At 59.2% G+C, this 57,207-nt stretch carries 55 protein-coding genes (1 of these 55 running past the window's edge); 15 read left to right on the top strand and 40 right to left on the bottom strand.

Annotation, left to right across the window (positions count from 1 at the left end):
- Window positions 1–41 precede the first annotated feature (41 nt).
- From trmB to sppA, 27 genes are all read right to left on the bottom strand, one after another.
- Entirely contained in the window at window positions 42–740 is a 699-nt protein-coding gene (trmB, locus tag PL597_RS06475; protein WP_127756775.1) for a tRNA (guanosine(46)-N7)-methyltransferase TrmB, read from the bottom strand.
- Between the two features lie 169 nt (window positions 741–909).
- Window positions 910–2,172 carry a methionine adenosyltransferase gene (metK, locus tag PL597_RS06470; RefSeq protein ID WP_173987995.1) on the bottom strand — a complete coding sequence of 421 codons (1,263 nt, stop codon included), beginning with the start codon at window positions 2,170–2,172 and terminating at the stop codon, window positions 910–912.
- Between the two features lie 190 nt (window positions 2,173–2,362).
- A complete protein-coding gene (locus PL597_RS06465; protein WP_077984475.1) occupies window positions 2,363–2,782 on the bottom strand; it encodes a helix-turn-helix domain-containing protein in 420 nt (139 codons plus the stop codon).
- A gap of 139 nt (window positions 2,783–2,921) precedes the next feature.
- Window positions 2,922–4,505, bottom strand: coding sequence for an apolipoprotein N-acyltransferase (lnt, locus tag PL597_RS06460; RefSeq protein ID WP_271364783.1), 1,584 nt, complete (start codon window positions 4,503–4,505; stop codon window positions 2,922–2,924).
- 222 nt (window positions 4,506–4,727) lie between these two features.
- Window positions 4,728–5,873 (bottom strand): hemolysin family protein, encoded by a 1,146-nt coding sequence (locus PL597_RS06455; RefSeq protein ID WP_077984427.1) that lies wholly within the window; start codon window positions 5,871–5,873, stop codon window positions 4,728–4,730.
- Between the two features lie 15 nt (window positions 5,874–5,888).
- Window positions 5,889–6,395, bottom strand: coding sequence for an rRNA maturation RNase YbeY (ybeY, locus tag PL597_RS06450; RefSeq protein ID WP_137409694.1), 507 nt, complete (start codon window positions 6,393–6,395; stop codon window positions 5,889–5,891).
- A 10-nt stretch (window positions 6,396–6,405) separates the two neighbouring features.
- Complete coding sequence (locus tag PL597_RS06445) at window positions 6,406–7,461, bottom strand: PhoH family protein (RefSeq protein ID WP_077984425.1); 1,056 nt, start codon at window positions 7,459–7,461, stop codon at window positions 6,406–6,408.
- A 40-nt stretch (window positions 7,462–7,501) separates the two neighbouring features.
- The gene (gene miaB, locus PL597_RS06440; RefSeq protein ID WP_269835098.1) at window positions 7,502–8,905 is read right to left on the bottom strand and encodes a tRNA (N6-isopentenyl adenosine(37)-C2)-methylthiotransferase MiaB; all 1,404 of its coding nucleotides are present in this window, start codon (window positions 8,903–8,905) and stop codon (window positions 7,502–7,504) included.
- A gap of 65 nt (window positions 8,906–8,970) precedes the next feature.
- Window positions 8,971–9,765, bottom strand: a complete 795-nt coding sequence (locus tag PL597_RS06435) for a lysophospholipid acyltransferase family protein (protein ID WP_077984424.1) — start codon at window positions 9,763–9,765, stop codon at window positions 8,971–8,973.
- Window positions 9,766–9,795: 30 nt separating this feature from the next.
- On the bottom strand, window positions 9,796–10,224 hold the full coding sequence (locus PL597_RS06430) for a Fur family transcriptional regulator (RefSeq protein ID WP_077984423.1): 429 nt from the start codon (window positions 10,222–10,224) through the stop codon (window positions 9,796–9,798).
- A gap of 64 nt (window positions 10,225–10,288) precedes the next feature.
- Complete coding sequence (locus PL597_RS06425) at window positions 10,289–10,783, bottom strand: GNAT family N-acetyltransferase (RefSeq protein ID WP_077984422.1); 495 nt, start codon at window positions 10,781–10,783, stop codon at window positions 10,289–10,291.
- Between the two features lie 52 nt (window positions 10,784–10,835).
- On the bottom strand, window positions 10,836–11,504 hold the full coding sequence (gene tsaB / locus PL597_RS06420) for a tRNA (adenosine(37)-N6)-threonylcarbamoyltransferase complex dimerization subunit type 1 TsaB (RefSeq protein WP_137409693.1): 669 nt from the start codon (window positions 11,502–11,504) through the stop codon (window positions 10,836–10,838).
- 19 nt (window positions 11,505–11,523) lie between these two features.
- On the bottom strand, window positions 11,524–12,087 hold the full coding sequence (locus PL597_RS06415; protein ID WP_077984420.1) for a NifU family protein: 564 nt from the start codon (window positions 12,085–12,087) through the stop codon (window positions 11,524–11,526).
- Between the two features lie 145 nt (window positions 12,088–12,232).
- The gene (locus PL597_RS06410) at window positions 12,233–12,724 is read right to left on the bottom strand and encodes a universal stress protein (protein WP_003503758.1); all 492 of its coding nucleotides are present in this window, start codon (window positions 12,722–12,724) and stop codon (window positions 12,233–12,235) included.
- 114 nt (window positions 12,725–12,838) lie between these two features.
- Window positions 12,839–13,903: a tryptophan--tRNA ligase gene (trpS, locus tag PL597_RS06405; RefSeq protein ID WP_077984419.1), complete on the bottom strand. Its 1,065-nt coding sequence runs from the start codon at window positions 13,901–13,903 to the stop codon at window positions 12,839–12,841.
- Window positions 13,904–14,006: 103 nt separating this feature from the next.
- Entirely contained in the window at window positions 14,007–14,411 is a 405-nt protein-coding gene (locus PL597_RS06400) for a VOC family protein (protein WP_137409692.1), read from the bottom strand.
- On the bottom strand, window positions 14,411–16,000 hold the full coding sequence (murJ, locus tag PL597_RS06395) for a murein biosynthesis integral membrane protein MurJ (RefSeq protein WP_142914210.1): 1,590 nt from the start codon (window positions 15,998–16,000) through the stop codon (window positions 14,411–14,413). Before murJ ends, PL597_RS06400 begins: the two co-directional genes overlap by 1 nt.
- A 4-nt stretch (window positions 16,001–16,004) precedes the next feature.
- Window positions 16,005–18,833 carry a [protein-PII] uridylyltransferase gene (locus PL597_RS06390; protein WP_077984416.1) on the bottom strand — a complete coding sequence of 943 codons (2,829 nt, stop codon included), beginning with the start codon at window positions 18,831–18,833 and terminating at the stop codon, window positions 16,005–16,007.
- Window positions 18,834–18,929: 96 nt separating this feature from the next.
- A complete protein-coding gene (mutS, locus tag PL597_RS06385) occupies window positions 18,930–21,581 on the bottom strand; it encodes a DNA mismatch repair protein MutS (RefSeq protein WP_077984473.1) in 2,652 nt (883 codons plus the stop codon).
- Between the two features lie 189 nt (window positions 21,582–21,770).
- Window positions 21,771–22,652, bottom strand: a complete 882-nt coding sequence (locus PL597_RS06380) for a GNAT family N-acetyltransferase (protein WP_077984415.1) — start codon at window positions 22,650–22,652, stop codon at window positions 21,771–21,773.
- Window positions 22,653–22,746: 94 nt separating this feature from the next.
- Window positions 22,747–24,993: a hybrid sensor histidine kinase/response regulator gene (locus PL597_RS06375; protein WP_142914208.1), complete on the bottom strand. Its 2,247-nt coding sequence runs from the start codon at window positions 24,991–24,993 to the stop codon at window positions 22,747–22,749.
- A gap of 55 nt (window positions 24,994–25,048) precedes the next feature.
- A complete protein-coding gene (gene lspA, locus PL597_RS06370) occupies window positions 25,049–25,537 on the bottom strand; it encodes a signal peptidase II (RefSeq protein ID WP_137409688.1) in 489 nt (162 codons plus the stop codon).
- The gene (locus PL597_RS06365) at window positions 25,537–26,397 is read right to left on the bottom strand and encodes a TrmH family RNA methyltransferase (RefSeq protein WP_271364782.1); all 861 of its coding nucleotides are present in this window, start codon (window positions 26,395–26,397) and stop codon (window positions 25,537–25,539) included. The genes lspA and PL597_RS06365 overlap by 1 nt, the downstream gene beginning before the upstream one ends.
- A complete protein-coding gene (locus tag PL597_RS06360) occupies window positions 26,394–27,527 on the bottom strand; it encodes a class I SAM-dependent methyltransferase (protein ID WP_089153264.1) in 1,134 nt (377 codons plus the stop codon). Before PL597_RS06360 ends, PL597_RS06365 begins: the two co-directional genes overlap by 4 nt.
- Window positions 27,528–27,620: 93 nt before the next feature.
- Complete coding sequence (locus tag PL597_RS06355; protein ID WP_162520623.1) at window positions 27,621–27,962, bottom strand: LapA family protein; 342 nt, start codon at window positions 27,960–27,962, stop codon at window positions 27,621–27,623.
- Between the two features lie 66 nt (window positions 27,963–28,028).
- Window positions 28,029–28,355, bottom strand: a complete 327-nt coding sequence (locus tag PL597_RS06350) for an integration host factor subunit beta (RefSeq protein WP_219256707.1) — start codon at window positions 28,353–28,355, stop codon at window positions 28,029–28,031.
- 2 nt (window positions 28,356–28,357) lie between these two features.
- Entirely contained in the window at window positions 28,358–29,311 is a 954-nt protein-coding gene (gene sppA, locus PL597_RS06345; RefSeq protein ID WP_137410944.1) for a signal peptide peptidase SppA, read from the bottom strand.
- Window positions 29,312–29,545: 234 nt separating this feature from the next.
- Here sppA and lptC point away from each other — a divergent pair, with 234 nt between their 5' ends.
- From lptC to ptsN, 6 genes are all read left to right on the top strand, one after another.
- On the top strand, window positions 29,546–30,211 hold the full coding sequence (lptC, locus tag PL597_RS06340) for an LPS export ABC transporter periplasmic protein LptC (protein WP_077984409.1): 666 nt from the start codon (window positions 29,546–29,548) through the stop codon (window positions 30,209–30,211).
- A gap of 13 nt (window positions 30,212–30,224) precedes the next feature.
- Complete coding sequence (locus tag PL597_RS06335; RefSeq protein ID WP_077984408.1) at window positions 30,225–30,788, top strand: LptA/OstA family protein; 564 nt, start codon at window positions 30,225–30,227, stop codon at window positions 30,786–30,788.
- A gap of 33 nt (window positions 30,789–30,821) precedes the next feature.
- On the top strand, window positions 30,822–31,607 hold the full coding sequence (gene lptB, locus PL597_RS06330; RefSeq protein ID WP_373692769.1) for an LPS export ABC transporter ATP-binding protein: 786 nt from the start codon (window positions 30,822–30,824) through the stop codon (window positions 31,605–31,607).
- A gap of 265 nt (window positions 31,608–31,872) precedes the next feature.
- Entirely contained in the window at window positions 31,873–33,423 is a 1,551-nt protein-coding gene (rpoN, locus tag PL597_RS06325) for an RNA polymerase factor sigma-54 (RefSeq protein WP_271364781.1), read from the top strand.
- A 235-nt stretch (window positions 33,424–33,658) separates the two neighbouring features.
- Window positions 33,659–34,231: a ribosome hibernation-promoting factor, HPF/YfiA family gene (hpf, locus tag PL597_RS06320; RefSeq protein WP_077984405.1), complete on the top strand. Its 573-nt coding sequence runs from the start codon at window positions 33,659–33,661 to the stop codon at window positions 34,229–34,231.
- A gap of 83 nt (window positions 34,232–34,314) precedes the next feature.
- On the top strand, window positions 34,315–34,776 hold the full coding sequence (gene ptsN, locus PL597_RS06315; RefSeq protein ID WP_003503792.1) for a PTS IIA-like nitrogen regulatory protein PtsN: 462 nt from the start codon (window positions 34,315–34,317) through the stop codon (window positions 34,774–34,776).
- 80 nt (window positions 34,777–34,856) lie between these two features.
- On the opposite strand, the gene grpE is transcribed toward ptsN, so the two are convergent.
- Together grpE and hrcA are read right to left on the bottom strand one after the other, a co-directional pair.
- Window positions 34,857–35,492 carry a nucleotide exchange factor GrpE gene (grpE, locus tag PL597_RS06310; protein ID WP_077984404.1) on the bottom strand — a complete coding sequence of 212 codons (636 nt, stop codon included), beginning with the start codon at window positions 35,490–35,492 and terminating at the stop codon, window positions 34,857–34,859.
- 114 nt (window positions 35,493–35,606) lie between these two features.
- The gene (hrcA, locus tag PL597_RS06305) at window positions 35,607–36,698 is read right to left on the bottom strand and encodes a heat-inducible transcriptional repressor HrcA (protein WP_142914203.1); all 1,092 of its coding nucleotides are present in this window, start codon (window positions 36,696–36,698) and stop codon (window positions 35,607–35,609) included.
- A gap of 135 nt (window positions 36,699–36,833) precedes the next feature.
- Between hrcA and rph the strand changes: the two genes are divergently transcribed.
- Genes rph through hemW form a run of 3 tightly spaced genes read left to right on the top strand, consistent with a single transcriptional unit; the run spans window position 36,834 to window position 39,417 of the window.
- Entirely contained in the window at window positions 36,834–37,550 is a 717-nt protein-coding gene (gene rph, locus PL597_RS06300; protein ID WP_003503798.1) for a ribonuclease PH, read from the top strand.
- Between the two features lie 17 nt (window positions 37,551–37,567).
- Complete coding sequence (gene rdgB / locus PL597_RS06295; protein WP_191217359.1) at window positions 37,568–38,212, top strand: RdgB/HAM1 family non-canonical purine NTP pyrophosphatase; 645 nt, start codon at window positions 37,568–37,570, stop codon at window positions 38,210–38,212.
- Between the two features lie 5 nt (window positions 38,213–38,217).
- Window positions 38,218–39,417 (top strand): radical SAM family heme chaperone HemW, encoded by a 1,200-nt coding sequence (gene hemW, locus PL597_RS06290; RefSeq protein ID WP_142914221.1) that lies wholly within the window; start codon window positions 38,218–38,220, stop codon window positions 39,415–39,417.
- Window positions 39,418–39,490: 73 nt separating this feature from the next.
- Here hemW and dnaA read toward each other — a convergent pair whose 3' ends face one another.
- The 4 genes from dnaA to mutM all read right to left on the bottom strand — a co-directional run bounded on the left by dnaA (window position 39,491) and on the right by mutM (window position 43,989).
- A complete protein-coding gene (gene dnaA, locus PL597_RS06285) occupies window positions 39,491–40,954 on the bottom strand; it encodes a chromosomal replication initiator protein DnaA (RefSeq protein ID WP_244614278.1) in 1,464 nt (487 codons plus the stop codon).
- Window positions 40,955–41,822: 868 nt separating this feature from the next.
- On the bottom strand, window positions 41,823–42,089 hold the full coding sequence (gene rpsT / locus PL597_RS06280) for a 30S ribosomal protein S20 (RefSeq protein ID WP_006310170.1): 267 nt from the start codon (window positions 42,087–42,089) through the stop codon (window positions 41,823–41,825).
- A gap of 195 nt (window positions 42,090–42,284) precedes the next feature.
- The gene (locus tag PL597_RS06275; protein WP_271364780.1) at window positions 42,285–43,058 is read right to left on the bottom strand and encodes an enoyl-CoA hydratase; all 774 of its coding nucleotides are present in this window, start codon (window positions 43,056–43,058) and stop codon (window positions 42,285–42,287) included.
- Window positions 43,059–43,092: 34 nt separating this feature from the next.
- A complete protein-coding gene (gene mutM / locus PL597_RS06270) occupies window positions 43,093–43,989 on the bottom strand; it encodes a bifunctional DNA-formamidopyrimidine glycosylase/DNA-(apurinic or apyrimidinic site) lyase (RefSeq protein ID WP_137409678.1) in 897 nt (298 codons plus the stop codon).
- A 143-nt stretch (window positions 43,990–44,132) separates the two neighbouring features.
- Here mutM and ubiE point away from each other — a divergent pair, with 143 nt between their 5' ends.
- The 3 genes from ubiE (at window position 44,133) to PL597_RS06255 (ending at window position 47,601) form a co-directional block, all read left to right on the top strand.
- Window positions 44,133–44,909, top strand: coding sequence for a bifunctional demethylmenaquinone methyltransferase/2-methoxy-6-polyprenyl-1,4-benzoquinol methylase UbiE (ubiE, locus tag PL597_RS06265; RefSeq protein ID WP_142913703.1), 777 nt, complete (start codon window positions 44,133–44,135; stop codon window positions 44,907–44,909).
- A gap of 36 nt (window positions 44,910–44,945) precedes the next feature.
- A complete protein-coding gene (gene ubiB, locus PL597_RS06260) occupies window positions 44,946–46,520 on the top strand; it encodes a 2-polyprenylphenol 6-hydroxylase (protein ID WP_142913704.1) in 1,575 nt (524 codons plus the stop codon).
- A 166-nt stretch (window positions 46,521–46,686) separates the two neighbouring features.
- Entirely contained in the window at window positions 46,687–47,601 is a 915-nt protein-coding gene (locus PL597_RS06255) for a sterol desaturase family protein (protein WP_271364779.1), read from the top strand.
- 8 nt (window positions 47,602–47,609) lie between these two features.
- Here the strand turns inward: PL597_RS06255 and PL597_RS06250 are convergent, their stop codons facing one another.
- From PL597_RS06250 to PL597_RS06240, 3 genes are all read right to left on the bottom strand, one after another.
- Entirely contained in the window at window positions 47,610–47,984 is a 375-nt protein-coding gene (locus tag PL597_RS06250; protein ID WP_271364778.1) for an MmcQ/YjbR family DNA-binding protein, read from the bottom strand.
- Complete coding sequence (gene coaBC / locus PL597_RS06245; protein WP_271364777.1) at window positions 47,981–49,186, bottom strand: bifunctional phosphopantothenoylcysteine decarboxylase/phosphopantothenate--cysteine ligase CoaBC; 1,206 nt, start codon at window positions 49,184–49,186, stop codon at window positions 47,981–47,983. Before coaBC ends, PL597_RS06250 begins: the two co-directional genes overlap by 4 nt.
- Before the next feature lie 70 nt (window positions 49,187–49,256).
- Window positions 49,257–50,840 carry a peptide chain release factor 3 gene (locus tag PL597_RS06240; protein WP_077983734.1) on the bottom strand — a complete coding sequence of 528 codons (1,584 nt, stop codon included), beginning with the start codon at window positions 50,838–50,840 and terminating at the stop codon, window positions 49,257–49,259.
- Between the two features lie 90 nt (window positions 50,841–50,930).
- Between PL597_RS06240 and dut the strand changes: the two genes are divergently transcribed.
- The 3 genes from dut (at window position 50,931) to cysK (ending at window position 53,216) form a co-directional block, all read left to right on the top strand.
- Window positions 50,931–51,401 (top strand): dUTP diphosphatase, encoded by a 471-nt coding sequence (gene dut, locus PL597_RS06235; RefSeq protein WP_137409673.1) that lies wholly within the window; start codon window positions 50,931–50,933, stop codon window positions 51,399–51,401.
- Between the two features lie 87 nt (window positions 51,402–51,488).
- Window positions 51,489–52,106 carry a LysE family translocator gene (locus PL597_RS06230; RefSeq protein WP_271364776.1) on the top strand — a complete coding sequence of 206 codons (618 nt, stop codon included), beginning with the start codon at window positions 51,489–51,491 and terminating at the stop codon, window positions 52,104–52,106.
- A gap of 141 nt (window positions 52,107–52,247) precedes the next feature.
- Window positions 52,248–53,216: a cysteine synthase A gene (gene cysK, locus PL597_RS06225; RefSeq protein WP_077983736.1), complete on the top strand. Its 969-nt coding sequence runs from the start codon at window positions 52,248–52,250 to the stop codon at window positions 53,214–53,216.
- Between the two features lie 203 nt (window positions 53,217–53,419).
- Here the strand turns inward: cysK and PL597_RS06220 are convergent, their stop codons facing one another.
- The 4 genes from PL597_RS06220 to PL597_RS06205 all read right to left on the bottom strand — a co-directional run.
- The gene (locus PL597_RS06220) at window positions 53,420–54,964 is read right to left on the bottom strand and encodes a YifB family Mg chelatase-like AAA ATPase (RefSeq protein WP_271364775.1); all 1,545 of its coding nucleotides are present in this window, start codon (window positions 54,962–54,964) and stop codon (window positions 53,420–53,422) included.
- Window positions 54,965–55,147: 183 nt separating this feature from the next.
- Window positions 55,148–56,107, bottom strand: coding sequence for a glutathione synthase (gene gshB / locus PL597_RS06215; RefSeq protein ID WP_137409651.1), 960 nt, complete (start codon window positions 56,105–56,107; stop codon window positions 55,148–55,150).
- A gap of 242 nt (window positions 56,108–56,349) precedes the next feature.
- Window positions 56,350–56,862 carry a cupin domain-containing protein gene (locus PL597_RS06210; RefSeq protein WP_077983738.1) on the bottom strand — a complete coding sequence of 171 codons (513 nt, stop codon included), beginning with the start codon at window positions 56,860–56,862 and terminating at the stop codon, window positions 56,350–56,352.
- Window positions 56,863–56,971: 109 nt separating this feature from the next.
- On the bottom strand, window positions 56,972–57,207 hold the 3' portion of the coding sequence (locus PL597_RS06205) for a sn-glycerol-3-phosphate import ATP-binding protein UgpC (protein WP_271364774.1). The gene runs 865 nt beyond the window's last position; the window shows 236 of its 1,101 coding nt (coding positions 866–1,101); its start codon lies off the right edge, out of view; the stop codon is at window positions 56,972–56,974.

Here is a 57,207-nt window from a genome sequence, read left to right as displayed (position 1 = left end):
TTCCGGACGTAAAACCGCTGCGCAATTTTACTGGAAATGCTTTAGCGACGGATGAAAGTGAGATAGGCCGAGCTGCGGCCTTCTCTTTTCGCCTTGTTCTCGTAGCGCGTGCCCGGCCAGTTGGCATAGGGCGTGCGCCAGTCGTCAGCGCTCGCCGCCGTCCATTCGAAGCCGCCATGGCGGGCGCAATGCTGCAGCGTCCAGTTGACGTAAGTATCGATATCCGACGCAAAGCAGAACTTGCCGCCGGGCTTCAACACACGATGGAAACGGGCAAGATTGACGTCGGAGACAAAACGGCGCTTCCAGTGCTTCTTCTTCGGCCACGGATCGGGATAAAGCAGATCGATGTGATCGATCGATCCCTCGGGCAACCAGTCGAGCAACTGCGTCGCATCATCGTCGTAAAGGCGGATATTCATCAGCTCGCGTTCGCGGACCGTGGCGAGCAGCTTGGCCATGGAGTTGACGAAGGGCTCGACGCCGATGAAACCCGTCTCCGGGTTTTCAACCGCGCGGTGAGCGAGATGCTCGCCGCCGCCGAAACCAATCTCCAGACGGATCGACCGCACATCCGCGGGAAAAAGAGCGGCAAGATTTTGCGGCGGGGCGCTTTCCAGATCGATTTTCAGCAAAGGCAACAGGTTCTCGATTGTATCGACCTGCTGATTGCGCAGAGGCTTGCCCTTGCGTCTGCCAAAAAACGCTTCCGTCGCGCGCGAACGCCGTTCTTCCGTCATCTCATACTCTCAACAACAAATAGATTTAACCCGCACAGCACCACGTTGGGCACTGTGCGGGTTACAAAAGGTGCAGTCGGTATCTCTCAATCGCCGCCGAATGACAAGCTTAGAAAGAGCCGCGCCTTCTCCGGACGTAAAACCGCAACGCAGTTTTACCGGAAATGCTTCAAGCGCTCAGAGCTTCCTTAAGCGGCTTCACCAGATCCAGCTTCTCCCAGGAGAAGGAGCCATCGCGGCCGGCCTTCCGGCCGAAATGGCCATAGGAGGAGGTCTTGGCGTAGATCGGCTTGTTAAGATCGAGATGACGGCGAATGCCCGACGGCGACAGGTCCATGACCTTGCGGATCGCGGCTTCGACCTGATCTTCGCTGACCTTGCCGGTGCCATGCAGATCGACATAGATCGACAGCGGCTGGGCGACGCCGATCGCATAGGAAATCTGGATCGTGCAGCGCTCCGCCAGACCAGCAGCCACGACGTTTTTGGCGAGATAGCGGGCGGCATAAGCGGCGGAACGGTCGACCTTGGTCGTGTCCTTGCCGGAGAATGCGCCGCCGCCATGGGGAGCAGCACCGCCATAGGTGTCGACGATGATCTTGCGGCCAGTCAGGCCGGCATCGCCATCGGGACCGCCGATGACGAACTTGCCCGTCGGGTTGATATACCACTGGCAATCGTCAGCGATCTTCAGGTCACCCAGAGCTTCGCGAATATAGGGTTCGACGACCTCACGCACCTTCTTCGAGTCCCAGCTGGCATCGAGGTGTTGGGTGGACAGAACGATTGACACGGCTTCCGAAGCCTTGCCGTCGACGTAACGAACGGTCACCTGGCTCTTGGCGTCGGGGCCGAGCTTTGCGGCTTCGCCCTCACCGCTCTTACGGGCGGTAGCCAGCAGCTGCAAAATGCGGTGGGAATAATAGATCGGCGCCGGCATCAGGTCCGGCGTTTCCTTGCAGGCGTAACCGAACATGATGCCCTGGTCGCCGGCGCCCTCGTCGCCCTGCTTGTCGGAGGCGTTGTCAACGCCCTGCGCGATATCGGCCGACTGCGGATGCAGCAGAACGTCGATCTTGGCGGTCTTCCAGTGGAAACCATCCTGCTCGTAACCGATGTCGCGGATCGCCTTGCGGGCGGCGGACTTGAACTTGGAAGGGTTGATGACCGGATGACCAGCGGCGTCCTTGACGACCTTGCCGTCCTTGTCCTTTTTGAGAAGCGTATCGGGAACCCGAACCTCACCGGCGATAACGACGCGGTTGGTGGTCGCAAGCGTTTCGCATGCGATGCGCACGGTCCACGGGTCAACGCCCGTCTTGGACGCTTCACGATAGATGAGATCCACGATTTCATCGGAGATACGATCACAAACCTTGTCCGGATGACCCTCAGCCACGGACTCGCTGGTGAACAGATAATTGGCACGCATGCGGGATTCCCCTCAAAGAACGGTCTTGGAGTTTGTTAGTCATTTCGGCCGTGAAAAACAAGGACACAACCACATAAATATATCTTTATGTGAGAATTCCTTTCTAATCGCGCACAAAAAAACGGTCCTTGCGGACCGTTGAGTGCCCGGCATCCCGTGCCGGAAATTTTCTGCGTCGCGCGGGCTGCGCTTACTCGGCGTCACCCTCAGCGGCGAGCGCCTTGACGAGATCGACGAGACGGCGGCGAACCTTCGGATCGGCGATCTTCACGAAGGCGCGGTTCAGCTGCAGACCTTCAGCCGAGGACAGAAAGTCGACCACGTAATTGGAGCTAGAGGCTTCTGCCATACCGGTCGTGCCACCGGCCTGATCGCCGGGTGCATCCTCGAAGAAAAAGGAAACGGGCACATTGAGAATACCGGAAATATTCTGGAGGCGGCTGGCGCCAACGCGGTTCGTGCCTTTTTCATATTTCTGGATTTGCTGAAAGGTAATTCCGAGGCTTTCGCCAAGCTTTTCCTGACTCATGCCCAGCATGGTTCTGCGAAGGCGAATTCGGCTTCCGACATGAATGTCGATCGGGTTAGGCTTTTTCTTATTCTCGGTCATCATGCGGTCCTGACACTCGGAAAGGGTTGATATCTCGCTTCATTACATTTCGAAGAAATGAGTCGGCAATTCGACAGCGTCTAAACTTGTTTTACGACTGACGTATTCACTATGCAATTACAGGGGTTCCCGGTCAATTCTAGCGCCGAGCGAAACTCAAGGCGGGAAATACCGCAACGATCATCAAGATAGAAAAAATCAACCAGAAATACGTCCGATCTGTGTCGTAAGTAAATGCGTCGTTTGACCCACCACTCAAAGTGGCGTCAACAATTCCCACCCGACCGTAATCGAGCCCCGCAATAATGCGGCCATAGGGGTCTATGACGGCTGAAATCCCGGTATTGGCGCCGCGAATCACCGGCACGCCCGTCTCAACGGCCCGGACTCTCGCCTGCAGAAAATGCTGATAGGGGCCAGGCGTATCACCGAACCAGCCATCATTGGTCACATTCAGGATGGCGGCCGAGCCGGCTAGCCCCGGCGTCATCTCACCCGGGAAAATGATCTCGTAACAGATGAGAGGATAGAAGGTCTTACCCGAAGGAAGCGTGAGCGGCGTGCGCGAGGAAGCGGCGGAAAAACCTCCCGGCAAAGCGATGACATTGTCGATGCCGAATTCCCGCAGGATACCTTCAAAGGGAACGTATTCGCCAAAGGGGGTCAGATGCACCTTGTCGGTCGCGCCGATGATCTCGCCCTGGCTGTCGATCGCATAGACCGAATTGTAATAACGCGGCGGACGGCCTGCACCCTGATCTTCCATTCTGACGGCGCCGGTGAACAGCACCTGCCCATCCTCCAGCGTTTTGGCGATTTCCGCCAAAGCATCCGGATTTTGCGTCAGAATGAACGGCACGGAGGTTTCCGGCCAGACGATGATATCAGGGCGCTTTTTCCCTTCGCCCGGCGGCAGAGCCGAGAGCCGCAGATGCTCGCCGAAAATCTCCGCCCTGTCCGCGTTCAGCATCTTGCGTGACTGATCGATGGAAGGCTGCACAATCCGAACGGTCAGTGCGTCTGCGGGCACCTCCGCCGGCGTCTGGAGACGGTAAAAGCCATACCCGAAATGGCCGGCCAGCAGCAGACCCGCCACAGCGAGACCCGGCCACATGCCTTTTTTCGTGCCTATCAGTGCGGGCGAGGCGAAGATGAAAACCGCAAGCGTCGTTATGCTGAAAAGGCCAAGCAGATGCACCGATTGCATCATGATCGGGACGGGCATGATGCCGTAGCCAATCGCGTTCCAGGGAAAGCCGGTGGCCAGGAAGCTGCGCAGCCATTCTGAAAAACCGAACGCGGCAGCAAGTGCAGCGATACGGCCGAGGCCCTCCGACCAGAGGAGGTTGGCTGCCGCAACCGCAAAACCGTAAAACAATGCCAGAAAAGCGGGGAGGCCAAGAATGGCGAGCGGCAGCGCCCAGGCGAATTCATCGGCCTCCAGCAGAAGAGCATTGCCGAGCCACCATAGGCCCGCCACGAAGTAACCGAGCCCGAAACACCAGCCGATGCCGAAGGCCGGCATGACGCGGCTGAAGAGGCCGCCCCCAGGTTTGCCGGTGCAGCCGTCCACGAGCCAGACAAGTAGGGTGAAAGAGAAAAAGAGCGCCGCGAAAAAGCCGAATGGAGGCAGAGCGAGCGCCCCGACCGCACCTGCAGCAATCGCCATAACTGCGCGGCTCATGCCGCCGGCCAGCATTACCCTGCCTGCAAGACGCTCCATGCCATCTCCGTTTATGCGCGTCGGGAAAAGCCCGCAGCCGACAAGGCCGCGCCGCGGAATTTTCCCTCAGACCCGACGTAAAGGAAAAAAGATTCGCAGTCCACAGGAGGCATGGCGACCGAAGCGCCATATGTTCTTTTCGACGCCGAACACGGCCTTCATAGCTGCCGGATTGAGAGATGTCGAAAAAGGGCGCGACGGGGAAAACCCCGTCGACCTTTCTTAATCGGCATTCTGCTGATGCGTGATGAGGCGAACATCGGGCGCAGGCAGCGCAATCACCTCATTGGCGTCCGCTTCGCCCGGAGCGCGATCATCCTCACCTTCGGAGCCGTGATCCCGGACGATACGAACGCCCTTGATGCGCCTGCTATCGGCATCGAGTATCTGGAACTCGAAACCTGGCACGGCCCGAACCACCTCGCCCTTGGCCGGAATACGGCCGAGCGCGAAGAAGATGAGACCGCCGAGCGTATCTATTTCCTCCAGGTGTTCACGAACATCGAATGCCGGACCGATCGCCTCGGCAAGTTCGGTGAGTTCCGCACGTGCATCCGCGACAAGCACATCGGCGGAAAGACGCGAAAACATCGCCTCGTCCTTGTCGTGCTCGTCATCGATGTCGCCTATGACCATTTCGACGATATCCTCGTGGCTGACGAGACCGTCGGTGCCGCCATATTCATCGATCACCAGCGCAAGCTGGGTTCTCTGGGCCTGCATCGTCTTCAAAAGGTCGGAGGCCAGCATGGAGGGCGGCGCAAAAAGAATTTTGCGAACCAGTCCGGCATCGGCGACCGTCTGCTCCAGATCGACACGTCCCAGGTCGAAATTCGGCCGCGGTGAACGCGGCGCCTTCACCTCACCGAAAGCAACGCTTCGCGAACCGGCCCGGCGTTTGTTGCGGGCCTGCTTGGCGACATAGGCCAGCAGATCGCGAATGTGGATCATGCCCTTCGGGTTATCCAGCGTCTCGTCATAGACAGGCATACGGGAACGCCCGGTTTCCTCGAAGAGGATCAGCGCCTCGCCTATCGTCATATTCTCATCGAGGCCATCAATATCCACGCGAGGGATCATGATGTCTTCGACCCGAACCTCGCGGAAACGCAGGATATTGTTGAGCATAGCCCGTTCTTCGGGCGAAAAGGCCGCACCGATTTCGGTGTCGTCCATCAGCGCGTCGGTCAAATCCTCGCGCAGGCGCTCGCCCTGAGATGGTTTCAACAACCGTGCGATGCGTGACCAGATGGTCGATTTCGGTTTGGCATTGTAGTCCTGACGTAAGTGACTACTGCCCTCCTCCGAAGAGGACTGCTCGCCGTTTTCTCTGCCCTCATTGGCAGGTCGTGCAGAATGTTCGTTCATGGCTCCAGACAATATTTAAAGCGGTTCCTGACCCGCGTAAGGATCAGATAGGCCAAGCACCGCCAAAATGCGAGTCTCAAGCGACTCCATTTCTTCCGCTTCTTCCTCGTCCATATGGTCATAACCGAACAAATGCAGGAACCCATGAACGAGCAGATGGGTCAGATGATCCTCGAAACTCTTCTCAAGTTCAAGGGCTTCGCGCTCAACCGTCTCGCGCGCGATGACGATATCGCCCAGCATGGGGCCCGGCATTCCGCCCGGCTCCAGCGGAAAAGCCGGGAAAGACAGGACATTGGTCGCCTTGTCCTTGTCACGCCATTCGGCGTTGATTTCCCGGATATTTTCGTCGTCGGTGAAGACCAGCGACAGCTCCACTGGCATTTTCGGGAAGGGTTGGTCCTCTTCCCGCTTCAGGAAATCGACCGCCGCATCCAGCACCCTGGTGGCAAAGGCAGCCAAGTCCTCTTCCGAGGACCAGCCTTCGGCCTCGACGCTGATTTGAATATCCAGAACTGTCATCGTCTTTATGTCAGTCGCCCTTCAGGAGGCTCTCATCCGGCACCGCCGTATGGGACTCATAGGCCCGGACGATACGCGCCACCATCGGATGGCGAACAACATCGACGTCCTTGAAGCGCACGACGGACACGCCTTCCACATCGCCAAGGATTTGCAGGGCCTCGACAAGACCGGATTTCACGCCGCGCGGCAAATCCACCTGGCTCGGGTCGCCGGTCACGATCATGCGGCCGTTCTCGCCAAGGCGGGTAAGGAACATCTTCATCTGCATGGTCGTGGTATTCTGGGCTTCGTCCAGAATGACGGCGGCGTTGGCCAGCGTGCGGCCGCGCATGAAGGCGAGCGGCGCGATTTCGATGACGCCCGCCTGAATGGCGCGCTCCACCTTGTCGCCCGGCATCATGTCATAAAGGGCGTCGTAAAGCGGGCGCAGATACGGATCAACCTTTTCCTTCATGTCGCCCGGCAGGAAGCCAAGACGCTCACCCGCTTCGACGGCGGGGCGTGAGAGGATGATGCGGTCAACCGCACCGCGCTCCAGAAGCTGCGCCGCATGAGCGACGGCAAGATAGGTCTTGCCGGTGCCGGCGGGACCGACACCGAAAACCAGTTCGGATTGTTCCAGCGCCCGCATATAGACGTCCTGCGTCGGCGTGCGGGCAGCGATGGTCTTCTTGCGTGTGGAAATCTGCGCCATGGAAATCTTCGCCTTGCGTTCCATCGTCGGCAAGGTCAACTGGTCGTCCGCGGCCACAGCCATGCGGATCGCGCCTTCGACATCGGAAACCTCGGCGGTTCCGCCCTTGAGCAGCCGTTCATAAAGGAAATCCAACGCCCGACGAGCCTGATTGGTGGCAACGACATCGCCGGTGATGGCGACGGAATTGCCGCGCGGTCGAGCGTCGATATTGAGGCGCTGCTCCAGGAGCTTCAGGTTCTGATCGAACTGACCGAATAGCTCTCCCGCTATCCTGTTATTCTCGAACGTGAGGACGAAGTGATTGGCGTCGGTCGCGGCTTGGCGTGGCTGGCGCGATGAATTTGATACCAATTCGTGTGCGTTCAAGCGGTCAGGCTCCTGTCCCAATCAGTGTCGGCTCCTCACTCTAACTCCCTGCCACCTCGGCAAACAAGCTGTTTGGACCCGTTGCGGTGATTCGTACATTAACAATGTCACCGATTTTCAACGTCTTTGCATCAAGATTCACGGATTGCAGCCACGGAGAGCGACCTATCAACTGCTCAGGCATGCGACCGGGCTTTTCCAGCAACACATCCATGGTTTTTCCGACCAGCGATTCAGCAAATTCCTTCTGCTGCCGCAGCAACAGGGCCTGCAATCTTTCCAGTCGTTCGGCCTTCACCTCTTCCGCAACCTGATCGGTGAGATCGGCTCCCGGCGTGCCGGGGCGGGTGGAGTATTTGAACGAGAAGGCCTGCGCATATTTCACGGTCTCGACCATCGCCATCGTATCTTCGAAATCGCGATCCGTCTCGCCGGGGAAGCCGACAATAAAATCCCCCGACATGGCGATATCAGGGCGCGCGCTCCGGATTTTTTCAATGAGCTGGATATATTCCTCACCCGTATGGCGACGGTTCATCGCTTTGAGAATGCGATCCGAGCCGGACTGAACAGGCAGGTGCAGATAGGGCATCAGGATGCGCAGATCGCGATGCGCGCCGATCAGGCGCTCGTCCATGTCGCGCGGATGGCTGGTGGTGTAGCGAAGCCGTGCAAGGCCGGGAATTTCCGCCAGCCTGTAGAGCAGTTCGGCAAGGCCCCATTTCTCACCCTTCGGGCCTTCGCCCTGCCAGGCATTGACATTCTGCCCGAGCAGCGTGATCTCGCGCACGCCGGCATCGACGAGCTTCATCGCCTCATCGACGATCTGGCGCACGGGGCGGGAGACTTCCGAACCTCGCGTATAGGGCACGACACAGAAGGTACAGAACTTGTCGCAACCTTCCTGCACGGTCAGGAACGCCGTGACGCCGCGTGTCCGCAATGTCGCTTTCTCCGCGACCGGCAGGTGCTCGAACTTGTCCTCAACCGCATATTCGGTCTCGATGACGCGCTCACCGCCGCGCACCCGCTTTAAGGCGTCAGGCAGGCGGTGATAGGTCTGCGGGCCGATCACGACATCGACGGCGGGCGCGCGGCGCAGGATTTCCTCGCCTTCCGCCTGCGCGACACAGCCGGCAACGCCGATCATGAATTCGCGGCCCTGCTCTTCGCGCGATTTTTTCATGTCGCGCAGGCGGCCAAGCGCCGAATAGACCTTTTCAGCCGCCTTTTCACGGATATGACAGGTGTTCAGCAGAACCAGATCCGCCTCGCCCATATCCTCGGTCTGAACGTAACCGTCCTTCGCCAACGCATCGCTCATACGGACGGAATCGTAGACATTCATCTGACAGCCATAGGTCTTGATGAAGACCTTTCGGCTGTCCGAGCCGTCGCGGGCGATCATGGGTGTGGCGTCAAGGCCAAGCGTTTCCTGGGTCATGGCGGCTATCTAGTGTTTTTCCCGGCCAGATTAAACAGAAAAATGCCGGAAAAGCTACGATCTCGCTAATTCCGCCAGCCGCCGCGCAGGCTGAAGGCCAGCATGGAGCGGATGGCGGCGGCAACATCGGTCGCCAAGCGCTTACGGTTATCCGTGCTGTGGAACGGAACGCTGTCACCGAATGTCACGTCGACATCGATGGCGCCGGCCCTGATGATGCCGAGCAGATGCGGCACGAGCGTGATGCTGCCCGGCCAGGCGGCGATGACGCGATGGTAACGCCCCATGGCCATGCCCTGCACCCTTGTATAGGCAATGGCGACCGGCTGGACATAAACCAGCTTTCCCGGCACCTGTTCAGCGGCGGTGGAGGCCGCACCGAACAGCGAGGATTTGACGGCGAGCATGCGGTTACCGTCCGAGGTGGTGCCTTCGGGGAACAGGACGACAATTTCGCCATCCGCCATGCGACTGGCGATCTCGCTCACCTGCGCGCCGGTGCTGCGCTTCTGCTCACGCTGAACGAAGATGCTTTTCTGCAAGCGGGCGAGCCAGCCGAACACCGGCCAGTCCCGCACCTCGGTCTTGGCAATGAACACCACATCGGCAATGCTGCCCAAAACGAGGATATCCTTCCACGAGGCATGATTGACCGCCAGCATCAGCGGTTTCGCCCGCTCCACATCGCCGTGCACATGAACGCGGATGCCGAGGACATGGCAGGCGATGCGATGCCAGAGGCGCGGAATGCGACGGCGAAGCCGCCAGTCGAAGGCAAGGCCCAGCAGTTGAAGCGGCAGCAAGACAAGCGTGACGATCAGGAGAATGACCGCAATATAGGCTGTCCGGAGCCACATCATGGGAAAAACGCCCGCTCGTTCACCGGGGTCTCAACGTTCGCCTGGCTTCAACGGCACGCCGTAAAGTTCCAGCCGGTGATCCACGAGCTTGAAGCCGTGTTCACGGGCGATCTTTTCCTGAAGGGCCTCGATCTCGGCCGAATGAAATTCGATGACCACGCCGTTCTTCAAATCGATCAGGTGATCATGATGTTCTTCGGGCACGGTCTCGTAGCGCGAGCGGCCGTCGCGAAAATCGTGACGCTCGATGATGCCGGCATCCTCGAACAGCTTCACCGTTCTGTAGACGGTGGAAATCGAGATGCGCGGGTCCACGGCGGAGGAACGGCGGTAAAGCTCTTCGACATCGGGATGGTCGGCTGACTCCTGAAGGACGCGGGCGATAACACGGCGTTGATCCGTCATCCGCATGCCGCGTTCGGCACAAAGCTCCTCCAGCGTTTTCGAAAGGTCTGTCACGTCTTCTGGCCTTTTGAGACTCGCGGTTTGCGGCTTTCGCCGAAAAAATGCCTGTCGCAGGGAACTAGCGAAGATCGCGGCGCATGACAAGCGCCGTCGACTTCGTTCCATCCTTGGCGGTGTAATAGGCCTTGCGTTCCGCGACAGTTTTGAAGCCGAGCTTCTTATAGAGCCCGACGGCGGAGGCGTTATTATTATCCACCTCGAGAAACATGGTTTCCGCGCCGCGCATCATCGCCTCGCGGATAGCCGATTGCATCAGACGCCAGCCCAGCCCCGCGCGTGCGAACTTGTCGGCCACGGCAACGGTCAGGATTTCCGCCTCGCCCGCCACTTCCCGCGCCAGCACGAAACCACCGAGCGGCTTGCTGAAAAAGGCGTTGGTCTGGCGTGCGACAGCACCGAAAACAGCCCCTTGCGTGAGCAGGCCGGAAAACTCCCCGTCGTTCCACGGGCGCGGAAAGCGCAGCGCATGCAACTCCGCCACCGCGGCGCAATCCTCATGCTGCATCGGCACAATCTCGAAATAGGGTTTCCAGGTCAGATAGTCGTCAAACATAACAGGAATCGGGCATCACGGGAATCATTCGCACAGGCTGACGAATGCCCTATCAGGCAACGCCCTGACGTGCCAGCGCAAAACCGGTCTGCGGCCGGGCGTCCGGCCCGCGCAGGTAAAGGGGCGAAGGTTTCGGCTGGCCAGCCGGCTTACGCGCAGCAGCAAACGCGACCGAAGCGACCGGGAAGTGATCCGGCCCCGAACCCGCCTCCGACCCTGCCAAAAGCGGCGCGGCTGAACCGATGACGACGCCGTCGAAACAACTAGTGGCCGTTCGGGCGTCGTCCAGAGACAGAAGCGCGGCATCGCGCAGCGGCGCCCCATCCGCACCGAATGTCTGGAGATAGGCTTCGCCGCGCTTGGCATCCAGCGCAACGGCCACGGGCCGGCCGGGATTTGCAAGCAGATGATGAAGCGCCAGCGTTTCAAGCGTGGTGACGCCCACGGCCTCGACGCCGAGCGACAGGGCAAAGCCGCGCGCGGCGGCGACCCCGACGCGGATACCGGTGAAAGACCCCGGCCCGATGGTCACGGCGATGCGCCCGACATTCTGGAGCGACAGTTGCGCCTGCTCCAGAGCACCGTCGATCACCGCCATCAACCTTTCGGCATGGCCCTTGCCGATCGTTTCGCAGACCTCGCCGAGCACCCTGTCAAAGGTGCTGTCATAAACGCAGGCGGAACAATCCACACCTGAAGTGTCGAGTGCGAGAACAATCATGATGGCCTGGCTTGCGCTTTTATACCGCTTCGACTTCGCGCACTTCCGGCACGAAATGGCGAAGCAGATTCTGAACGCCGTGTTTCAGCGTGGCGGTGGAGGACGGGCAACCCGAGCAGGCGCCCTTCATGTTCAGGAACACCGTACCATCGCGGAAACCGCGGAAAGTGATGTCGCCGCCATCCTGTGCCACAGCGGGGCGAACGCGGGTATCCAGCAGTTCCTTGATGGTGGCGACGATGGTTTCGTCACCCTCTTCGAAGAACTCGCCTTCCTCATCCGAGACTTCGGCCGCAATCGCCGTACCCATGATCGGCCGGCCGGACATGAAATGTTCCATGATCGAGCCGAGGATGGCAGGTTTCAGATGCTGCCATTCCGCATCGTCCTTGGTCACGGTGATGAAATCAAAACCAAAATAGACCCCGGTCACACCCGGAATGGTGAAAAGGCGTTCCGCCAAGGGCGAGGCCTGCGCCTGCGACGCATTGAGAAATTCCGCTGTGCCGCTTTCCAGCACCACCTTGCCCGGCAGGAACTTCAGCGTGGCGGGATTGGGCGTGGCTTCCGTCTGAATGAACATCGTCGTCTCCTTCGAGGCCGCGGTTCACGCCCCGTAATTTAGAATTCTTCCAAAAAATACGCCCGGCGAAGCTACACTTCAAGCCCTGACATGATAATTACATTCAAGTAATCGTCAGCCCCTAAATCTTGCCCCAACTCCGGCGTCAGCAGAGTGCGTCGATTTCCTCGTCCGACAGCGTATCCGGCAGTACGGTGACGGGGATCGGGAAGGCTGCCCCTCGCCCGGCGATGGAGGAAACGAGCGGTCCCGGCCCTTCTTTGGTCGATCCCGCAGCCAGAACGAGAATCGCGATATCGCGGTCTTCCTCGATCAACCCGTGGATCTGCTCGGTTGCGCTGCCTTCACGGATCACCGCTTCCGGCTCGATGCCGATGGTCTCACGCACCTTCTGGGCAATCTTCGCAAGCGTGGCTTCCGCTTCCTCCCGCGCCTCGGCCCGCATGATCTGCTCGACACCCAGCCATTGCTGGAAATCGCCTTCCGGGATCATGTAGAGCAGTACCAGACCGCCATTGGAGTTCTTGGCGCGACGACCGGCATAGTGCACGGCCCTTTCGCATTCCGGTGTGTCATCGATAACAGCGAGAAACTTGCGACGATGCCCTTCCAGACGCGACAGCCGTTTTGAAACCATTCTGCACTCCCTAGGTCCGCCGTGATCCGCAAAACCGCCCGACGGTTCGGGCGGAGATTATATCAAATCACGGCAGGCGCAAACCGCCAGCCGCATTCGCGCAGCAGCGACCTGTCAGCGCAGGAAGCCGATGATGTCGCGCACTTCGTTCATCGTCTTTTCGGCAATGGTGCGCGCCCGCTCGCCGCCTTGGCTGAGGATAGCGTCGATATGGGTCGGGTCATCGAGAAGGCGGCGCATCTCGTTGTTGACGGGGGCCAAAACATGGACGGCAAGCTCGACCAAGGCCGGCTTGAAGGCCGAGAACTGCTGTCCGCCGAATTCGGAAAGAACATCCGCCTTGGTCCTGTCGGAAAGCGCGGCATAGATACCGACGAGGTTTTCGGCCTCGGGGCGACCCTTCAGGCCTTCCACTTCGCTCGGCAGCGCATCCGGATCGGTCTTTGCCTTCTTGATCTTCTTCGAGATCGCATCGACATCGTCCATCAGATTGATGCGCGACAGATCGGAGGGATCGGACTTCGACATCTTCTTGGTGCCGTCCTTCAGCGACATCACGCGCGGCGCCGGACCACCGATCAGCGGCTCCACCATAGGGAAATAGGCGTGCACCGGCTCATCGCCCACGGTGATATCCAGCCCGAGGCCCGCCTTGCGGATATGGTCACCGAAATCGATGTTGAATTTCTGGGCTATATCGCGGGCAAGTTCAAGATGCTGCTTCTGGTCGTCGCCGACAGGAACGTGGGTGGCGCGATAAACAAGGATGTCCGCGGCCATCAGGCTCGGATAGGCGAGCAGTCCAAGCGACACCTGCTCGGTATTCTTGCCGGACTTGTCCTTGAACTGTGTCATGCGCTCCATCCAACCGATGCGCGCCACGCAGTTGAACACCCAGGCCAGTTCGGCATGCTGCGGCACCGCCGATTGGTTGAAGACGATGTGCTTCACGGGGTCGATGCCGGCGGCGATAAAGGCGGCCGCAATCGAGCGGGTCTGGGCCTTCAGGTCGGAGTGAACGAGTTGGGCGGTGATGGCATGCATATCGACGACGCAATAGATGCAGTCGTTATCTTCCTGCAGCGCCACGAATTTGCGGATGGCGCCGAGATAATTGCCGAGATGCAGATTGCCGGTCGGCTGGACGCCCGAGAAAACCAGCGGCTTGAATGCGTTCATTGTCGTCCTCGAAAAGGCTTGTGGAGGGCCCCGCCCCATGGTTGGAATTGCACGCGCGCTTATGCACCCGCAGCCCCCAGCAATCAAGCGGTTTCAGGGCATGTCAGCCGCGCGGTTCCAGAAGATCCCAGCGATTTCCATAAGGATCGGCAAAGACCGCAACGGAGCCGTAAATCTCATGGCGCGGCTCTTCCAGAAAGCGCACACCGCGCGCAATCATGGTTTCATAGTCACGTGCAAAATCGTCGGTATGCAGGAAAAATCCGACGCGCCCGCCGGTCTGGTTGCCGATAGCAAGCGTCTGCGGCTCACCATCCGCCTCGGCAAGCAGGAGGCCGCCGCCCTCGGTTCCTTGTGGCTTCACCACCAGCCATCTTTTGCCGTCGCCAAGCGGCTGATCGGAAAGGCACTCAAATCCGAGAACGTCGCAATAAAACGCCTTCGCCCGATCGTAATCGTCCACGACAAGCGTGACGAGCGCGATGCGGCGGTTCTCGGCAAAGCACATCAGCCCGCCTCCGTCTCGATGTTCTTCTTGCCGCGCTTGCGGATGGCTCGTTTGACCATACCGATATCGGCGCCGCCGGAAACGAAAGCGAGCACGAAATAAACCAGCATGGCCGCGAAGACGAGAGCCATGATGGTGCCTGCCCGCACGAAAATGGACGAAGCGGAAGACAATTCGAAAGTCAAATAGGTCAGCGCATAGTGCACGAAACCGGCCATCAAGGCCGCAGCCAGCAGCAGGCGTGGAATGCGGGTGAGCAGTGGAATATCCACCTGCCAGTGACCGCGCCACAAAAGCATGCCGAACAGCAGGGTGGCATTGACCCAGCCGGCGGTGATTTCGGCAATGGCGATGCCCGGGCCTCCAAGCCGCGGAAACAGTGTCAGCGCCAGGGAAACGTTCACGACGACGGAAATCGCCGCGAAGATCATCGGTGTGCGCGTATCCTCGCGGGCGAAGAAGCCCGGAATGAAGGCCTTGATCAGTACGAAAGCCGGCAGGCCCAGACCGTAAATGCCAAGGATTTGCGCGACGGTGACGGTGGCCGAAGGCGAGAAGTTGCCGCGCTCGTAAAGAAAACGAACGATAGGTTCCGCCATTACCAAAAGGGCGGCAGCAGCGGGCAATGTCAGGAACAGTACGAATTCGACCGAGCGGTTCTGCAGGCTTCCCGCCTCCACCATGTGCCCGCCGCGCAACGCCCGCGCCAGTTCCGGCAGAAGCACGGTGGCCACCGCGATGCCGACGACACCGAGCGGCAGCTGGTAAATCCGGTCGGCATAGGCAAGCGAGGAGATCACGCCTTCGCCGGCCGATGCGATATTGGTGTTGATCAAAAGATTGATCTGGGTGATGCCGCCGGTGATGGCTGCCGGCAGGGCCAGAACCAGAAGGCGCTGCACGTTCTTCGTCAGCCGCGGCCTGCGGAAACCGATGCGCATGCCGGCATTGCGCACGGCGATCCAGACGATGGCGAGTTGCACCAGACCCGCCGCCATCACGCCCCACGAGAGCGCATAACCCACCTGCAAAGGATCGTAATTCTTCCACCATGCCAAGGCGAGCACGCCGATGAGGATGATGTTGAGAAAGACAGGGGCGATCGCGGCCGCGAAATAACGGTGCAGCGAGTTCAACATGCCGCCCATCATCGCCGCCAAAGACATGCAGGCGAGATAAGGAAACATGATGGTGGCGAGATGAACGGTGTTTTCGAATTTCACCGGGTCTTCCAGAAAGCCCGGCGCAATAACGGTGCGCACGATGAACGGCATCGACAATTCCATCAGAATTGTCAGGGCCAGAAGCACGGTGAACAGAACGCCGAAGACCTCTTCGGAAAAACGTCTTGCGCCCTCCATGCCGTTCGCCTCGATCTCCTTGGCGAAAAGCGGCACGAAAGCCGAGTTGAACGCACCTTCGGCAAAAAGCCGCCGAAAGGTGTTGGGAAACCGGAACGCGGCGTTGAAGGCGTCGGCCACAGGCCCCGTGCCGACGGCGGCGGCCATCAGGGTTTCGCGCAGGAAGCCGAAAATGCGGCTGCCGAGCGTGGCGGTGCCAACGGTGGCGAACTTGCCGATCAGGCTCATGATATCAAGCCTTCGCCGTGCGCGCGGCCGGCAGAGCCGCCACGTCTGGATGGGCGATGATGCCGTTCGGCATGCGGTCGCGCAATTCGTCTTCCTGCTCGCTCATCACAGCCTTCAAGCGCTGCGCAATGCTGGCCTGCCGATTATCATTCGTCACCTTCTGGCCGAAGAGGTCAGTCACATAAAAGGTGTCGATGACCTTTTCGCCGAAGGTAGTGATGCGGGCAGAGTGAATATCGAGCGACAGATCGGCGATAACGGCCGTCATATCCGCCAGAAGCCCCGGTCGGTCGAGGCACTCGACCTCGATGACAGTGAATTTATTCGAAAGCCCGTTGGAAATGATGACCGACGGCGGAATGGTGAAAGCGCTCTTCTTCTTGCGGCTTTTGGTGCGCGTGGCGATCATTTCCGGGAGGCGCTGCTTGCCGGACAGGACCTCCTCGATGAGCTTACCGATATTATTGCCGCGCCGTGTCTCGTCCTCATCGATCGGAAATTCGCGATTGATGAGGATCGTATCCAGCGCCCGCCCGTCGGACGTCGTGAAGATTTGCGCATCGGCGATGTTTGCGCCCGCCGCCGCGCAGGCGCCGGTGATGATGGATAGCAGGCGCGGATGGTCCGGCGCCAGCACGGTAATCTCCGTAATGGCATGGAAGGAGTGGGTGCGCACCATGGTCGACAGCGCTTTTTCCTGCTTGTCAGCCTCGCGGATGAAGCGAGTGTGGCGCACCTGGTCTTCCAGCGCCACTGTCAGCAGATAGGGCTCATAGTGCAGCTTGGTGTATTTGCGCCGCGCCTTCTGCCCCCAATCCTCAAGGGCGTCGTATAGCGCCTGCCGGGCGATCTGCGCGCGCTCCTTGCGGGAAACTTCCGAGAACCCGCCTGACAGCAGCAGTTCGGTTTCGTAATAGAGCGAACGCAGCAGCTGCCCCTTCCAGCCGTTCCAGACGCCCGGGCCGACGGCGCGAATATCGCAGACCGTCAGAATGAGCAACATCTTCAGCCGCTCCATGGATTGCACCTTGTCGGCGAAATCGGTGATGGTCTTGCGGTCGTGCAGGTCGCGCGTCTGGGCGACCATGGACATCAAAAGATGCTGCTCGATCAGCCAGACAACCGTTTCGGTCTGTTTGCCGGTGAGGCGGAAACGCTGGCAGAGCTTGCGGGCGACGCGGGCACCGGCAATCGAATGATCCTCCTGCCGGCCCTTCGCCACATCGTGCAGCAGCACGGCCACATAAAGCGCCTCGCGTTCCTCGACGCTTGGCATCAACTGGTTGGCGAGCGGATGGGCGTCAATGGCCGTTCCCTTGTCCACTTCCGACAGAACGCCGACAGAGCGGATCAGATGCTCATCCACCGTGTAATGATGATACATGTTGAACTGCATCATCGCGACGATCTTGCCGAATTCGGGGATGAACTTGCCGAGAACGCCGGCCTCGTTCATGCGGCGCAGGGTCAGCGCCGGATCGCGCCGGGACGTCAGGATCGACAGGAAAAGCCGGTTTGCCTCTTCGTTTTCCCTCAACTCGTCATTGATGAGCGACAGTGAGCGCGTGACGACACGAAGCGCGTCGGGATGCAGTTCGAGATTGTTGATATCGGCAATGTGGAACAGCCGGATCAGATTGACCCGGTCGTTCTTGAAGACATCCGGTTTGGCCAGCGCGATGCGGCCGCGATCCTCAACAAACTCCACCGAGCCGGGAATCTTGCGCACACGGTGGGCAAAACGGCTGAGGACGCCGGAAAGACCGGGCACGTCCTTCGCCTGCCGGTCTTCAAGTGCGGCACAGACGATACGAGTCAGGTCTCCGACGTCCTTCGCCACGAGGAAATAGTGCTTCATGAAGCGTTCGACAGCGGAAAGGCCGGGGCGCGACTGATAACCCAGCGCATCGGCAATCTCGCGTTGAATGTCGAAGGACAATCGCTCCTCGGCCTTGTTGGTGATGAAATGCATCTGGCAGCGAACCGCCCAGAGAAAATCATCGGCCTTTTCGAACAGCTTCAGTTCTGATCTCGACAGGACGCCGAGCTTCACCAGATCGGCCGTATCGCGAACGTGGTAATAATATTTGGCGATCCAGAACAGCGTGTGCAGGTCGCGCAACCCGCCCTTGCCTTCCTTGACGTTCGGCTCCACCAGATAACGCGTATCGCCCGCCTTGCGGTGGCGCTGGTCGCGCTCGGCGAGCTTTGCGGCGATGAATTCCGGACCGGTGCCGGTAACGACTTCCGACTCGAAGCGTTTTTCCAGATCGTCGGTCAGGGATTTTTTGCCGCAGATCGCCCGCACTTCCAGAATGGCGGTGCGGATCGTCATATCTGATTTGGAGAGGCGGATGCATTCATCCACCGTGCGGGTGGCGTGTCCGACCTTGAAACCGAGATCCCACAGCAGATAGAGCACGAACTCCACGGCTTTGTGCATATCCGGCGTATTCTTGGCCGGCAGCAGGAACAGAAGGTCGATGTCCGATCCCGGCGCCAGCGTGCCGCGACCGTAACCGCCGACCGCAGCGACGGCAATGTGCGGCGCATCTTTCGGATAGACATATTGGCACGCGAGATCATAGAGGATTTCGATCAGCCGATCCTGAAGCCAGGAGAGGCGTCTGGCGCAATCGATGCCGCTGCCATCGGCTTTCAGCAGATTTCTGGCCTTTTCCCGACCTTCCGTACTGGCCCTGCGAAAGATCGGCAGCAGATCGGAGCGAATATCGGCAATACGTTTGCCATCTTCCCTGAAGATGATGTCGCATTCGCGCTTGAGCGCCGATACATCGAGAATGTCGGAAAAATCCAGGTCCTTGATGGCCATCTATGCCGGTATCCATGTCCTGTGGGAAATCCCACCACTTGCGATGGGAGTGTCCTATAGCGAGTTTTAAAGGCGATGGACAGGCAATCTATCCCTTCAAGCCTTGCCAAGTTCTTTCTTCAACGCATAGAGCGCGTCCAATGCCTCACGCGGCGTCATTTCGTCAGGGTTGAACCCCTTCAGAGCGTCCTCCACCTTTGATGCGCCAGTCTTGCGGCTTTCCTCGCGGCGAACCGCGATCTGGAACAGCGGCAGATCGTCGATGAGCTGGCTAGCCGGGTTCTTGCGGTCGGCATCTTCGAGCTTCGTCAGCACCTCGCGGGCGCGCTCCACAACCGATGCAGGCAGGCCCGCAAGCCGCGCCACCTGAATGCCATAGGAACGATCCGCAGCCCCCGGTCCAACCTCGTGCAGGAAGATGACGTCGCCTTCCCACTCCTTCACCCGCATCGTGGCATTGGAAAGGCGGCCAAGTTTTTCCGACAGCACCGTCAATTCGTGGAAATGGGTGGCGAAGAGACCACGGCAGCGATTGACCTCGTGCAGATGCTCCACCGCAGCCCAGGCGATGGAAAGACCGTCAAAGGTCGCCGTACCGCGGCCGATCTCGTCCAGAATGACCAGCGAGCGATCCGTTGCCTGATTGAGGATGGCGGCGGTTTCAACCATCTCCACCATGAAGGTCGAGCGGCCGCGCGCCAGATCGTCGGATGCGCCGACGCGTGAAAACAGCCGGTCCACGACGCCGATATGGGCGGCTTCCGCCGGAACGAAGGAGCCGATCTGCGCGAGAATGGCGATCAGCGCATTCTGGCGCAGGAAGGTCGATTTACCGCCCATGTTCGGACCGGTGAGCAGCCAGATGGCACCGTTTTTGCCGTTATTGACGGCCGACAGATCGCAATTATTGGCAATAAACGGTCCGGCGGATTGGCGCCGCAAGGCCTGCTCCACCACGGGATGGCGCCCGCCCTTGATGGAAAAGGTCATGGAGGCATCGACGATCGGGCGGCAATAGGCCTGTTCGGTGGCGAGATAGGCAAGGCTCGAGGCGACATCGATCACCGCAAGCGCCAGCGCACCGGCCTTGATCGCTTCCGCCTGTTGCACAACAGCCTTGACCATGCGCTCGAAGGCTTCCAGTTCCATGGTCAAAGCCTGCGCAGCGGCGTTGGCAATGCGGCTTTCGAGATCCGCAAGCTCGGTGGTGGTGAAACGCATGGCGCCGGCCATGGTCTGGCGGTGGATAAAGCGCGCCTTGGCCTCATCCGTCGTCGTCATCACATCGGCATTGCCCGCCGTGACCTCAATGAAATAACCCAGCACATTGTTATGCTTGATTTTGAGCGACTTGATGCCGGTCTCATCGGCGTATCTCAGCTGCAGCCCGGCGATCACACGACGTGACTGGTCTCGCAGCGCCCGTACCTCATCGAGTTCGGAATTAGCGCCTTCGCGCAGAAATCCGCCATCACGCTTCAGAAGCGGAAGTTCATCGGCCAGCATCGAGCCGAGCATGGCTTCCAGACCACCCGGCAGGGCTTTCAAATCCGCGAGCGCCGCGGCAAGCTCATCCGGCAACAATCCCTGATCGAGAATGGCCGCGATCTTTTCTGCCGAAGCAAGGCCTTGCCTGATGGCGCCGAGGTCGCGCGGGCCGCCACGCTCCAGCGCAAGACGGGAAAGCGCACGCGGCATGTCCGCCACCTGTTTCAGCGCATCGCGCAGGCCATCGCAAAGGGAGACGTCATCGATGAGATAGGCGACCGCATCGAGACGGGCATTGATCCTTTCCGGATCGGTCAAGGGAGACATCAGCCGTTCGGCCAGAAGCCGAGCACCGCCGCCCGTCACGGTGCGGTTGAGGGCATGCAGGAGCGATCCGTCCCTTTCGCCTGACAGCGTCTTCACAAGTTCCAGATTGGCGCGGGTGGCGGGATCGATGAAAAGCGTGGAGGCCGCGCTTTCGCGTTCCGGCGCGCCGAGTGGCGGGCGTTCGGCAATCTGGGTTTTTTCGACATAAGCGACGGCAGCGGCGGCGGCCGCCAGTTCCACGCGCGAAAAAGTGCCGAAACCATCAAGCGTCGAGACATTGAAATAGCGCGCAATGCGCCCTTCCGCCGTGGCGCTGTCAAAGAGGATCGCCGGCTGCGGCACCGCGACCCGGCCCAGCACATCGAAAACCGGCCGCAGCTCTTCATCATGGAACAGGCTATCGGCGACGATCAGCTCGCGCGGATCGATGCGCCAGATATCGGCCAGAAGCCGGGTCAGCGTGGTTTCCGCCAGACGGAAGACGCCGGTGGAAATGTCGATCCAGGCGAGCGCGAACTGCGCCTCCGCACTACCCCGAATACGGGCCAGCGCCATCAGATAGTTGGATTCCGTCGGCGATAACAGTTTTTCTTCGGTCAGCGTGCCGGGCGTGACAAGTCGCACCACATCACGCTTGACCACCGATTTCGAGCCGCGCTTCTTCGCTTCCGCCGGGTCTTCCACCTGTTCGCACACGGCGACACGATAACCGCGCAGGATGAGTTTCTGGAGATAGTCATCCGCCGCATGGACGGGGACGCCGCACATCGGGATATCATGACCCATATGCTGGCCGCGTTTCGTCAGCGTGATGCCGAGAGCGCGGGAAGCCTCCACCGCATCGTCGAAGAACAATTCGTAAAAATCGCCCATGCGGTAGAACAGCAGCGAACCGGGATTGTTCGCCTTGATCTCGATATATTGCTCCATCATCGGAGTGGCCGTCGCGCGGCTCTGTTCCGAGATCAGGGAAGCGGTTGTCAGAACGTCCGTCAATGGCCTGCCGATGTCATATCGTGTTGCGGAAAAGAGCGCCGACACTAGCGGCTTTGCCCGCACCAACACAACACACACGGCACCGCTGCCCACAGGAACATCCTGAAGGTCTCGATCAAAACCCGGTCAGCCGTTGATGCGTTCGGCCTCGCCGCCATAATAGCTGATGTAACGGCCGGCGATGGACGAAACCGGCAGGACCACGAGCACATCCGTGGTGTTGAAGGCATGATCCACGACCGCGCCGGAGCCGAACATGGCGCCGAGACGCATATAGCCCTTGATCAGCGGCGGCATGGCGTTCAGCGCCTTGCGGGCGTTCAGCGCCTCTGCCGGCACGAGGTCCATCTCACGATAAAGCTCGGGAAGGGCGAAAGCTTCCCACTCGCCTTTGGCCAGACAATTATGGTGCAGGAAAGACAAAGCAAGCGCGTGGGCTTCCGGCTGCACGCCGGGAAAGGAGGCGCAACCGATCATGGCATCCATGCGGTGTTTGACGGCATAGGCCCAGTTGCCCTGCCACAGAAGTTCCACGGTGCGCTTGGTGCGATATTCCGGCAGCACGCAGGAACGGCCAAGCTCCATGAAGCGCTTGCCGGGATGGCGCGCGACGAGACCGGCAATATCGAATTCGCTGGCGGAATAAAAACCGTTATTGGCAAGCGCGATTTCCTGCCGCAGCAGGCGATAGGTGCCGACGATCTGGTCCTCACTATCGCCTTCAATCGCCTTGTCGAGCACGAGAAGATGGTCGCAGACGCTGTCCCACGCATCGATGTCGCGCTCGCGGCGCATCGCTTCCGCGGGAAGCCGCGCCTTCATTTCCTCGACGAAAACCCGATAACGCACGGATTGCGCGGCATCGATTTCGCGTTCATTTCTGGCGAGCCGCGTTTCAAGCGTGCCTATGCGGCCGAAAAGACCCTCATTGTCCTGAGTTGTCTCGGGACGGGGGCTAATGACAACATTGTTTTCACAAATGTCGTGATTGAGGATTTCGGCAACCATGGGGAATCGCTCCGCCACCAAACAATTTTCCTGTCATAAATCACTAATTGACGACAGAATAGTGACAAAACGCCGCCAGTGCGAGTCTGTCAAGTTATGACAGCGACAGCCGTTTCACCCCCACCAGGCGGCGAATTTCCTCAATCAGCCGTCGCGGATCGGCAGGCTTGGCCAAAACCGCGCCGACACCAGCCTTCAGCAGGATTTCGGCGGTTGCGTCACTCGCATCTGCGCTGAGCACGATGACGGGAATATTTCTTTCGCCCTTCAGCGTATGGAGAAGCTCGGGAAGAACATTGAGCCCCTCGCCGCCCGGCATGTTGAGATCTGAGACGATGAGATCAGGGAGGCGGGATGCCCCCGGCTCCACAGATTGCCGCAACGCTTCAAAGTCCTCGACAGCGCGGACGATGTAGCCGCCTTTTTCCAGAACGACGCGAATGATGCGCTGATTGACGGCATCATCTTCGGCAACGAGTATCTCGATACCGCTCCCCCCTTCCGTCACCCGCGAAGAAAAACCCACATCCGGGTGGTTGTCGTTTATGGCGTCGCGCCGCTCAATGCCGCGCAGACGGCCGCACAGGACGTCGATCAGGGATTTTTCCCGCAACGGCCGAATCAACCAGGCATCGAAGGCCACATGCATGGTCGACGGCCGCTCTTCGGGGCTGACCAACAGCGTGCGGCGGACATTCTGCTGCGGCCAATCTTTCAGGGCATCCCTGAACAGCGGCGAACTGCGCTGGTCGACGATGATATCGGTAAGCTCGACCGGCCGCGTGGCAGAACCCTTCCTCAGTTCTTCCAGATCCTCAGGCTGATGAATGAGCGTGCATCGACCGCCGAAAGCCTCGATCGCCTCCATCGTCACCGCCGCCGCCACGCCTTTTGGTGCGATGAGCAGGACATTTGTATGCCGCAGGCAATGACGCCGTCCTGGATCCGCCATTTCGGCAGGGGCGCCCGCCGGGCGAAACGCCAGTTTGAAAGTACTGCCCTTGCCCTTGCGGCTCGAGACCGTGAGATGGCCGCCGAATTCCCGCACGATACGGGCGGAAATCGCAAGTCCGAGGCCCGTACCGGCGCTTCGTTGCGACAAAGGGCCTGCCTGTTCGAATTCCCCGAAAATACGGGTCTGTTCCGCCCGGCTCATGCCCGGGCCGGTATCTTCGACGGTGATGTGCAACTCGTCGTCGGACATGCGCGCCCGGATGACGACGCCGCCTTCCTGCGTGAATTTGACGGCATTGCCGAGGAGATTGAAGAGGACCTGACGTAGCCTCGCCGGATCAAAATCGAGATGATCAGGCACATTCGGCGCGACGAAAGAGGTGATCTCTATGCCTTTTTCATGGGCGCGATGGGCCAGCATCTCGACGATGCTCTCGATCAGCCGGCGCAGGTTTTCCGCGCGCGGATTGAGCCTGAAGCGGCCGGCCTCCATGGTCGAATAATCCAGAAGATCCTCGACAAGCTGCACCAGCGACTGGCCGGATTGGCGCATGCCATCGAGATAATTTCGCTGCTCTTCGTTGAGCCTCGTCTTCGACAGAAGATGGTTCATGCCCAGCATACCGGAAAGCGGCAGGCGGATTTCATGGCTTACCGTTGCAAGCAGCCGCGCTTTTTCAGCATCGGCCTGTTCGGCGCGCAGCCTGGCGTCTTCCCTTTCGGCCAGCGCAAGCCGCTCCTCGGTCACATCCCGGGCAATGCTGCTGATGAGAAGACGGCTGCTTGCCAGATCGCGGGTCACGACATCATGCCAGGAAAAGATGCGCTGGCCGAACGGGGTCGCGATCTCCACATCATAAGCATGGACCTTGTCGCCCGGACGGAAAGCGATGCCGATTTCCTCGCAGCTGAGCCCTTCGGGCGCGGCGCAGCCGGTGATTTCCCGAAAGACCCCGTTCGCCTCGACAATGCGCCGGTTCATGTCGCGGACCACGACGATATCACCCATGAATTCCTGCATTTCGGCAATCAGCGAGCGGTTTTGCGCTTGTCTCAGCCGGAGATCGGAACCTTCATCCAGCGCAGCGGGATGCCGGGAAGGTTCGCCGAAGAGCGCGTAGAGCAGGACGCCGACGAGCACGGCGCCAAACAAGGTCGCCAGCGCGACGGTAACCGCGTAAGGCATGGCAAGCGCAATCAAGGCGGCGGAAAAAGCCCCGAGCGATAACGACACGGCGACATAGAATGCGATCGATCTGGCATCGGGCGCATGTTCTTCATCCGCATGGCGCGTTATTGCCTCGACACGATCCGCCGGCTGCGCCGCCGTCGCGGTCAGGCCCAGCTCATCTGAAACTTTTTGACGAAGTCTTGTCAGTTCGCTCATAGGCAACCGCTACCACGGCAGCGGTTTTGATATGTTTGGCTGAAACCCTAAAATTTTACTTTTTAGCCGTCCGGGCGTGCAAAAACTCGTCGAGAATGACGCAGGCTGCGCCGATGGTTATGAAACTGTCAGCCAGATTGAAGACTGCGAAAGACCATGTCTGCGTGTGGAACAGGATATAGTCGATGACATGGCCGTAAAAAAAACGGTCGAGCAGATTGCCGGCAGCACCTGCGATGATGAAGGCGAAACCGAGATGGGCAAAGGTACGGTCCTCCGCCGTCTTTCGCCACAGCCACAAGACGAAGACCACGATGACGAGCCGCATGCTGACGATGAACCAGCCGTGCATGTCCTCCAGCATCGAAAAGGCCACGCCGAGATTATAGGTGCGATAAAGCGCCAGGAACGGGACAACGGGAACCATCTCCTGCAGCGGCAGATAGGCTTCGACCAGCTGCTTGACGATCTGATCCAGCACCAGCGCGGCGGCGATCAGCGCGAAAGCCGGGCCGAATTTCGAGAACAATGCCGCTTTGGCCATTACGTCACCGGTGCGAGTTGGAGGAGATGTCGCCGCGCCTCAAACAGCATGACGGCGGTTGCGATGGCGAGATTGAGGCTGTCGGCGCGGCCCTGCTGGGGAATGCGCGCCAACTGGTCGGCCTTGCCGGCGAGTTCCGGCGGCAGGCCGGATTGTTCGTTGCCCATCAAGAGCACGACCGGCTTTCCGGCGTAGTCGATCTTTCGATAGTCCACCGAACCGGCCAGATGGGTGGCTACGACGCTGACCTGCGCCGATTTTTTCCAGGACAGGAATTCCTCGGCCGAAGCGCGGGCGATGGGGGTGGCAAAGACCGACCCCATGGTGGCGCGTACCGTTTCCAGCGAAAACGGATCGGTGCAGTCGCCGACAAGAATGACGCCCGAAGCACCCGCCGCATCGGCAGTGCGGATGATGGTGCCCAGATTACCGGGATCGCGAACCCGGTCGAGCGCGATGTAGGTCTCGCCCTTTTCCGGGCGGATCTCCTTCAGCGGTTTCCATTTCTGTTCAAAAATACCGACGACCATCTGCGGATTGTCGCGGCGGGTGATCGAGGCGATGACCTTTTCACTGACTTCGAGAACCAGTCCGCCCGACGCGACCGTTTTGACCGCCGCCTGTTCCACCAGCGGCTTGCCCTTGGCGGCCTTTGCGTAAACCAGCGTCTTGATCGTCCAGCCCAGTTCGAGCGCGTCAATGACCAGCTTCAGGCCTTCAGCCATGAAGGTGCCGGTCTCTTCCCTGCCCTTTTTCTGTGTGAGCGCCTTGATGTCCTTGATGATGGGATTGGCAAGGCTGGTCACTTCCTTGACCTGGCCAACGCGGCGCGTGGTATTTTCGCGCATATCTTTCATCATTTCGGCTCCCAGCGGCTGAACAGCGATGTGGACAGCACACGGCCCGGCGTCTTGCCATCAAGCCCGGCCTCGCGAATGACGAGCTCGCCGGACGCGACGACACCGCCGGCGCCGCGCATGGTTTCACGCATCAGCTCATGCATCGAATAGAAGCTGGCCCTGATCGAATAGGCCGTCAGCACAAGGCCGAGCGCCTTGGGCGACAGGATTTCGCGGCAGATATCCAGCATCAGCGGCAGATGGTCGAATAATTGCCAGACTTCGCCATGGGTGCCGCGGCCGAATTTCGGCGGGTCGGTGAGGATGATGTCGTAGCTGCTGCCCCGGCGTTCCTCACGCTGGATGAACTTCATCGCGTCTTCACAAATCCAGCGGATCGGCGCCTGCTCGAGCCCGGCAAGCGCCTGATTTTCCTTGGCCCAGCCAATCGCCTTCTTGGAAGCATCGACATGGGTGACTTCAGCGCCTGCGGCCGCCGCGACCAGCGACGCGACGCCGGTATAACCGAAGAGGTTCAGCACTTTCAGCGGGCGATCGGCCGTTTCGACGGCATGTTTCAGCCATTCCCAATGCACGATCTGTTCCGGAAAGACGCCGACATGACGAAAGGCCGTGAAGCGGCCGAGAAATTCGATGCCAAGCAGGGAAAGGGGCCAGGTTTCGCCGAGCGCCGCCTTCGGGAAGCGCCAGCGGCCCATGCCATCCTCATCCGTATCGCCGGTAAAGACAGCATCGGCATTCTGCCATACGCGGTCCGGGATCGAAGGCTTCCAGAGAGCCTGCGCCTCGGGGCGAACGATGCGGTAATCGCCATATTGTTCGAGCTTCAGGCCGTTACCGCTGTCGATCAGGTGAAAATCACCCGCGCCGCTCGATTCCAGAATGACAGGAACCTGTTCCGCTGGCAGTTCACCGGTGCGATGCTTGAGGGGCCGCGCGGGCACCTGTTCAACGGCCGCCACCGGAATGGCCTTTTCCCTTGGCGCAGGTTTCGGCACGCTGCGGACTGCGTCCGGCTCGCGCTTCTTCGGCGCCGTATCCGTGCGCCGCGCCGGCTTTGCGGCATGGACCTGTTTTTTTTCGCTCCCGGCACGCGCACGATTGCCCGGCCGGCTGTCTTTTTTCTTCAATGGAAATCTTTCCGCTTCTGCCCGCGTCTTATTGCGCCAGCAAATAGCATTCCGCACGCCGCTCGACTAGAGCCGCAGCGACTGTCGGCACCATCACTTTGCCGGGAGTTGTCCCGCATGCGGCAGTTGCCCTGTGGTGGCCGCCTTCTGGCGGTTCGCCTCATCGTGCCAGCGAACGGCCTCTTTTGCTTCGATACGGGCACGTTTGCGATGTTTGCCCTGCGCAAACCATGTGGCCGCCGAGCCCATGAGAACGCCAAAAATGACCGCCAGAAACAGGAAAACAAAAAACGGCGCGGTGAAGGACAGAACGCCGTCTTCCGGCCGGAACGGATTGAGCGCCAGGGTTACCGACTGACGATTGGCCACGCAAAGGATGACGAGGATGATCGCCAGTGGAAGCAGGATGATGAGGTTGATGATTTTTTTCGACATCCGACAATACTCCATCGCTGCGGGCGTTTCGCAGGCTCCTTTTCAGTCGCCCGGCGTCAGGAACGATCAATCGTCCTCTTCGTCGCCCATACCCGGGTTCAGGCGCTCGCGCAGTTCCTTGCCCGTTTTAAAGAAAGGCACCCATTTTTCCTCGACGAAAACCGACTCACCCGTACGCGGGTTCCGGCCCGAGCGGGACGGACGGTTCTTCACCGAAAATGCGCCGAAACCACGAAGCTCGACGCGATTTCCTGCCGCCAGGGCATCGGTGATTTCATCCAGCACCGCATTGACGATGTTTTCCACGTCGCGGTGATAAAGGTGCGGGTTACGCGCAGCAACGATCTGCACCAGTTCAGACTTGATCACGGTTGCCCCCTGAAAGAATTGGATTTTTAACGCGGCTCAACCTGCCAAACGGAAACAAGACCGTCAAGAAACAACTTGTCCGCACCGAGCTGGCTGGGGCCTGCGAAGGGAATTAAATCGTCATATCCCAGAAGTTTCGCTATTTGCGCAACACTAAAAAGCGCAAAAGGCGAACGGGACGATGGCGCGCGCCATTCGACGATCGGCAGATCCTTGGCAACACCGCGTGTCTCGAAATAGCTGCGAATTTCCTTTTCGCCGCCGAGCGTATCGACGAGCTTGTTGGCAAGCGCCTGCCGGCCGGTGTAAATTGATCCGTCCGCCAGTTTCAGCACGTCCTCGCGCGGCAATTTGCGACGGTCGGCGACAAGATCGACAAACCAGCCGTAGCTGTCCATCACCATGGCGCGGATCATGGTCTTTGCCTCTTCGGGCGCCTCATGGAAAGGCGAAGGCTCGGCCTTCATCGGTGACGACTTGATTTCCTGCAGCGAGACGCCGAGCTTGTCCATCAGCTGGCCGATCTGGGGGTATTGGAAAATCACCCCGATCGAGCCGGTGATCGAGGTTTCACCGGCAATGATGACATCGCCTGCCGATGCGATCATATAACCGGCGGAAGCGGCAAGCGTGCGGACATCGGACACAACCGGCTTCTTTTCGGCCACACCTCTGATAGCCTTGAAGATGCGCTCCCCGCCATAGGTGGTGCCGCCTGGCGAGGAAATCGACACGATCAGCCCTTTGACATTCTCGCTCCTTGCGATCTTGTCGAGCCGCTCGAGCAGTTCGGTATTGTCGGTGATCAGGCCGGAAACCTCGACGCGGGCAATATGAGGCTTCGCACTTTGCTGCGGTCCATCCCATAAAAACCGGTAAAGACCGAAAGCGCCGGCGACAAGCAGCAGAACGGCGGCAATCCGCCAGAAACTCAGCTTGCGGCGCAACCGCCTGCGATCCGCTATCGCCATGTTGTCCATAAAAACCCCTGTCATCCGCTTTTGCGCTTCAGGCCATATGGTTCTTCTAACGCGAAGCCGCAAGGAAACAATAAGGAAACCAGAATTAAGATAAAATTCGCATTTCCCTTGCACCTATCCAGACAAAAACCATATTGGCAGGACAAAGCACACATGCCAAAGACATTTAGATAGAGACACAAGCTTCGATGATGCGCCATTATGGCGCCCTAGAGGCATTCCGGACCCGCTCTTATGCTCGAAAGACTCCGCGAACCCGCGCCAGCATTTTCGCTGCGCAATGACCAGAACGGCGCCTATGACACCGCGCTGCGGCATTCCACGCGCGTGAAGCGGCTGAAGATCATTCTGCCGCTCGGCGCGGCAATCATTTCGCTCGCCTTCATCGCGGTTTCGGTTATCCGAACCTGGGCCCCCGACGAAGTCTCTCTTGAGAGCGCACGAATTGAAGACGGCAAGATCGTGATGGAAAAGCCTGCTGTCGCCGGCCGCAACGAGAAGGGGATCGATTATTCCATGAACGCCGACCGTGCGTTGCAGGACATCGCCAACCCCAATCTCATGACGCTTGAAAAGGTTCTGGCGGCAGTGCCGGTAAACGACAGTGTTGCGCAGGTGATCGCCCAGGAAGGCATTTTCGACCGGGCGACCAACACGCTGAAGATGACTGCGCCTTTTGACATCAATCTCAGCAATGGCATACAAGCGAAGTTCCAGTCTGCGGATGTCGATCTGAAGGCCGGAAAAATGAGCAGCAAAGAGCCGGTTTCGATCAAAACAAACGACGGCTCGATTGTTGCGCAATCGATTGACATCGCCGATAATGGCAAAACAATTACATTTTCGGGGCAGGTACGGGCACGTATCGCTGCATCCAATATCAAGAATGAAGGCAAGTGAGAGCCCGGTCCAGATGATGCAAATTTCCCGTCCCGTTTCCCTCGGCAAATCCGCCGGCCTTGCAGCCGCAGGTCTTGTTCTTTCGTGTCTTGCAACTGTGGCCTTCGCCCAGAACACCACCAGCAACATGCAGGGCGTCAAACTCTCCGGTGACCAGCCTATCGCGATTGAAAGCGACCAGCTCGAGATTCGCGATCAGGAGCGCAAGGCCTATTTCACCGGCAATGTGAAAGTGGTGCAGGGAACGACCACCCTTCAGGCTGGCAAGATGACGGTGAATTACAAGGGCGAGGGTTCTTCGCTCACCAGCGGCGACGCCAATATCGAAAAAATCTTCGTCGACAATAATGTCTATCTGACGTCCGAGACCCAGAAAGCCACGGCCGACCACGGTGAATTCGACATGGCGGCGCAGACCTTCATTCTGACGGGCAAGCAGGTCGTGCTGTCTGAAGGTACGAATGTCTTCACCGGCTGCAAGCTGACCGTGCTGATGAATACGGGGCAGGCCAAGCTGGAAAGCTGCGGCGGCCCTGTTCGGATCATGCTTGATCCGAAATCCCAGAAAAAACAGTAGTCTTTCCTCGTGAAGATACCCTCGATCTCAAAGATATTCGGCGGCGGGCGCGATCGATCCGCGGACGCAGCCTCGCCGGTGGACAAGACCCCCTATCAGGGCACGCTGATCGCGCATGGTCTGACGAAGACCTATAATACACGCCGCGTCGTCAACGGGGTTTCGCTGGTCGTGCGCCGTGGCGAAGCCGTGGGTCTGCTCGGCCCGAACGGCGCCGGAAAAACCACCTGTTTTTATATGATAACGGGCTTGGTGCCCGTCGATACCGGCAAGATCGCCATCAACGGCAATGACGTCACCACCATGCCGATGTACAGGCGCGCCCGTCTCGGCGTCGGTTACCTGCCGCAGGAAGCTTCGATCTTCCGGGGATTGACGGTCGAGGAAAACATCCGCGCCGTACTGGAAGTGCATGAGCCGGATGCCGCCAAGCGCAACCGCAAGCTCGATGAGCTGCTGGAAGAGTTTCATATCGCGCAACTGCGGAAATCGCCGGCCGTGGCGCTTTCGGGCGGCGAGCGGCGGCGTCTGGAGATTGCCCGCGCGCTCGCGACCGATCCGACCTTCATGCTGCTGGATGAACCCTTCGCGGGCGTCGATCCGATTTCGGTCAGCGATATCCAGAATCTGGTGCGGCACCTGACAGCGCGTGGCATCGGCGTTCTCGTGACTGACCACAATGTCCGTGAAACGCTCGGCCTCATCGACCGCGCATACATCATCCATGCCGGCGAAGTGCTGACGCATGGGCGTCCGGACGATATCGTCAACAATCCGGATGTGCGCCGCCTCTATCTCGGCAATAATTTCAGCCTTTGAGACCTGGAGCCGGACGGCAAAGCCTGTGTGCGGTTTTGCTTGAAATCCGGCTCTAATTATATGATCTATATCATGATTTAGGATTTCAGGTCGTTTCGGCTTTAAATCATCATGATCGGCACGCGAAAGATTCTTCATCGCGCCCGGCCCTGACGCTTGACCAAACAAAATAAAAAAGCAATTTTTGGGCCAAGTCCTGTCGTCTCAGTAAAATTTCTGGAAAATCAGACGATGGAGAAGCTGTAAGGGGAGTTTCGCGTCCGCCATGGCATTGTCTGCCAGCCTTTTGCTGCGTCAAAACCAGTCTCTCGTGATGACACCGCAACTGATGCAGTCCATCCAGCTGCTTCAGATGACGCATTTCGAGCTGACGCAGTTCATCGCGCAGGAGGTAGAGCGCAATCCGCTGCTGGAAATTGCGGCAAACGATGGCGATTTAAGCAGCGATACACCTGTAGACGCGGAGAGTTTTGGCGACGCCGATAGCGAAAGTTCGGAGGGATCCGCCACGGTGACGTCAGACAGTGACGACTGGTACGGCGACCGCGCCGCAAATCTCGGCGAGCAACTTGACACCAGCTTTGAAAACGTCTTTCCCGACGATGCCGAGCCCAGAAAGGCCGATGCGCCCGAACTGGCCGGCCAATGGAAATCCATGCCCGGCCAGGAGTCGGGAGAAAGTTACGATCTCGACGATTTCGTTGCGGCCAGACAGAGCCTCGGCGACCATCTCAATCAGCAACTGCCGCTCGCCATATCCGCCGCCGAGGACCGGATGATCGCCGATGCGCTGATCGGCCAGCTTGACGAGACCGGCTATATTGCGGCGGATGCCGTCGACGACGTCGCCGAACGGCTGGGGGCGGCTCCATCGGCGGTCGAACACGTTCTGAAGACGCTTCAGGGCTTCGACCCACCGGGTGTATTTTCCCGTTCCTTAAGCGAATGTCTGTCGATCCAGCTTGCCCAGAAGGATCGGCTTGACCCGGCCATGCGGGCTTTCGTCGACAATCTGGAACTTCTGGCGAAACGCGACTTCGCCTCCTTGAAAAAAATCTGCGGCGTCGATGAGGAAGATCTCCTCGACATGCTGGCGGAAATCCGCACGCTCAATCCCCGCCCCGGCGCCGGTTACGATTCGATGGTTTCGGAGACCATCGTTCCCGATATTATCGTTCGCCCCTCTTCCACCGGCGGCTGGCTGGTGGAAATCAATCCAGAGACCCTGCCGCGCGTGCTCATCAACCAGAGTTACTTCGCCGAGGTGTCGAAACATAAGGCGCGCGCGGGCGAGGATCAGGATTTTCTGGCCGAATGCATGCAAACGGCCCATTGGCTGACCCGCAGCCTCGACCAGCGCGCCCGGACGATCATGAAGGTGGCGACGGAAATCGTTCGCCAGCAGGATGCCTTCCTCGTCAATGGTGTCGACCAGCTGCGCCCGCTGAACCTCAAGACGGTGGCCGACGCCATCAAGATGCATGAATCCACCGTCAGCCGGGTGACAACCAAAAAATACATGCTGACGCCGCGCGGGCTGTTCGAACTGAAATATTTCTTCAGCGTCTCGATCAGCGCCGTGGAAGGCGGAGACAGCCATTCGGCGGAAGCGGTGCGTCACCGCATCAAGGCCATGATCGCGCAGGAAGCCGCCGAGGCGGTTCTTTCAGACGATGATATCGTCGACAACCTGAAAAAGAGCGGCGTCGATATCGCCCGGCGCACCGTCGCCAAATATCGGGAGGCGATGAACATCCCCTCCTCCGTGCAGAGGCGTCGGGAAAAGAAGGCGTTGGCCAAGCTGGCTGTATTCTGAGCGGTAGCCACGAACAACGTTTATGGCGGTTTTTTGCCGCACCATTGACTCTTGCCACGGCAGCGGCTAGAAGCCCGCCGCACACGTCAGCAAGGTCATTTGTAACGGATTCATCTCCACCGTCCATGGGCGTAAAATTCGAATGAGGGCTTTTTAAGGTCTTCGAAACGCTTGGATGCGCGCGCGGCTTGACGTAAGCTGGTACTCGCAAATCACTACAAAAAGGAAAATTTCCATGAGTGTGCGTGTATCTGGTAAACATATGGAGATCGGTGAATCTTTCCGGCAGCGGATTGAGGACAATATAGGTCTGGCGGTTACCAAATACTTCGATGGGGGGTATTCAGGCCAGGTAACCGTGGAGAAATCCGGATCGCGTTTTGCCGCCGATTGCAAGCTGCATCTCGATACCGGCGTTGTATTGCACGCGGCGGGTCAGGCAAATGATCCGCAGGCGAGCTTCGATGCCGCCGCAGAGCGGATCGAGAAGCGCCTGCGCCGCTACAAGCGCAAGCTTAAGGACCACCATAATGGCGCCAATGGCATGTCGCAGGAAATCGCCTATACGGTGATGGATGCTGTTCCCGATGAGGACCACGAGGTTCCTGACGATTACGCACCCACCATCGTTGCGGAGAGTTCCAAACAGATTAAGACGATGTCCGTCGCCAGCGCCGTGATGGCGCTCGACATGACGGACGAACCGGTTCTGCTGTTCCGCAGCCCGGGCAAGGAATATCTCAACATCGTTTACCGGCGTCATGACGGCAATATTGGCTGGATCGACGCGGAAACGATCAAGAGCTGAACAGTCTGACAAGACGTGGGAGGCAGGGCGCGAAAGTGCAGTCTGCCTCCTGCATCGTCTCGATGGCATGAAGGAAAAAGAGAATGGCGTTGGCAGATTTGCTGCAACAAGATGCGATTATTCCCGCCCTCAAGGTGAATTCCAAAAAGCAGTTGCTTCAGGAGCTGGCCGCAAAGGCAGCCAGAATTACCGGAGTCTCGGAACGGGAAGTTTTCGACGTCATCCTCCAGCGTGAGAAACTCGGCTCCACCGGTGTGGGCCACGGTATCGCCATTCCGCATGGCAAGCTCAACAGCATCCATCAGATCACCGGCGTCTTCGCACGTCTTGAAACACCGGTCGATTTCGAAGCGCTGGACGACCAACCGGTCGACCTGGTTTTCCTGCTGCTCGCGCCCGAGGGCGCCGGTGCGGATCATCTGAAGGCCTTGTCCAGAATCGCACGCGCCCTGCGCGACCCTGAACTGGTCGCCAAACTGCGCGCTACCGATTCCGACACGGCAATCTACGCTTTCCTCAATCAGGAGCAAGCAACAGCGGCCTGATCGCGGGTTCCGCCTTAGTTTTAACGGCAATAAAAAACGCGCCCTGAAGGCGCGTTTTTTATGACGTAAGGACAGAAGCCTTACGCGTCCTTTTCATTGAGAGACGAGGTGCCCGGCTCAGAGGATGCTGCAACATCCGCCTTCGGGCCGCCCTTGGCAACGCCGACCATCGCCGGACGCAGGACGCGATCGCCTATGGTGAAACCAGCCTGAACCACCTGCAACACGGTGTTGTTTGGAACCTTAGTGTTGGGAATCTCAAACATGGCCTGATGGAAATTCGGATCGAATTTCTGGCCCTCGGCATCGATCTTCTTCACGCCGTGGCGTTCCAGCGTCGACAGCATCGAGCGTTCCGTCATCTCGACACCTTCGATCAGACCGTTGAGACCGGCTTCGCCGTTGGTCTTTAGCTCATCGGGAATGGCTTCGAGCGCGCGGCGAAGATTATCGGAAACGGCGAGCATGTCGCGTGCGAAACCGGCCAGGGAATAGGCCTTGGCATCCTTGACATCGCGCTCGGTGCGACGGCGAAGATTGTCCATCTCGGCTGCAAGGCGAAGGAATTTATCGCGCAGATCGGCGTTCTCAGCCTTGAGCAGCTCGACCGGATCGGGTTCTGCCGTTTCGGCCTGTTCTTCACCTACCAGGGCAGGATCGACAAACTCTTCCGCGACGTCCGCGTCAGGTCCGGGCTTTTTTGTATCGTCGGTCATGACGTTCTCCAGATTTGAATATTGTTGGTTGCGCCCGATATCGAGCTTTGACGGGCAAAAATCAAGGCTTGCGGCGAAAAGCTTGCCGCATTCTCTGACCTTTGCGGGCCTGTCCTATCTTTGCTTGCGGGAAAGGCGCGCCATGATCTGCGCGGTATAATCCACCATCGGCACGATACGGGCGTAATTCAGCCGGGTCGGGCCGATAACGCCGACCGCGCCCACGACACGATTGTCCTCGTCACGATAGGGCGCGACGATCAGCGACGAACCGGACAGCGAAAACAACTTGTTTTCCGAGCCGATGAAAATCCTGACGCCTGAGCCGCTTTCCGCAAGGTTGAGGATTTCGATGAGATTTTCCTTACGCTCCAGATCGTCGAACAGCAGGCGCACCCGATCGATATCCTCTTCACCGGCGAGGCCTTCGAGCAGGTTGGAGCGACCGCGAACGATGAGACGGCCGAGCTTGCCCTCTTCATTGTCTCCCGCCCACACCGCAAGACCACGTTCCACGAGGTCCTGCGCCAATATGCCGAGTTCCGATTGCAGTTCCGCCTGCTGCGCCTGAAACTGACCGCGCAATTCATGCAGCGTCTGACCGGAGAGATGAGCATTGATGAAATTCGCAGCCTCGGTCAATTGCGACGAGGAAATACCGGCCGGCAATTCGATGATGCGGTTTTCGACCTGATTGTGGTCACCCACCAGCACTGCGAGCGCCTTGGTGGGCTCCAGCCTTATGAATTCCACATGTTTGAGGATGACATCGTTCTTGGCGGTCAGCACCAGTCCGGCGCCCCGCGACATGCCGGAAAGCATGCGGCTTGCTTCCGTCAGCAACCCTTCCAGCGACTGTTCGTGACCGGCGACCGGCCCGATCTGGCGGTCGATACTAGCCCTTTCCTCGGCGGGCAGATCGCCCACCTGCATGAAGGCATCAACAAAGAAGCGCAATCCCGTCTGCGTGGGCAAACGCCCGGCGCTGATATGCGGCGAATAAATGAGGCCGAGCTCCTCGAGATCGCTCATGACATTGCGCACGGAGGCAGGCGAAAGCGACATCGGCAGAAGTCGCGACAGGCTGCGCGATCCGAGCGGTTCGCCCGTATCGAGGTAACCTTCGACGATGCGCCGGAAAATTTCCCGAGACCGTTCATCCAGCAGCGATGCCTGATCTTGTGATAGCGGTGCGGAAAAACCCATTTCGTCCGTTCTTTGTCGTTCAAACCAGCTTGCATCAATATAATGCGTTGCAACGCCGCGGCAAAATGGAAATTGGCTTTGCAAAAGCCCGGACCTCGCCTTAGAAGGCAGGGACCAACATGGAGAGTGGATCATATGCGGCCTTCAGGCAGAAAAACCGACCAGATGCGCAAGGTTTCCTTCGAACGCAATTTCTCGAAACATGCCGAAGGCTCCTGTCTCGTGAAATTCGGCGACACGCATGTGCTCGTCACCGCAAGCCTTGAAGAAAAGACGCCACCGTGGCTCCGCAACAGCGGCAAGGGCTGGGTCACCGCCGAATATGGCATGCTGCCGCGCTCCACCCATGAACGCATGAAGCGCGAGGCCGCTTCCGGCAAGCAGGGCGGACGCACACAGGAAATCCAACGCCTCATCGGCCGCTCGCTGCGCGCCGTCGTCGACCTGCAGGCGCTCGGCGAGCGCCAGATCAGCATCGACTGCGACGTCATCCAGGCCGATGGCGGCACCCGCACCGCCTCCATCACCGGCGCATGGATTGCCCTGCATGACTGCCTGAAATGGATGGAAACTCGCAACATGATCAAGGTCGAGAAAGTTCTGAAGGACCATATCGCCGCGATCTCCTGCGGCATCTTCGCCAACCAGCCGGTGATCGATCTCGACTATCTCGAAGATTCCTCGGCCGAAACCGATGCCAATTTCGTCATCACCGGCTCGGGCGGTATCGTCGAGGTTCAGGGAACGGCTGAAGGCGCGCCCTTCTCCGAGGAAGAATTCCTGACGCTGCTCGGTCTCGCCAAGGCCGGTTGCAGCGAACTGGTCGCCCTTCAGAAACAGGCGATCGCCTGAGCCGACGGGAAAGAACCATGCGCAAGCTCGATACCAGAACGATCGTTGTCGCCAGCCATAACAAGGGCAAGATCGCCGAAATCGCCGATCTGATCGGCCCTTTCGGTTTCTCCGCCAAATCTGCGGCGGAGCTGAACTTCTCAGAACCGGACGAGACGGGCACCACATTTGAGGAAAATGCCGCCATCAAGGCGCTTGCCTCCGCGAAGGCATCAGGCCTGCCTGCCTTGTCCGACGATTCCGGTCTTGTTATCGACGCGCTTGACGGTGCGCCGGGTGTCTATACCGCCAATTGGGCGGAGACGGCCGATGGGACGCGCGATTTCGCCATGGCGATGCAGAAGGTCGAGGATGCGCTGGCCGAGCGAGGAGCTTCGAAGCCGGAGGATCGCACCGGCCGCTTCGTCAGCGTGCTGTGTCTCGCCTGGCCGGACGGGCATGTCGAATATTTCCGTGGCGAGGTGGAAGGCACTGTTGTGTGGCCGCCGCGCGGAACGAGCGGTTTCGGTTATGATCCCATCTTTAAACCCGAGGGGTATGAGACCACATTCGGCGAAATGAGCGCGGATGAGAAACACGGCTGGAAACATGGCGACGCCTTTGCATTGTCGCACCGCGCCCGCGCCTTCAAGAAATTCGTAGAAACCTGCCTGGAGGCATGAACCCGATGGTCGGGGAGCACCAACTTTCTGCCCCCGGCGCATCGCTTCTGCCGGACACGGGCGATCCCGGTTTCGGGATCTATCTGCACTGGCCGTTCTGCGCGGCCAAATGCCCCTATTGCGATTTCAACAGCCATGTCCGCCATCGGCCGGTGGATCAGGAGCGGTTTACCGCAGCTTTCCTGCGTGAAATGGAACATATGCGGACGCTGAGCGGCCCGCGCGTGGTCACCAGCATTTTCATGGGCGGCGGTACGCCCTCGCTGATGGACCCGCAGACTGTTGGCGCGCTACTGGATGGCATCTCGCGTTTCTGGCACGTGCCTGATGGTATCGAGATCACCATGGAAGCCAATCCTTCCAGCGTCGAGGCGGAACGGTTTCGCGGTTATCGAGCGGCGGGTGTCAATCGTGTCTCGCTCGGCGTGCAGGCACTGAACGACCGCGATCTGAAATTCCTCGGCCGCCTGCATGATGTCGCCGATGCCTTGAAAGCCATCCGGCTGGCGCGGGAGATTTTTCCGCGCATGTCCTTCGATCTCATCTATGCCCGCCCGAACCAGACGGTGGCCGAATGGGATGCCGAACTGAAGGAGGCTGTCTCCTATGCCGTCGACCATCTGTCGCTCTACCAGCTGACGATCGAGGAAGGCACGCCCTTTTATGGCCTCCACAAGGCCGGCAAGCTCATCGTGCCCGATGGCGAGCATTCGGCCGTGCTTTATGAAGCGACGCAGGAAATCACCGAGCGTTACGGCATGCCCGCCTATGAGGTTTCCAATCATGCCCGGCCCGGCGCCGAAAGCCGCCATAACCTGACCTACTGGCGCTATGGCGATTACGCCGGCATCGGCCCCGGTGCGCATGGACGCCTGACGCGTGGCGCTTCCAAGCTCGCCACCGCCACCGAGCGGCATCCCGAGACCTGGCTCGAAACAGTAGAGCGGGAAGGCCATGGCATGGTCGATCAGGAACTGCTTGGCGTCGACGAACAGGCCGACGAATTGCTGCTGATGGGGCTTCGCCTGCGCGAGGGCATCGACCTCGCCCGCTGGAGCGATCTTTCCGGCCGCGACCTTGACCCGGAAAAAGAAGAGTTTCTTCTCCAGCACGGTTTCGTGGAGAGGATCGGCAATTCCCGCCTGCGCTGCACACCATCAGGCATGCTCATTCTCGATGCCGTGGTGGCCGATCTCGCCTGCTGACTCTCGCAATGCCCTGCATAAACCATAGACAGGACGACAATAAAAAAGAAGCGGCCCGAAGGCCGCTTCTTTTTTATGCGTTGTTTTCGTTGATCAGGCGTTTCAGAAGCTCAACCTCGTGGCCGAGCTTGGTGTCGCCGGAAATCAGATCTTCGATCTTGCGCACCGCGTGAAGAACCGTGGTGTGGTCGCGACCGCCGAAACGGCGACCGATCTCGGGAAACGAGCGCGGCGTCAACATCTTTGCCAGATACATGGCGATCTGGCGCGGTTTGACGATGACGCGGGTGCGACGGTTGGAGACCAGCTCCTGCCGCGACACATTATAGTGCCTGGCGACGATGCGCTGAATATCCTCGATACGGACACGCTTGGCCTCACCGCTGCCAACGAGGTGCGACAGCAACTCATCGACACGGTCCACCGAGAGGTTCGGCTCGAAAGAGCGCCGGAACATCAGCTGGTTGAAGGCGCCTTCAAGCTCGCGACCGCTCGCCGTCACGCTCTTGGCCACATGGGTCAGGATTTCGTCCGAAATCTCGAAAGACGGATCGTCCTGACGCGCCGAGCCCATGCGACGGTTGAGCATTTCGTAGCGCATGTCGTAATCGGGACCTTCGATCTCGATCGCCATACCGCCCTGAAGACGGGAACGGACACGCGGATCGAGCGATTCCAGCTCCCAGGGCGCACGGTCAGCCGCGACAACGACCTGCTTGGCGCTGTCGAGCAGCATGTTCAGCAGGTGGCAGAATTCGTGCTGGATCATCTTGCCCTGCAGGAACTGCATGTCGTCGATGACGAGAAGGTCGATATTGCGCAGCGTGTCCTTCAGCGTCAGCGCATCATTGTCGCGGATTGCGGTCGCGAAACGCCACATGAAATATTCGGCCGTCAGATAGACCACACGCGGATTGCGCGGGCTGTCGATGGCGGCATTGGCGATGGCCTGCAGAAGATGTGTCTTGCCAAGGCCAACACCCGCATGAATGAACAGCGGATTGAAGCGCACGGCGCCGGCGCCGGCTTCGGCAATCGTCTTTGCCGCCGCAAGCGCGACACGGTTGGAAGAGCCTTCGACAAAGGTGTCGAAGGTGAAACGTGTGTCGAGCGGCGAGCCGAACAACGGCCCGGAACCGCCCTGACGCAGGGTCGCCTGCGAAGCCGCAGGCTGCGCCGCAGGCGACGTCGCGGGCTGCGACGGAATGAAGGACTTGTTACGTTGAGCCGCGCCGACCTCCGGAACGGGCTGCGCCCTTTCCTCGGTCTGAGCCGGACGGACCGGGCGGCTGGCCGAGCGGACCAGAATCTCCACCTTCAGCACATCCGGATCCTCGCTCTGGACGAGGTTCGTAATCAGATCCATGTAACGGTTATTGATCCAGGATTTCAGAAAAGTCGTCGGAACGGTAAAACGAACGACGCTTTTCGAAACGGAATGGAGTTTGAGCCGTGCAAACCAACTCGCATAGACTTCCGGACCAACCTGTGCCTTGAGCCGCGCGCTAAAACGTTCAAACAGCGCATCGTGCGTCATTGCCGATTTGTCCCCTGCCGCATCTGAGCAAGCTGCATCACGCGTCTTTGGTGCGCGGTCCCCATCAGCCACAGCACCCATCGCCAAATTCAATTGCATATTGCCGCCTTTCAAATTGCCAATCATAGCCTGACGATCAAAGATCGATCGCCAGAGATCCCCCTCGTTATTTTTGCCCCCAGCGTTCCCCTCGAAAGAACGTCAAAGACGAGTACTTGTTTGCGAGCCGGTTATCCCATTTCCCTCCCCCTCATGGAGAGGCCTGCGACACGCTAAAACGCTCCTTTCGCTACAACCTTAAGGCGCATTCTTGAGGACAAAAAACTCCTGCCCGTTCCGGAGACCGAAACGGCGCAAAAAGCTCCATGACCTGAAAAAACGGACCCCGAAAGACCCGCCAGCAAGAAGGTGAATATCGTCGATACGATCATCGAGATAATCTGTGGACTGAGATCCGCACCCCTTGTTGAAATGCATTTAGGCAGGATCATGGGGAGAGATCAATGGCGTTTTTTCTGCAAAAACTCAGATCGGCCATTGACTCGCAAAGGCCGTTTTGCATCACCGACGGGGTGCTAAGCAGAATCGCTTATGAATCAATGAGATTCAATTTTGGCATTTTTTGAGAGCCGATTTTGGCAAAAAAATAAAAATCTTCTTGACTCAAAACTAGCTGCGACTTCCGTAGAGAAAGCCTCCTAGCTTTCCGAAGACCTCCAGCAAGCTATTGTTTTTATTATAAATTTCCTGTCGTCCATCTGACATGCGTTTGTCACGTTACGGCAGCAATGGTTAACGGACAGTTAGAATCACAAAAAGCCCGGTCAAAAGACCAGGCTTTTTGAATAATTATTTGTGATTAGCCGGATTAGGCGGAAAGAGCCTTAACGCGCTGTGCGAGACGCGACACCTTGCGGGATGCCGTGTTGCCATGCAGAACGCCGCGGGTCGCTGCGCGCTGGATCTCAGGCTGGGCTGCCTTCAGAGCTTCGGTGGCGACTGCCAGATCACCGGTAGCGATTGCTTCCTCGACCTTGCGGATGAAGCCGCGAACGCGCGAACGGCGAGCCTTGTTGACTGCGGTACGGCGAGCGATCTTGCGGGTCGCCTTTTTCGCCGAAGTTGTATTGGCCATGTATGCCTCTCTTCGAATTCAAACCAAATTCCGCAACCATAGGATCGGGTCGTTCGAAGACCTCACGTAACCCAAGAATGCGGGAGTAATTTCGGACAAGCCGGATGGCTTTCCTTAACCGTGGGCGGGCATATACCGCTAAAGCTTACGCCCGTCAACGCGCAAAACGCTTAAAAGCGCCGATATTCCGAATCCTTAGCGATTCCGGAAAGCGGGTTTGCGCTTTTCGACGAAGGCGGCCATGCCCTCCTTCTGATCCGCCGTGGCGAACAGCGACTGGAAGGATCGCCTTTCATATCGCAGTCCTTCCGAAAGCGGGACTTCAAAGGAGCGGTTGACGCTTTCCTTGGCCATGAGAACGGAAGCACGCGACAGGGAAGCGATGCGGGTTGCCGCCTCCACCGCCTCATCCATGAGATTTGCAGCCGGTACGACACGCGACACGAGGCCGGCCCGCTCGGCTTCCGCCGCGTCCATCATGCGTCCGGTCAGAACCAGATCCATGGCCTTCGCCTTGCCCACTGCCCGTGTCAGCCGCTGCGAGCCCCCCATGCCGGGAATGACGCCGAGGGTGATCTCCGGCTGGCCGAACTTCGCCGTCTCCGAAGCGATGATGAAATCGCACATCATCGCCAGTTCGCAGCCGCCGCCGAGCGCAAAGCCGGATACGGCGGCGATGACCGGCTTGCGGGTGGCCGCAACCTCGTCCCAGCCGCCGAGAAAATCGCCGACATAGGCGTCGACGAAATCCAGCCCCTGCATTTCCTTGATGTCAGCGCCCGCCGCAAATGCCTTTTCCGAGCCCGTGATAATAATCGCACCGATGGAATCATCGGCGGAGAAGGAAGAAAGAATGTGCCGCAGCTCTTTCAGAAGCACCGAATTGAGGGCGTTGAGCGCCTTGGGTCGGTTGAGGGTGATGATGCCCACCTCATCGCGTTTCTCGACCAGCATCGTTTCATAGTCCACGGCAATCTCCTCTTCTCCGTAATTTGCGGCACCGCTATTTCTGGCAGGCGGCGCAATAAAAGGTAGAACGACCGGCCTGTACCACCCTTTCAACCGTACCCCCGCAGCCGGGTGTCCGGCAAGGCTGGCCTTCCTGGTCGTAGACCGAAAAGGAATGCTGGAAATAACCGAGCGTTCCGTCCGTCTGTATATGGTCTCGCAATGAGGAGCCGCCCGCGGCGATCGCATCCGCGATCACGTCGCGGATTTTCTCCGTCAGATCGATGAGCTGCGCTTTGGGTTTGCCACCTTTCGTCACCAGCGTTCCCGCTGCCCGCAAGGGTGAAAGATGCGCGCGCCACAGCGCCTCGCAGACATAGATATTGCCGAGACCGGCAATGACCTTCTGGTCCAGCAACGTGCTTTTAAGAGGCTGGCTTTTGCCCGCAAACCGGCTTGCCAGATAATCGGCGCTCAGCGCATTGCCGGTCGGCTCCGGGCCAAGTTCTGCAAAAGCGGGGTAAAGATCGAGCCTGTTGCGCTCCACCAGATGCATGAAACCGAAGCGGCGCGGATCATTATAGATGACGCAGACGCGCTCTTCCCCTTTATCCAGATGAAAGACGACATGGTCATGCTTGCCGTCCTTGGAACGGGCATAATGAAACGTACCGGGCGCTTCACCGCCCTCACCCATTTCCGCCTCAATGCGGAACGAGCCGGACATGCCGAGATGGGACACGATCGTCAGCCCGCCCTCCAGCTCGATGAGGAGATATTTCGCCCTGCGCCCAAGCGAGATGATCGTCTTTCCCTCAATAAGCTCTGCGAAATCCTCTGGAAACGGAAACCGCAGATCGGGGCGCCCGAGATGAAGCTTGCGGACCTTTGCACCTTCCATGGCAGGCGCAAGGCCGCGTCTGACCGTTTCGACTTCCGGCAATTCTGGCATCTGGCTTATCCGACAGTTTATCGTTAGGACCATGTGGTCTATAGAGTGCACGCGAAATGTCGCGCCCAGGCGATGCGGCAACAGATAGCGTTGCCATGGCGTTTCCGCTATGGTCCGCCACGCAATAAATATGGAGACAGACGATGACCGACGCCCGTACCACTGCCCAAGGCGGCATGGAAACGTCCTATGGCTTCCACAAGGTGGACGAAGGCAAGAAGCAGGGGCTGGTCAACGAGGTCTTCCATAAGGTGGCCAAGCGCTACGACATCATGAACGATGTGATGTCGGCCGGCCTGCACCGGCTGTGGAAGGACGCCATGGTCTCCTCGCTTTCGCCGCGCAAGGATCCTTCCTACAAGATCCTGGACGTAGCGGGCGGCACTGGCGATATCGCCTTCCGCATCATCGAAGCCTCCAACCGCCTGGCGCACGCCACGGTTCTCGATATTAACGGCTCGATGCTGGCCGTCGGCGAGGAGCGCGCAGCAAAAAAGAAACTTTCCGGTAATCTGACCTTCGTTGAGGCCAATGCCGAGGAACTGCCCTTCGAGGCGAATACATTCGACGCGTATACGATCGCATTCGGCATTCGCAACGTGCCGCGCATCGATGTCGCGCTGAAGGAGGCCCATCGCGTGCTGAAACGTGGCGGACGGCTGCTGGTGCTGGAGTTTTCCGAAGTCGAAATGCCGCTGCTTGACCGCGTTTATGACGCCTGGTCATTCAATGCCATCCCGCAATTCGGCAAGATGATCACCGGTGATGCCGAGCCCTATCAATATCTGGTCGAGTCGATCCGCAAATTCCCCAATCAGGAGGATTTTGCCACGATGATCCGCACCGCCAGCTTTTCCCGCGTCACCTATACCAACTATACCGGCGGCATCGCCGCCCTGCATTCCGGCTGGAAGCTTTAAGACCATGGCCGGCAGACGCAGGAGACAAGCATAAGCATGAGTACTTTGGGCGCATATTTCCGCCTCGCAAGGGTTGGCTGGGTTCTCGTGCGCGAAGGTGTCGTGCTGGCCCTGCCTTCCGATGACCTGCCTGCTCCCGCCCAATTGTTAAAAGCGCTGCTGAAGCCTTTCGCCCGCAGCAAGGCGAAAAGGGCGCAACGCAGTGACCGTCTGGCGGTGGCTGTCGAGCGGCTTGGCCCATCCTATGTGAAGATGGGTCAATTTCTCGCCACCCGGCCGGATGTGGTGGGCGCCGACTTCGCCGACGATCTCGCGAGCCTTCAGGACCGCATGGCCTTCTTCCCGGCGGCTGCGGCGAAGGCGAATATCGAGGGCTCGCTCGGACGGTCGGTATCCGATCTCTACAGGGAATTCGGCGATCCGATCGCCGCCGCCTCCATCGCCCAGGTGCATCCGGCCATGGTGGATACGCCGAAAGGGCCGCGCAAGGTGGCCGTCAAGGTCATTCGTCCGGGTGTTCGCCAGCGTTTCCAGAACGATCTCGAGGCGATGTATCTGATCGCCGATCTGCAGCAGCGTTTCGTCCGCTCCGCCCGCCGCCTACGCCCCGTCGAGGTGACACGCACGCTGGAGCAGACCACCAAGATCGAGATGGATCTGCGGCTCGAGGCCGCCGCTCTTTCCGAACTTGCGGAGAACACCAAGGACGATCCCGGGTTCCGGGTTCCCGAGGTCGATTGGGAGCGCACCGGGCGTGATGTCGTCACCATGGAGTGGATCGACGGCGTCAAGATGTCGAACATCGAAGGGTTGAAGGCCGCCGGCCATGACCTGAACAAACTCGCCGACACACTGATCCAGTCCTTCCTGCGGCACACGCTGCGCGATGGTTTTTTCCACGCCGACATGCATCCCGGCAATCTCTTCGTCGACGCTGAGGGCGAGATCGTCGCTGTCGACATGGGCATCGCCGGACGTCTTGGCAAAAAGGAACGCCGCTTCCTTGCCGAAATTCTCTACGGCTTCATTACCCGCGATTATATGCGGGTGGCTGAAGTGCATTTCGAGGCCGGTTACGTGCCGGGCCATCACGATAAAGCCAGTTTCGCGCAGGCGATCCGCGCCATTGGCGAACCGATCCACGGCCAGCCGGCCGAGACGATCTCCATGGGCAAGCTTTTGACGCTGCTGTTCGAAGTGACCGAACTTTTCGACATGGAAACGCGGCCGGAACTCGTGATGCTGCAAAAGACCATGGTGGTGGTGGAAGGCGTATCGCGCATGCTCAATCCGCGATTCAACATGTGGAAGGCGGCAGACCCGGTCGTCGGCGGCTGGATCAGGGACAATCTCGGCCCGAAGCGCATCGTCACCGATTTGAAGGACGGTATGAAGGCGGCCCTCAAGCTTGCCGAGGCAGCGCCGGAGATCGCGGCCAAGACGGAAAAGCTGCATTCCGAACTGATGTATATGAGCGAAAACGGCCTGCGTTTCGACACGCAGACGGCGGAAGCCATTGGCAAGGCGGAAGCGCGCCACACCAAATGGGGACGGGCGGCACTCTGGGTCATAGCGCTGACGCTTGTTTACATCGCAATCAGGATAAGCTGAACATTTCGGCACCGGTGAGTGCCATGTTTGTGTAATGCATTCGAGCGATAAAGGCCTGATCTCCAATCGAGACAGGTGATCGATGCGGGGGCAAGGGCTGCTTTGACGCCGGCGCGAAATTGCGCCGGCGGTATAGACGAATGATGCCGGACGGGATTTGATTTTGATGGCAAAAGCGCAGGTACTGAAAGAGGCTCTTTCCTATTCTTCCTGGCCGCTTGTGTTTGTCGGCGGCCTCGTGGGGTCCCATTTCGCTTTCGCGGGCAGCCATCCGATCGCTGCGTTTCTGGCTGTTTATGCCGGCGCGGTTCTGAGCCTGTTTCTTCTCGAGCGCTATATTCCCTATGAAGTCGAATGGCTTGAGGGTGACGGCGAGACCATGACCAGCATCGGTCACACGCTTTTGACGAAGGGGCTCGTGCAGCTCGCTGCCGCCGCAGCGGCAATCTTCCCGATGCTGGCTGCCAATGTGCTGCAGCCGCTTGCGGCCATGCGTTTCGACCTGTGGCCATCGCATCTGCCAATGGTGGTTCAGGTCGCGCTTGCGGTGACCGTTGCCGAATTCGGCCTCTACTGGGCCCATCGCATCGCGCATGAAACCGTGTTCTTCTGGCGCTTCCATGCGCTGCATCACAGCGTCGTGCGGCTGTGGGTCGTCAATACCGGCCGCTTCCATGTGGCCGATTCCCTGTTCAAGATCGCGCTCAGCCAGATACCGCTTTATTTCATGGGTGCACCGCTCCAGGTATTCTGGTGGCTCGGCGCCGTTACCGCATTCATCGGTATTTTGACCCATTGCAACGTCGATATGAAAACGGGGCCCCTTGATTACGTGTTCAGCACCCCGCGCCTGCACCGCTGGCACCATTCGAAACAGCTTCCGGAAGGGAACACCAACTACGGCGAAAATCTCGTCTTCTTCGATCTGATCTTCGGCTCCTACCATAACCCCGACCGGCCATCATCCACCGATATCGGCATCAAGGGTGAGATTGCGAAAGGATTCCTGCCGCAGCTTCTACAGCCTTTCACCAAGGAAGGCGTCCGCCAGATCGTCGGCAAGGACACCAAACTCGACTGAACCGAAGACTACAGGGCGCGCGCAGTATCGATCACGATACCGAGTTCGCCCCGCAGTTTCCTGGTCAGGCCGGCTGCGACAAGCTCATAGGAACGGCGCACATAGTGTTCCAGCTCTTCCTGTTCGAGCGGCGAATGCTCGGCAATCGATACCCATTTGCGTTTGGCGAAATAGGGCGCCTGCCCTATGCCTTCCAGCGAGGTCAGTATTTCGAAGCTCTCTTCCGAGCATTTGACGACCAGCCGCCAGTCCTCCCGCTCGCCAAGCACGGCAAAGACCTTGTCGCCCACCTTGGCGACATGCGAATCCCACTGATCAACAAAACGCACGCCCGGCCATTTGCCGAGCACCTTGTCGAAAGTCTTGCGATCGAACAGGCTCATGCGAGTTTCTCCGCGATCAGGGCCGCCAGACGTTTTGCAACCTCGGCCTTGTCGAGATCCGGCCAGGCATCGATACCATCTGCGGAAATGATCTTCACGCTGTTGCGGTCTCCGCCCATGATGCCGGTTTCCGCCGAAACATCATTCGCGACGATATAATCCGCGCCCTTGCGCTCCAGCTTCGCCCGGCCGTTCTTCTCGACATCCTGCGTTTCGGCAGCGAAGCCCACCACAATCTTCGGGCGCTTTTCATGATGGCCGACGGTTTTGAGAATATCGGGATTTTCCGTCAGTTGCAGCGCCGGCGGCGCATCGCCCGGTTGCTTCTTGATCTTCTGTTCCGACGAGCCCATCACCCGCCAGTCGGCGACGGCGGCGACCATGACGGCGATATCCGCCGGCAGTCTCGATATTACCGCATCGCGCATCTCCTCGGCACGCTCGACATGGATCGTCGAGACCTCGGCAGGATCGGCGATGGTGACCGGGCCGGAAACAAGCGTGACCTCTGCCCCCAACTCAGCCAGAGCCGCCGCAATGGCATGGCCCTGCTTGCCCGAGGAGCGGTTGGCGATGTAGCGCACCGGGTCAATCGGTTCATGCGTGGGGCCGGAGGTCACGATGGCCGTTCTGCCCTTCAGGGGCTTTGGCCCCTCATCCAGCAGTGCGGCAACGGCTTCGACGATCTGCAACGGCTCGGCCATGCGGCCAAAACCCGCCTCGCCCTTCTCCGCCATCTCGCCGGCCATCGGACCGATAAAAAACACACCGTCTTTTTTCAGCGTTTCGACATTACGCAGCGTGGGCTTTGCCGCCCACATCTTCGGGTTCATCGCCGGTGCCGCCAGCACCTTTCGATCCGTCGCGAGAAGGACTGTGGAGGCAAGATCGTCTGCCAGACCATTCGCCATCTTCGCCATCAGATCGGCGGTGGCGGGTGCGACCAGCACGAGATCGCAGTCGCGCGCCAGCCTGATATGGCCGACATCCTGTTCATCCTGCCGGGAAAAAAGCTCGGTGAAGACATGCGTGGCGGACAGCGCGCCGACAGCAAGCGGGGTGACGAATTCCTGCGCGCCCTTCGTCATGACCGGCGTCACCTTCGCGCCGCGCTCTTTCAGGCGACGGATGAGATCGAGGCTCTTATAGGCCGCGATGCCGCCGGAGATAATAAGGAGAATATGCTTGCCTGAAAGCGTCATGATGCCGGACCAGTTTCCCATTTCACCGGGAAACTAAGCCCTTGGCATACAAAGTGCAATCACGCCTTTATCAAGCCGCCTTGGCGACGTGATATTCCTTGATCGCGACCATCTTGATCGCCGGAAACCGCTCGGACTCATACCGCAGCGAGAAGGCGTCCTGCGCAAGAAACACCGGATCGCCATCCAGATCGCGGGCGATATCGCCGCGCTTGACGTTGAGGAACTTTTCCATTTCCGCCGGCTGATCGGAAGAAATCCAGCGGCAGACCGAAAAGCGCGACATTTCGAAGGAGACCGGCAGGCCGTATTCGCCCATCAGGCGCTCCTTCAACACGTCGAGCTGCAGCGCGCCGACGACACCGACGATGGCCGGCGAGCCGTCTTCCGGCGAAAAGAGTTGCACGACACCCTCTTCCGCCATCTGTTGCAAGGCTTCCTTCAGCTTCTTCGCCTTCATGGCGTCTTCAAGCCGCACGCGACGCAAGATTTCCGGCGAAAAGTTCGGCACACCCTGGAAAACCAGGTTTTCACCCTCGGTCAGCGTATCGCCGATGCGGAGCGTGCCGTGGTTCGGTATGCCCACCACGTCACCCGCAAAGGCCGTATCGGCAAGCTGGCGCTGCGAGGCGAAGAAGAACTGCGGCGCAGTGAGGCCCATCTGTTTGCCGGTGCGAGCAAGCCGCGCCTTCATGCCGCGCTCCAGCTTACCGGAGCAGATGCGGGCAAAGGCGATGCGATCTCGATGGTTCGGGTCCATATTGGCCTGAATTTTAAAGACAAAGGCCGTCATTTTTTCTTCAGCCGCATGGACGGTGCGGGTATCCGCCACCTGATCGCGCGGCGGCGGTGCGAAATCGCCAAGCGCATTGATGAGGTCACGGACACCGAAATTGCGCAGCGCCGAACCGAAGAATACCGGCGTCATATGACCTTCGAGAAACGCCTGACGATCGAAAGGACGGCAGGCTTCCATCGCCAGCTCCGTTTCTTCGATGAAGGCGTTGCGCTCATTTTCCGGCAGGCGATCGGCAACCGCCTGCGGACCGTTGACCGGCATGGCTTCCACCTGGGTATCGACGCCACGGAATGTGTTGTCGGCGAGATTATAGGCGCCGCAGAAGGTCTTTGCCCGGCCGACCGGCCAGGTGATGGGCGCGGTGTCGAGCGCGAGCTTCTCTTCCACCTCATCCAGAATCTCGAAGGGGTCGCGGCTTTCGCGGTCCATCTTGTTGATGAAGGTGATGATCGGAATATCGCGCATGCGGCAGACTTCGAAGAGCTTCAGCGTGCGCGGCTCGATACCCTTGGCGGCGTCGATGACCATGATCGCCGCATCCACCGCCGTCAGCGTGCGGTAGGTGTCGTCGGCGAAGTCCTCGTGGCCGGGCGTATCGAGAATGTTGAAGACACGGTCGTTATATTCGAAGGTCATAACCGAGGTGACGACCGAAATGCCGCGCTCGCGCTCGATCTTCATCCAGTCCGAACGGGTCTGGATGCGATCCTTCTTCGCCTTGACCTCACCGGCAAGCTGGATCGCTCCGCCGAACAACAGCAGTTTTTCGGTAAGCGTGGTCTTACCCGCGTCCGGGTGCGCGATAATAGCAAAGGTGCGGCGGCGGGAGACCGCCTCGGCAAGTGTTTCGGCCATCTGACAAATCCTGTGGAATTGCGGGCTATCTAGCGTTTCAAGGCCACATTTGCAATTGACCTTGCCGCGATCTCGGCAAACTAATGCGGCATGACCCTTCAAAACGACAATCGCCCCCCTCTCCGGCTTGTCCGCCTCGCCAATGGCGCTGACCTCGAATTGCCGTCCTATGAAACCCGTGGCGCCGCCGGCATGGACCTGCGCGCTGCCGTACCTTCCGGTGAACCGCTGACCCTGCAACCGGGCGAGCGGACGCTCGTTCCGACCGGTTTCATTTTCGAGGTTCCGCAAGGTTATGAGGCACAAATTCGTCCGCGTTCCGGCCTCGCCATCAAGAACGGTGTTACCTGCCTCAACTCTCCCGGCACGGTGGATAGCGATTATCGCGGTGAGGTGAAAGTCATCCTCGCCAATCTGGGCCAGGAGGTTTTTATCATCGAGCGCGGTATGCGCATTGCGCAGATGGTGATCGCACCGGTAACCCAAGTTGTTGTGAGCGAGGTGACGGAGACCTCCCAGACGGCGCGGGGCGCCGGCGGTTTCGGCTCCACCGGCGTTTAGCGACACCGCTGGGACAGACGCGTGGAGTGATTGTCTTTACCCGGCAGTTTCGCTATTGATCTGGCGGATTTTCCGGGAAACACGATCATGACGCTGACGACCCTTTTCGCCTATGCCACCGCCCTCTTCATTGCCGCCGCCATTCCCGGCCCCGGCATGACGGCGATCGTGGCGCGGGCGCTGGGTTCGGGTTTTCGCGAAACCTTCTTCATGGGTCTGGGGCTGGTGCTGGGCGACATGATTTACCTGACCGCTGTGATCCTGGGCTTGGCCTTCGTCGCGCAGACCTTTCAGGAAGCTTTCATGGTGCTGAAATTCGCGGGCGCAGCCTATCTCCTTTATATTGCCTGGAAGCTTTGGACCGCCGGTCTGCTGCCGCAGGAACTGAAGGCCAAGAAAGGCAACAGCATGCCCATGTCCTTCCTGTCCGGACTACTGATCACGCTCGGGAACCCGAAAACCATGCTGTTTTATGTGGCGCTGGTGCCGACGCTGATCGACATCCGCATGATCGGAGCTTCGGAATATGCGACACTTCTCGCCATCACCTTCGTCGTGCTGATGGCGGTTCTCCTGCCTTACATCCTGCTTGCGGCCAAGGCGCGCAACCTCCTGAAAAGGCCGAGCGCCTTGACGATCCTCAACCGCACGGCGGCGGGTATTCTGGCCGGAACAGCGACCATGATCGCGATCCGCAGCACATAAAACAAATTCTTGCGTTTATGCGATTTATCGTGAAATTATTCCTGCAATTTGGAGATATTCGGACGAACGTTCGCTAGCTTGCGAAAGCTATTGCTCCTATTCTGCCGCTCAAATCTTGCGGTCTTTACACAGGAGAGCATCATGCCCGAAGCCAGAAAGCCCGGACGCGGACGCGTCTATTCCTCGATTACGGAAACAATCGGCGACACACCGATCGTGCGGCTCGACAAGCTGGCGAAGGAGAAGGGCGTGAAGGCCAACCTTCTCGCCAAACTCGAATTTTTCAATCCCATCGCCTCCGTGAAGGACCGCATCGGCGTCGCCATGATCGAAACGCTGGAAGCGCAAGGCAAGATCATCCCCGGCAAGACAACGCTGGTGGAGCCGACCTCCGGCAACACGGGCATCGCGCTTGCCTTCGCCGCCGCAGCAAAGGGCTACAAGCTGATCCTGACCATGCCTGAAACCATGTCGGTTGAGCGTCGGAAAATGCTGGCCCTGCTCGGCGCCGAACTGGTGTTGACCGAAGGCCCCAAGGGCATGAAGGGCGCCATCGCCAAGGCGCAGGAATTGGCCGCGACCCTGCCTGACGCCATCATTCCGCAGCAGTTCGAAAACCCCGCCAATCCTGATATTCACCGCAAGACGACAGCTGAAGAAATCTGGAACGACACGGAAGGCACGGTCGATATTCTCGTCTCGGGTATTGGCACCGGCGGCACCATCACCGGCACGGGTCAGGTGCTGAAATCCCGCAAGCCCGAGGTGAAGGTGATTGCGGTCGAACCTGCCGACAGCCCGGTTCTTTCCGGCGGCAACCCCGGTCCGCACAAGATCCAGGGCATCGGCGCCGGTTTTGCACCTGCCATCCTCGATACCGGCATTTATGACGAGATCGTCACCGTGACCAATGACGAGGCTTTCGAAACAGCACGTCTGGCGGCAAGGCTGGAAGGCGTGCCGGTCGGCATCTCCTCGGGTGCGGCGCTGGCGGCGGCAATCAAGGTCGGCGCGCGGGAAGAAAATGCCGGCAAGAACATCGTCGTCATCATTCCTTCCTTTGCGGAACGCTACCTTTCGACGGCGCTTTTCGAAGGCCTTGGGCTTTAAGCCACGCTTTCAAGCGCAGTACGATTGCGCGCCCAATTTGCGAATTGTCTTACGTGCCGCCGGCTCCGCTGGCGGCACAATGTTTTTTCAGGCAGGGCGCAAAGGGCCGCCTTCTAGGGCAATTCCAGTTTAAGCGGAATCGTTGGACGGCCCCTACCTCCTTGTTTCTAAACATTTTCCGGACGAAAAACCGCTTCATATCTCTACTGGATGCTCTGGGCCGCCGCCGTCAGCCTTTCGCCAGCGATACGATAGGACACAGCTTCCGCCACGTGGATGCGGCCGACCGTTTGTTTGCCATCCAGATCGGCCAGGGTGCGGGCAACCTTGAGAATGCGATGATAACCGCGCGCGGAGAACTTCAACCGCTCAGCCGCATCGCGCAGCAATTGCAGCCCGGACGCATCCGGCTCGGCATATTTTTCTATCAAGGTCGTCGTGCAGCGGGCATTCGTGCGAATGGCGGCAAATCCCGCCGCCGCGTAGCGTTCCTGCTGCGCAAGGCGAGCCCGGGCGACACGGCCGGCCACTACCGCACTCGGCTCGGACGCGACGGGGCGGATGAGATCGGCGGCGGAGACGGCGGGAACGTCGATACGGATATCGATACGATCCAGCAGCGGACCGGAAATGCGGGCCTGATAATCCGTCACACAACGCGGGCCTCGGGCACAGGTGAAACCCGGCTCTCCCGCCATGCCGCAGCGGCAGGGGTTCATCGCCGCAACGAGCTGGATTTCCGCGGGATAGCTGACGCGATGATTGGCCCGCGCGATGATGCATTCGCCAGTCTCCAGCGGCTGGCGCAGCGCATCCAGCACCTGGGGTGAGAATTCCGGAAACTCATCCAGAAAAAGAACGCCGTGATGGGCAAGCGAGGCCTCCCCCGGTTTGGCCCGCAGCCCTCCGCCGATCAGCGCGGCCATGGTGGCGGAATGGTGTGGCGTACGAAACGGTCTGCGGTCCGACAGCTTGCCGCCCGATAATTGGCCGGCGATGGAGTGAACCATGGACACTTCCAGCAATTCCGCAGCCTCCAGCGGTGGCAGAATTGAGGGCAGCCGAGCGGCGAGCATGGATTTACCAGAACCGGGCGGGCCAACCATCAGCAGATTGTGGCCACCCGCAGCCGCCACTTCCAGCGCGCGCCGGGCCGTCTCCTGCCCCTTGATATCGGCCAGATCCGGCAGATTGACCGGATTGGCACGGATGGCAGGTGCGGGGCGCGACAGAAGCTGGGTGCCGCGAAAATGATTGGCAAGCGCAATGAGGCTACGCGGGGCTAGAATATCGATGCCGGCGCCGGCCCAGGCCGCTTCCGGCCCGCTTTCAGCCGGGCAGATCAACCCCCTGCCGAGCGCATTGGCGCCGATGGCCGCCGGCAGCGCGCCCGAAACCATGCCGATCGTACCATCGAGATTGAGTTCGCCGAGAACCACATACTGGCTGAGCGCTTCCGCCGGTATGGCACCCAGAGCAGCCATGAGACCGAGAGCGATTGGAAGATCGAAATGCGACCCTTCCTTGGGCAGATCGGCAGGCGCCAGATTGACGGTGACTTTTTTTGCCGGCAAGGCCAGACCCGAGGCATGCAGGGCGGCCTGCACCCGCTCGCGGCTTTCGGCGACCGCCTTGTCCGGCAAGCCGACAATCTGGATACCGATCTTTCCGGGTGCAACCATCACCTGCACCTCGACTGGCACGCCCTCTATGCCCTGAAACGCAACCGTATTGACCCTTGCCACCATGGCCTGCCCCCGCAAACCGGCCGCGTCATCTGAACTTCATGTTTCAAGGCAGCCGCCCGCAAGCAACGTGCCACAGAGAAAAGAATAAAACAAGAACGCCTAGAGAACAATTTCTCGCATGCGATGTATTTTAGTTGTATCAAGTTGTACGCATGGAACAAACCGGGAGCGATTGAGATCGCTTCAGAACTCCTGAGCGTCGCGCTTTTTCTCGATCGCGTCCCACAGCAGGCTCGCCACATCGGCGCCGCCGAATTTGCGCACTTCGCGAATACCGGTTGGTGAGGTGACGTTGATTTCGGTGAGATAATCGCCGATGACATCGATGCCAACGAAGAGGAAACCGCGCTCCCGCAGGGCAGGGCCGATGCGGCGGCAGATTTCCTTTTCACGCGCCGTCAGCTCCGTCGGTTCAGGTCGGCCGCCGGCATGCATGTTGGAGCGGGCGTCGTTTTCCGCCGGCACGCGGTTGATTGCGCCAACCGGCTCGCCGTCTACCAGGAGGATGCGCTTGTCGCCCTTGCGGACGTCAGGCAGATATTGCTGGGCGATGTAAGGCTCGCGGAACATCTGGCCGAACATCTCCAGCAGAGAGGAGAAGTTGCGGTCGTCGCGCGCGGAATGGAAGACGCCTGCACCACCATTTCCGTAAAGCGGCTTGAGGATGATATCGCCCATTTCATTGCGGAAGCGGGCGATTTCCTCCACGTCCTTGGTGATCAGCGTCTTGGGCATCAGATCGGCGAATTCGGTGACGAAAATCTTTTCCGGCGAGTTGCGCACCCAGGCGGGATCGTTGACCACCAGCGTTTTCGGATGAATGCGCTCCAGCAGATGGGTCGAGGTGATGTAAGCCATGTCGAATGGCGGATCCTGACGCAGATGGATGACATCCATCATCGACAGATCCACACGCTCCGGTTCGGACAGGGAGAAATGGTCGCCTTTGATATCGCGCAGTTCCATCTGCTCAACAGTAGCGTAAATCTTGCCATCACGCATGGAAAGGCGCTCCGGCGTATAATGGAACAACCGATATCCACGCGCCTGCGCCTCAAGGCTCATGGCGAAGGTGGAGTCACCGGCGATATTGATGCCGGAGACATGATCCATCTGGATCGCGACGTTCTTGATCTTCGCCATGCGAATGTTCCTCTTGCAGCATGCGGACGCTTTGCGGCCCGCGGTGCCCATTGCCTCACCTTTTCAAGCTTCCCTGCAGGACCAGGCGAAACCCGGAAATGCTTCAGAAAACCCTGAAGATGTAGGGCAGCGACCCTTCAAAGGCAACGGCTGCAAGCGGTGGTTTGTGTGAGTTTTATTGAACCTTCACAATTCCGCCGGCGGAGCCTTGCGGGCCCCGCCAACCGCAATGTTTTATGGGTTCAGGCCGCCAGCTTATAGGAACGGCCGGCAAACAGCTTGTTCTTGACGCGATAGGCAAAAGCCAGCGCCTTGGGGAACGGACGGCGCATGAAGGCGACCTTGCGAACATAATCATCCACCCGCCAGGTGGCCCATGTTCCAGCCCGAAAATAGGCGACGTCGCCAACCCGCAGGATGCTAACCGAACCGTCTTCGGCCGTCACATGCACCTCGCCTTCCAGAATATAGACGGTTTCATCCCAGCCGAAGAACCATCGGAATTCACCAGCCGTACAATCCCACATGGCGGTGCTTGAAGCACGGTCGCCGCTTCTGGAATGATCTGCCGCCCGCGCCTGAGGATTGCCGGAAATGATCCAGTCCGGATTGATGGGCGCCGGTTGAAGCCGCAGATCGGTGCAGGACGCGCTGACAACAGCCTCATCTTTTGACCGGCGCAAATAGGCCGGCAAAATCGGCACCGTGCGGATCGCCATGGTTGCCGCGGCAGCGAACATCATTTTGAAGGACATATGAGAAAACCCCCGTGAAATATTGGAGGTCTTCTATCATCGGGATCGTAACAAAGCGGTTTTGACAATCGGCGCAATTTTAGTCATCGCGCCGATTTCTGCGATGCGCTCAGGCCGTCGCCATTTGCGCGGGCTGCGCCGCCAACTGCTCCGCTTTGCCGGCGATACGCTTGCCGGTTTCGCTGGAGAAGAAATGCAGTTTTTCCGGCGCGATCGTGACCGAGAGCGCAGACGGAACCTCGACATCCGGCGGCAAGGCAACGGTCAGGTTCTGTTCGCCGATCATGCCGTGGATGAGACGCTGCGAGCCCAGTTCCTCGATATAATCGACCCGAAGCGGGAAGC

This window comes from Agrobacterium sp. ST15.13.013 (genome assembly GCF_027956525.1).
Lineage (GTDB): Bacteria > Pseudomonadota > Alphaproteobacteria > Rhizobiales > Rhizobiaceae > Agrobacterium > Agrobacterium salinitolerans.
This window is presented reverse-complemented; position numbering and strand designations above follow the sequence as displayed.

Excerpts from the sequence above, each read along its gene's own strand:
- trmB (WP_127756775.1), bottom strand. The coding sequence starts at position 740 with ATGACGGAAGAACGGCGTTCGCGCGCGACGGAAGCGTTTTTTGGCAGA.
- metK (WP_173987995.1), bottom strand. The coding sequence starts at position 2,172 with ATGCGTGCCAATTATCTGTTCACCAGCGAGTCCGTGGCTGAGGGTCAT.
- PL597_RS06465 (WP_077984475.1), bottom strand. The coding sequence starts at position 2,782 with ATGACCGAGAATAAGAAAAAGCCTAACCCGATCGACATTCATGTCGGA.
- lnt (WP_271364783.1), bottom strand. The coding sequence starts at position 4,505 with ATGGAGCGTCTTGCAGGCAGGGTAATGCTGGCCGGCGGCATGAGCCGC.
- PL597_RS06455 (WP_077984427.1), bottom strand. The coding sequence starts at position 5,873 with ATGAACGAACATTCTGCACGACCTGCCAATGAGGGCAGAGAAAACGGC.
- ybeY (WP_137409694.1), bottom strand. The coding sequence starts at position 6,395 with ATGACAGTTCTGGATATTCAAATCAGCGTCGAGGCCGAAGGCTGGTCC.
- miaB (WP_269835098.1), bottom strand. The coding sequence starts at position 8,905 with ATGACCCAGGAAACGCTTGGCCTTGACGCCACACCCATGATCGCCCGC.
- PL597_RS06435 (WP_077984424.1), bottom strand. The coding sequence starts at position 9,765 with ATGATGTGGCTCCGGACAGCCTATATTGCGGTCATTCTCCTGATCGTC.
- PL597_RS06425 (WP_077984422.1), bottom strand. The coding sequence starts at position 10,783 with ATGTTTGACGACTATCTGACCTGGAAACCCTATTTCGAGATTGTGCCG.
- tsaB (WP_137409693.1), bottom strand. The coding sequence starts at position 11,504 with ATGATTGTTCTCGCACTCGACACTTCAGGTGTGGATTGTTCCGCCTGC.
- PL597_RS06415 (WP_077984420.1), bottom strand. The coding sequence starts at position 12,087 with ATGTTCATTCAGACGGAAGCCACGCCCAATCCCGCCACGCTGAAGTTC.
- PL597_RS06410 (WP_003503758.1), bottom strand. The coding sequence starts at position 12,724 with ATGGTTTCAAAACGGCTGTCGCGTCTGGAAGGGCATCGTCGCAAGTTT.
- trpS (WP_077984419.1), bottom strand. The coding sequence starts at position 13,903 with ATGAACGCATTCAAGCCGCTGGTTTTCTCGGGCGTCCAGCCGACCGGC.
- PL597_RS06400 (WP_137409692.1), bottom strand. The coding sequence starts at position 14,411 with ATGTGCTTTGCCGAGAACCGCCGCATCGCGCTCGTCACGCTTGTCGTG.
- murJ (WP_142914210.1), bottom strand. The coding sequence starts at position 16,000 with ATGAGCCTGATCGGCAAGTTCGCCACCGTTGGCACCGCCACGCTCGGC.
- PL597_RS06390 (WP_077984416.1), bottom strand. The coding sequence starts at position 18,833 with ATGGCCATCAAGGACCTGGATTTTTCCGACATTCTCGATGTATCGGCG.
- mutS (WP_077984473.1), bottom strand. The coding sequence starts at position 21,581 with ATGATGGAGCAATATATCGAGATCAAGGCGAACAATCCCGGTTCGCTG.
- PL597_RS06380 (WP_077984415.1), bottom strand. The coding sequence starts at position 22,652 with ATGGTTGCCGAAATCCTCAATCACGACATTTGTGAAAACAATGTTGTC.
- PL597_RS06375 (WP_142914208.1), bottom strand. The coding sequence starts at position 24,993 with ATGAGCGAACTGACAAGACTTCGTCAAAAAGTTTCAGATGAGCTGGGC.
- lspA (WP_137409688.1), bottom strand. The coding sequence starts at position 25,537 with ATGGCCAAAGCGGCATTGTTCTCGAAATTCGGCCCGGCTTTCGCGCTG.
- PL597_RS06365 (WP_271364782.1), bottom strand. The coding sequence starts at position 26,397 with ATGATGAAAGATATGCGCGAAAATACCACGCGCCGCGTTGGCCAGGTC.
- PL597_RS06355 (WP_162520623.1), bottom strand. The coding sequence starts at position 27,962 with ATGTCGAAAAAAATCATCAACCTCATCATCCTGCTTCCACTGGCGATC.
- sppA (WP_137410944.1), bottom strand. The coding sequence starts at position 29,311 with ATGGACAACATGGCGATAGCGGATCGCAGGCGGTTGCGCCGCAAGCTG.
- lptC (WP_077984409.1), top strand. The coding sequence starts at position 29,546 with ATGCTCGAAAGACTCCGCGAACCCGCGCCAGCATTTTCGCTGCGCAAT.
- PL597_RS06335 (WP_077984408.1), top strand. The coding sequence starts at position 30,225 with ATGATGCAAATTTCCCGTCCCGTTTCCCTCGGCAAATCCGCCGGCCTT.
- rpoN (WP_271364781.1), top strand. The coding sequence starts at position 31,873 with ATGGCATTGTCTGCCAGCCTTTTGCTGCGTCAAAACCAGTCTCTCGTG.
- hpf (WP_077984405.1), top strand. The coding sequence starts at position 33,659 with ATGAGTGTGCGTGTATCTGGTAAACATATGGAGATCGGTGAATCTTTC.
- ptsN (WP_003503792.1), top strand. The coding sequence starts at position 34,315 with ATGGCGTTGGCAGATTTGCTGCAACAAGATGCGATTATTCCCGCCCTC.
- grpE (WP_077984404.1), bottom strand. The coding sequence starts at position 35,492 with ATGACCGACGATACAAAAAAGCCCGGACCTGACGCGGACGTCGCGGAA.
- hrcA (WP_142914203.1), bottom strand. The coding sequence starts at position 36,698 with ATGGGTTTTTCCGCACCGCTATCACAAGATCAGGCATCGCTGCTGGAT.
- rph (WP_003503798.1), top strand. The coding sequence starts at position 36,834 with ATGCGGCCTTCAGGCAGAAAAACCGACCAGATGCGCAAGGTTTCCTTC.
- rdgB (WP_191217359.1), top strand. The coding sequence starts at position 37,568 with ATGCGCAAGCTCGATACCAGAACGATCGTTGTCGCCAGCCATAACAAG.
- hemW (WP_142914221.1), top strand. The coding sequence starts at position 38,218 with ATGGTCGGGGAGCACCAACTTTCTGCCCCCGGCGCATCGCTTCTGCCG.
- dnaA (WP_244614278.1), bottom strand. The coding sequence starts at position 40,954 with ATGACGCACGATGCGCTGTTTGAACGTTTTAGCGCGCGGCTCAAGGCA.
- rpsT (WP_006310170.1), bottom strand. The coding sequence starts at position 42,089 with ATGGCCAATACAACTTCGGCGAAAAAGGCGACCCGCAAGATCGCTCGC.
- mutM (WP_137409678.1), bottom strand. The coding sequence starts at position 43,989 with ATGCCAGAATTGCCGGAAGTCGAAACGGTCAGACGCGGCCTTGCGCCT.
- ubiE (WP_142913703.1), top strand. The coding sequence starts at position 44,133 with ATGACCGACGCCCGTACCACTGCCCAAGGCGGCATGGAAACGTCCTAT.
- ubiB (WP_142913704.1), top strand. The coding sequence starts at position 44,946 with ATGAGTACTTTGGGCGCATATTTCCGCCTCGCAAGGGTTGGCTGGGTT.
- PL597_RS06255 (WP_271364779.1), top strand. The coding sequence starts at position 46,687 with ATGGCAAAAGCGCAGGTACTGAAAGAGGCTCTTTCCTATTCTTCCTGG.
- PL597_RS06250 (WP_271364778.1), bottom strand. The coding sequence starts at position 47,984 with ATGAGCCTGTTCGATCGCAAGACTTTCGACAAGGTGCTCGGCAAATGG.
- coaBC (WP_271364777.1), bottom strand. The coding sequence starts at position 49,186 with ATGACGCTTTCAGGCAAGCATATTCTCCTTATTATCTCCGGCGGCATC.
- PL597_RS06240 (WP_077983734.1), bottom strand. The coding sequence starts at position 50,840 with ATGGCCGAAACACTTGCCGAGGCGGTCTCCCGCCGCCGCACCTTTGCT.
- dut (WP_137409673.1), top strand. The coding sequence starts at position 50,931 with ATGACCCTTCAAAACGACAATCGCCCCCCTCTCCGGCTTGTCCGCCTC.
- PL597_RS06230 (WP_271364776.1), top strand. The coding sequence starts at position 51,489 with ATGACGCTGACGACCCTTTTCGCCTATGCCACCGCCCTCTTCATTGCC.
- cysK (WP_077983736.1), top strand. The coding sequence starts at position 52,248 with ATGCCCGAAGCCAGAAAGCCCGGACGCGGACGCGTCTATTCCTCGATT.
- PL597_RS06220 (WP_271364775.1), bottom strand. The coding sequence starts at position 54,964 with ATGGTGGCAAGGGTCAATACGGTTGCGTTTCAGGGCATAGAGGGCGTG.
- gshB (WP_137409651.1), bottom strand. The coding sequence starts at position 56,107 with ATGGCGAAGATCAAGAACGTCGCGATCCAGATGGATCATGTCTCCGGC.
- PL597_RS06210 (WP_077983738.1), bottom strand. The coding sequence starts at position 56,862 with ATGTCCTTCAAAATGATGTTCGCTGCCGCGGCAACCATGGCGATCCGC.